The organism is Pseudalkalibacillus hwajinpoensis, from assembly GCF_039851965.1.
Classification (GTDB): domain Bacteria; phylum Bacillota; class Bacilli; order Bacillales; family Guptibacillaceae; genus Guptibacillus; species Guptibacillus hwajinpoensis_E.
Genome location: NZ_CP156674.1, coordinates 1842239 through 1899909, shown reverse-complemented (window position 1 = coordinate 1899909; position 57671 = coordinate 1842239). Strand labels below are relative to the sequence as shown.

At 41.4% G+C, this 57671-nt stretch carries 55 protein-coding genes and 4 pseudogenes; 37 read left to right on the top strand and 22 right to left on the bottom strand.

Annotation, left to right across the window (positions count from 1 at the left end):
* The first annotated feature begins 138 nt into the window (after nucleotides 1-138).
* From ABFG93_RS09850 to ABFG93_RS09835, 4 genes are all read left to right on the top strand, one after another.
* Complete coding sequence (locus tag ABFG93_RS09850) at nucleotides 139-828, top strand: heptaprenylglyceryl phosphate synthase (RefSeq protein ID WP_347552599.1); 690 nt, start codon at nucleotides 139-141, stop codon at nucleotides 826-828.
* Between the two features lie 63 nt (nucleotides 829-891).
* Nucleotides 892-3105, top strand: coding sequence for a DNA helicase PcrA (gene pcrA / locus ABFG93_RS09845; protein WP_347552598.1), 2214 nt, complete (start codon nucleotides 892-894; stop codon nucleotides 3103-3105).
* Nucleotides 3106-3128: 23 nt separating this feature from the next.
* A complete protein-coding gene (gene ligA, locus ABFG93_RS09840) occupies nucleotides 3129-5129 on the top strand; it encodes an NAD-dependent DNA ligase LigA (protein WP_347552597.1) in 2001 nt (666 codons plus the stop codon).
* Between the two features lie 13 nt (nucleotides 5130-5142).
* Nucleotides 5143-6354 carry a CamS family sex pheromone protein gene (locus ABFG93_RS09835; RefSeq protein ID WP_347552596.1) on the top strand — a complete coding sequence of 404 codons (1212 nt, stop codon included), beginning with the start codon at nucleotides 5143-5145 and terminating at the stop codon, nucleotides 6352-6354.
* 41 nt (nucleotides 6355-6395) lie between these two features.
* On the opposite strand, the gene ABFG93_RS09830 is transcribed toward ABFG93_RS09835, so the two are convergent.
* Nucleotides 6396-7355, bottom strand: coding sequence for a metal ABC transporter solute-binding protein, Zn/Mn family (locus ABFG93_RS09830; RefSeq protein ID WP_347552595.1), 960 nt, complete (start codon nucleotides 7353-7355; stop codon nucleotides 6396-6398).
* A gap of 675 nt (nucleotides 7356-8030) precedes the next feature.
* On the opposite strand from ABFG93_RS09830, the gene putP reads away from it, so the two are divergent.
* The 6 genes from putP to rlmD all read left to right on the top strand — a co-directional run bounded on the left by putP (nucleotide 8031) and on the right by rlmD (nucleotide 15739).
* Nucleotides 8031-9494 (top strand): sodium/proline symporter PutP, encoded by a 1464-nt coding sequence (putP, locus tag ABFG93_RS09825; RefSeq protein WP_347552594.1) that lies wholly within the window; start codon nucleotides 8031-8033, stop codon nucleotides 9492-9494.
* Between the two features lie 210 nt (nucleotides 9495-9704).
* Entirely contained in the window at nucleotides 9705-9995 is a 291-nt protein-coding gene (gene gatC / locus ABFG93_RS09820) for an Asp-tRNA(Asn)/Glu-tRNA(Gln) amidotransferase subunit GatC (protein ID WP_347552593.1), read from the top strand.
* Nucleotides 9996-10009: 14 nt separating this feature from the next.
* Nucleotides 10010-11458: an Asp-tRNA(Asn)/Glu-tRNA(Gln) amidotransferase subunit GatA gene (gene gatA / locus ABFG93_RS09815; RefSeq protein WP_347552592.1), complete on the top strand. Its 1449-nt coding sequence runs from the start codon at nucleotides 10010-10012 to the stop codon at nucleotides 11456-11458.
* A 16-nt stretch (nucleotides 11459-11474) separates the two neighbouring features.
* Nucleotides 11475-12908: an Asp-tRNA(Asn)/Glu-tRNA(Gln) amidotransferase subunit GatB gene (gatB, locus tag ABFG93_RS09810; protein ID WP_347552591.1), complete on the top strand. Its 1434-nt coding sequence runs from the start codon at nucleotides 11475-11477 to the stop codon at nucleotides 12906-12908.
* 310 nt (nucleotides 12909-13218) lie between these two features.
* Nucleotides 13219-14166, top strand: a complete 948-nt coding sequence (locus ABFG93_RS09805; RefSeq protein WP_194222420.1) for a diacylglycerol kinase — start codon at nucleotides 13219-13221, stop codon at nucleotides 14164-14166.
* 199 nt (nucleotides 14167-14365) lie between these two features.
* Entirely contained in the window at nucleotides 14366-15739 is a 1374-nt protein-coding gene (gene rlmD / locus ABFG93_RS09800) for a 23S rRNA (uracil(1939)-C(5))-methyltransferase RlmD (RefSeq protein ID WP_347552590.1), read from the top strand.
* A 105-nt stretch (nucleotides 15740-15844) separates the two neighbouring features.
* Here the strand turns inward: rlmD and katG are convergent, their stop codons facing one another.
* A complete protein-coding gene (gene katG, locus ABFG93_RS09795; protein WP_347552589.1) occupies nucleotides 15845-18082 on the bottom strand; it encodes a catalase/peroxidase HPI in 2238 nt (745 codons plus the stop codon).
* A 389-nt stretch (nucleotides 18083-18471) separates the two neighbouring features.
* Entirely contained in the window at nucleotides 18472-19296 is an 825-nt protein-coding gene (locus ABFG93_RS09790; RefSeq protein ID WP_347552588.1) for a Cof-type HAD-IIB family hydrolase, read from the bottom strand.
* A gap of 273 nt (nucleotides 19297-19569) precedes the next feature.
* On the opposite strand from ABFG93_RS09790, the gene ABFG93_RS09785 reads away from it, so the two are divergent.
* Nucleotides 19570-20220: an SDR family oxidoreductase gene (locus ABFG93_RS09785; protein WP_347552587.1), complete on the top strand. Its 651-nt coding sequence runs from the start codon at nucleotides 19570-19572 to the stop codon at nucleotides 20218-20220.
* Nucleotides 20221-20307: 87 nt separating this feature from the next.
* Here the strand turns inward: ABFG93_RS09785 and ABFG93_RS09780 are convergent, their stop codons facing one another.
* Nucleotides 20308-20538, bottom strand: a complete 231-nt coding sequence (locus ABFG93_RS09780) for a hypothetical protein (protein ID WP_347552586.1) — start codon at nucleotides 20536-20538, stop codon at nucleotides 20308-20310.
* Here ABFG93_RS09780 and ABFG93_RS09775 point away from each other — a divergent pair.
* Nucleotides 20515-20988: a VWA domain-containing protein gene (locus ABFG93_RS09775; RefSeq protein WP_347552585.1), complete on the top strand. Its 474-nt coding sequence runs from the start codon at nucleotides 20515-20517 to the stop codon at nucleotides 20986-20988. The genes ABFG93_RS09780 and ABFG93_RS09775 overlap by 24 nt on opposite strands.
* Before the next feature lie 93 nt (nucleotides 20989-21081).
* Here ABFG93_RS09775 and ABFG93_RS09770 read toward each other — a convergent pair whose 3' ends face one another.
* The 8 genes and pseudogenes from ABFG93_RS09770 to hxlA all read right to left on the bottom strand — a co-directional run bounded on the left by ABFG93_RS09770 (nucleotide 21082) and on the right by hxlA (nucleotide 27056).
* Nucleotides 21082-21309, bottom strand: a complete 228-nt coding sequence (locus tag ABFG93_RS09770; protein WP_347552584.1) for a hypothetical protein — start codon at nucleotides 21307-21309, stop codon at nucleotides 21082-21084.
* Entirely contained in the window at nucleotides 21254-22093 is an 840-nt protein-coding gene (locus tag ABFG93_RS09765; protein WP_347552583.1) for a hypothetical protein, read from the bottom strand. Before ABFG93_RS09765 ends, ABFG93_RS09770 begins: the two co-directional genes overlap by 56 nt.
* Before the next feature lie 155 nt (nucleotides 22094-22248).
* A pseudogene (locus ABFG93_RS23085) lies at nucleotides 22249-22335 on the bottom strand (YjcZ family sporulation protein); the annotation flags it as partial.
* 232 nt (nucleotides 22336-22567) lie between these two features.
* Entirely contained in the window at nucleotides 22568-23167 is a 600-nt protein-coding gene (locus ABFG93_RS09755) for a response regulator transcription factor (protein WP_347552581.1), read from the bottom strand.
* A complete protein-coding gene (locus ABFG93_RS09750; RefSeq protein ID WP_347552580.1) occupies nucleotides 23164-24300 on the bottom strand; it encodes a sensor histidine kinase in 1137 nt (378 codons plus the stop codon). The genes ABFG93_RS09755 and ABFG93_RS09750 overlap by 4 nt, the downstream gene beginning before the upstream one ends.
* Before the next feature lie 166 nt (nucleotides 24301-24466).
* A complete protein-coding gene (locus ABFG93_RS09745) occupies nucleotides 24467-25525 on the bottom strand; it encodes a fatty acid desaturase (protein WP_347552579.1) in 1059 nt (352 codons plus the stop codon).
* A 339-nt stretch (nucleotides 25526-25864) separates the two neighbouring features.
* Complete coding sequence (hxlB, locus tag ABFG93_RS09740) at nucleotides 25865-26419, bottom strand: 6-phospho-3-hexuloisomerase (protein WP_347552578.1); 555 nt, start codon at nucleotides 26417-26419, stop codon at nucleotides 25865-25867.
* A 7-nt stretch (nucleotides 26420-26426) separates the two neighbouring features.
* Entirely contained in the window at nucleotides 26427-27056 is a 630-nt protein-coding gene (hxlA, locus tag ABFG93_RS09735) for a 3-hexulose-6-phosphate synthase (RefSeq protein WP_347552577.1), read from the bottom strand.
* Nucleotides 27057-27238: 182 nt separating this feature from the next.
* Between hxlA and ABFG93_RS09730 the strand changes: the two genes are divergently transcribed.
* Nucleotides 27239-27601: a winged helix-turn-helix transcriptional regulator gene (locus ABFG93_RS09730; RefSeq protein WP_347552576.1), complete on the top strand. Its 363-nt coding sequence runs from the start codon at nucleotides 27239-27241 to the stop codon at nucleotides 27599-27601.
* Nucleotides 27602-27665: 64 nt separating this feature from the next.
* On the opposite strand, the gene ABFG93_RS09725 is transcribed toward ABFG93_RS09730, so the two are convergent.
* The 3 genes from ABFG93_RS09725 to ABFG93_RS09715 form a co-directional block, all read right to left on the bottom strand.
* Nucleotides 27666-28463 carry an alpha/beta hydrolase gene (locus ABFG93_RS09725; RefSeq protein ID WP_347552575.1) on the bottom strand — a complete coding sequence of 266 codons (798 nt, stop codon included), beginning with the start codon at nucleotides 28461-28463 and terminating at the stop codon, nucleotides 27666-27668.
* Nucleotides 28464-28570: 107 nt separating this feature from the next.
* Nucleotides 28571-28759 carry a hypothetical protein gene (locus ABFG93_RS09720; protein WP_347552574.1) on the bottom strand — a complete coding sequence of 63 codons (189 nt, stop codon included), beginning with the start codon at nucleotides 28757-28759 and terminating at the stop codon, nucleotides 28571-28573.
* A 148-nt stretch (nucleotides 28760-28907) separates the two neighbouring features.
* Nucleotides 28908-29153: a hypothetical protein gene (locus tag ABFG93_RS09715; RefSeq protein WP_347552573.1), complete on the bottom strand. Its 246-nt coding sequence runs from the start codon at nucleotides 29151-29153 to the stop codon at nucleotides 28908-28910.
* A gap of 198 nt (nucleotides 29154-29351) precedes the next feature.
* On the opposite strand from ABFG93_RS09715, the gene ABFG93_RS09710 reads away from it, so the two are divergent.
* From ABFG93_RS09710 to ABFG93_RS09705, 3 genes and pseudogenes are all read left to right on the top strand, one after another.
* Entirely contained in the window at nucleotides 29352-29507 is a 156-nt protein-coding gene (locus ABFG93_RS09710) for a hypothetical protein (RefSeq protein ID WP_347552572.1), read from the top strand.
* Between the two features lie 7 nt (nucleotides 29508-29514).
* A pseudogene (locus tag ABFG93_RS23080) lies at nucleotides 29515-29568 on the top strand (hypothetical protein); the annotation flags it as partial.
* 60 nt (nucleotides 29569-29628) lie between these two features.
* Nucleotides 29629-30195 carry a hypothetical protein gene (locus ABFG93_RS09705; protein ID WP_347552571.1) on the top strand — a complete coding sequence of 189 codons (567 nt, stop codon included), beginning with the start codon at nucleotides 29629-29631 and terminating at the stop codon, nucleotides 30193-30195.
* Nucleotides 30196-30246: 51 nt separating this feature from the next.
* Here ABFG93_RS09705 and ABFG93_RS09700 read toward each other — a convergent pair whose 3' ends face one another.
* The 5 genes from ABFG93_RS09700 to ABFG93_RS09680 all read right to left on the bottom strand — a co-directional run bounded on the left by ABFG93_RS09700 (nucleotide 30247) and on the right by ABFG93_RS09680 (nucleotide 35082).
* Nucleotides 30247-30396 carry a hypothetical protein gene (locus tag ABFG93_RS09700; protein ID WP_347552570.1) on the bottom strand — a complete coding sequence of 50 codons (150 nt, stop codon included), beginning with the start codon at nucleotides 30394-30396 and terminating at the stop codon, nucleotides 30247-30249.
* Nucleotides 30397-31854 carry a carbon starvation CstA family protein gene (locus ABFG93_RS09695; protein WP_347552569.1) on the bottom strand — a complete coding sequence of 486 codons (1458 nt, stop codon included), beginning with the start codon at nucleotides 31852-31854 and terminating at the stop codon, nucleotides 30397-30399.
* 138 nt (nucleotides 31855-31992) lie between these two features.
* Nucleotides 31993-32724 (bottom strand): LytR/AlgR family response regulator transcription factor, encoded by a 732-nt coding sequence (locus ABFG93_RS09690; RefSeq protein WP_347552568.1) that lies wholly within the window; start codon nucleotides 32722-32724, stop codon nucleotides 31993-31995.
* Nucleotides 32721-34460 carry a sensor histidine kinase gene (locus ABFG93_RS09685; RefSeq protein WP_347552567.1) on the bottom strand — a complete coding sequence of 580 codons (1740 nt, stop codon included), beginning with the start codon at nucleotides 34458-34460 and terminating at the stop codon, nucleotides 32721-32723. Before ABFG93_RS09685 ends, ABFG93_RS09690 begins: the two co-directional genes overlap by 4 nt.
* 244 nt (nucleotides 34461-34704) lie before the next feature.
* Nucleotides 34705-35082 (bottom strand): PH domain-containing protein, encoded by a 378-nt coding sequence (locus ABFG93_RS09680; protein WP_347552566.1) that lies wholly within the window; start codon nucleotides 35080-35082, stop codon nucleotides 34705-34707.
* A gap of 206 nt (nucleotides 35083-35288) precedes the next feature.
* Between ABFG93_RS09680 and ABFG93_RS09675 the strand changes: the two genes are divergently transcribed.
* The 21 genes and pseudogenes from ABFG93_RS09675 (at nucleotide 35289) to ABFG93_RS09580 (ending at nucleotide 55801) form a co-directional block, all read left to right on the top strand.
* On the top strand, nucleotides 35289-36095 hold the full coding sequence (locus ABFG93_RS09675) for an alpha/beta fold hydrolase (RefSeq protein WP_347552565.1): 807 nt from the start codon (nucleotides 35289-35291) through the stop codon (nucleotides 36093-36095).
* Between the two features lie 140 nt (nucleotides 36096-36235).
* Nucleotides 36236-36289 (top strand): annotated as a pseudogene (locus ABFG93_RS23075) (hypothetical protein); the annotation flags it as partial.
* Nucleotides 36290-36325: 36 nt separating this feature from the next.
* Entirely contained in the window at nucleotides 36326-36562 is a 237-nt protein-coding gene (locus ABFG93_RS09670) for a hypothetical protein (RefSeq protein ID WP_347552564.1), read from the top strand.
* 145 nt (nucleotides 36563-36707) lie between these two features.
* Nucleotides 36708-37184 carry a carbohydrate binding domain-containing protein gene (locus ABFG93_RS09665; RefSeq protein ID WP_347552563.1) on the top strand — a complete coding sequence of 159 codons (477 nt, stop codon included), beginning with the start codon at nucleotides 36708-36710 and terminating at the stop codon, nucleotides 37182-37184.
* A 271-nt stretch (nucleotides 37185-37455) separates the two neighbouring features.
* Nucleotides 37456-38412, top strand: a complete 957-nt coding sequence (locus ABFG93_RS09660) for an extracellular solute-binding protein (protein ID WP_347552562.1) — start codon at nucleotides 37456-37458, stop codon at nucleotides 38410-38412.
* Nucleotides 38402-39259 (top strand): glycoside hydrolase family 2 protein, encoded by an 858-nt coding sequence (locus ABFG93_RS09655; RefSeq protein WP_347552561.1) that lies wholly within the window; start codon nucleotides 38402-38404, stop codon nucleotides 39257-39259. The genes ABFG93_RS09660 and ABFG93_RS09655 overlap by 11 nt, the downstream gene beginning before the upstream one ends.
* Nucleotides 39260-39392: 133 nt before the next feature.
* Nucleotides 39393-41342, top strand: coding sequence for a BglG family transcription antiterminator (locus ABFG93_RS09650; protein ID WP_347552560.1), 1950 nt, complete (start codon nucleotides 39393-39395; stop codon nucleotides 41340-41342).
* Between the two features lie 102 nt (nucleotides 41343-41444).
* Nucleotides 41445-43394, top strand: coding sequence for a PTS fructose transporter subunit IIABC (locus ABFG93_RS09645; RefSeq protein WP_347552559.1), 1950 nt, complete (start codon nucleotides 41445-41447; stop codon nucleotides 43392-43394).
* A gap of 169 nt (nucleotides 43395-43563) precedes the next feature.
* A pseudogene (locus tag ABFG93_RS09640) lies at nucleotides 43564-44187 on the top strand (TerD family protein); the annotation flags it as partial.
* Between the two features lie 26 nt (nucleotides 44188-44213).
* Nucleotides 44214-45248 carry an ATP-grasp domain-containing protein gene (locus ABFG93_RS09635; RefSeq protein ID WP_347552558.1) on the top strand — a complete coding sequence of 345 codons (1035 nt, stop codon included), beginning with the start codon at nucleotides 44214-44216 and terminating at the stop codon, nucleotides 45246-45248.
* Between the two features lie 87 nt (nucleotides 45249-45335).
* On the top strand, nucleotides 45336-45479 hold the full coding sequence (locus ABFG93_RS09630) for a VWA domain-containing protein (RefSeq protein WP_347552557.1): 144 nt from the start codon (nucleotides 45336-45338) through the stop codon (nucleotides 45477-45479).
* A gap of 308 nt (nucleotides 45480-45787) precedes the next feature.
* Complete coding sequence (locus tag ABFG93_RS09625; RefSeq protein ID WP_347552556.1) at nucleotides 45788-46399, top strand: TerD family protein; 612 nt, start codon at nucleotides 45788-45790, stop codon at nucleotides 46397-46399.
* 31 nt (nucleotides 46400-46430) lie between these two features.
* Entirely contained in the window at nucleotides 46431-47012 is a 582-nt protein-coding gene (locus ABFG93_RS09620; protein ID WP_347552555.1) for a TerD family protein, read from the top strand.
* Nucleotides 47013-47084: 72 nt separating this feature from the next.
* Entirely contained in the window at nucleotides 47085-47663 is a 579-nt protein-coding gene (locus ABFG93_RS09615; protein ID WP_347552554.1) for a TerD family protein, read from the top strand.
* 37 nt (nucleotides 47664-47700) lie between these two features.
* Nucleotides 47701-48480, top strand: coding sequence for a TerC family protein (locus tag ABFG93_RS09610; protein WP_347552553.1), 780 nt, complete (start codon nucleotides 47701-47703; stop codon nucleotides 48478-48480).
* Nucleotides 48481-48568: 88 nt separating this feature from the next.
* Nucleotides 48569-49765 carry an HpcH/HpaI aldolase/citrate lyase family protein gene (locus tag ABFG93_RS09605; protein WP_347552552.1) on the top strand — a complete coding sequence of 399 codons (1197 nt, stop codon included), beginning with the start codon at nucleotides 48569-48571 and terminating at the stop codon, nucleotides 49763-49765.
* Complete coding sequence (locus ABFG93_RS09600) at nucleotides 49653-50996, top strand: phosphoribosyltransferase family protein (protein WP_347552551.1); 1344 nt, start codon at nucleotides 49653-49655, stop codon at nucleotides 50994-50996. Before ABFG93_RS09605 ends, ABFG93_RS09600 begins: the two co-directional genes overlap by 113 nt.
* Before the next feature lie 16 nt (nucleotides 50997-51012).
* Complete coding sequence (locus ABFG93_RS09595; protein ID WP_347552550.1) at nucleotides 51013-52122, top strand: cysteine protease StiP family protein; 1110 nt, start codon at nucleotides 51013-51015, stop codon at nucleotides 52120-52122.
* Entirely contained in the window at nucleotides 52119-52928 is an 810-nt protein-coding gene (locus tag ABFG93_RS09590; RefSeq protein ID WP_347552549.1) for an HAD family hydrolase, read from the top strand. The genes ABFG93_RS09595 and ABFG93_RS09590 overlap by 4 nt, the downstream gene beginning before the upstream one ends.
* A gap of 140 nt (nucleotides 52929-53068) precedes the next feature.
* Nucleotides 53069-54682, top strand: a complete 1614-nt coding sequence (locus ABFG93_RS09585; RefSeq protein WP_347552548.1) for a YceG family protein — start codon at nucleotides 53069-53071, stop codon at nucleotides 54680-54682.
* 18 nt (nucleotides 54683-54700) lie between these two features.
* Nucleotides 54701-55801, top strand: a complete 1101-nt coding sequence (locus ABFG93_RS09580; protein WP_347552547.1) for a toxic anion resistance protein — start codon at nucleotides 54701-54703, stop codon at nucleotides 55799-55801.
* A 77-nt stretch (nucleotides 55802-55878) separates the two neighbouring features.
* On the opposite strand, the gene ABFG93_RS09575 is transcribed toward ABFG93_RS09580, so the two are convergent.
* Both ABFG93_RS09575 and ABFG93_RS09570 read right to left on the bottom strand, forming a co-directional pair.
* Nucleotides 55879-56058, bottom strand: coding sequence for a CsbD family protein (locus ABFG93_RS09575; RefSeq protein WP_347552546.1), 180 nt, complete (start codon nucleotides 56056-56058; stop codon nucleotides 55879-55881).
* A 96-nt stretch (nucleotides 56059-56154) separates the two neighbouring features.
* Nucleotides 56155-57573 (bottom strand): alanine/glycine:cation symporter family protein, encoded by a 1419-nt coding sequence (locus tag ABFG93_RS09570; RefSeq protein WP_347552545.1) that lies wholly within the window; start codon nucleotides 57571-57573, stop codon nucleotides 56155-56157.
* Nucleotides 57574-57671: the final 98 nt, after the last annotated feature.

The following is a 57671-nucleotide window of genomic DNA, read 5'->3' as shown; positions in this document are numbered from 1 at the left end:
CACCTTTCAACTCGAACACAAAAGACGTGTTCAATTTGAAAGGCTCCAGTGCCTGTCGAGTCTAAACGCCCACTTCCGCTTTTCGTGTGTTTTTTGATATAATCCAACGTATGAGGAAAAGTGGGAGGAAGGGTTAGGATGTTTGATTTTCGAGAGTGGAAGCATGTATTCAAGCTTGATCCGAATAAGGAAATTGAGGATTATGATCTTGAGGCGATTTGTGAGTCTGGGACGGATGCGGTGATTGTTGGGGGCAGTGATGGTGTGACGCTTGATCGTACGTTGGATTTGCTTGCAAGAATTCGCCGTTACGCTGTACCATGTGCTCTTGAGGTGTCAACGGTTGAAGCTGTGACGCCTGGGTTTGATTTCTACTTTATTCCGACAGTATTGAATACCGAAGACAGTCGCTGGGTAACGGGCTTGCATCATGAAGCGGTAAAAGAATTCGGTGAAATTATGAATTGGGATGAAATTATCATGGAAGGGTATTGTATCCTGAATAGTGACTCGAAGGTAGCCAGGCTGACTTCTGCGAATACAACAATTGATGAGGACGATGTGCTTGCTTACGCACGAATGGCAGAGAAGATGTTCAAGCTGCCAATTTTTTATGTGGAGTATAGCGGTACGTACGGTGATGCGGATCTTGTTCGAAGAGTCAGCAATGTGCTTGATGATACACAGCTATTCTATGGTGGAGGTATTGATTCTCCTGAGAAAGCGAAAGAAATGGCAGCTTATGCTGATACTGTTATTGTAGGGAATAGTATATACGATAATGTAAAGCAGGCGATTAAAACAGTTGCTGCCGTTAAAGGAAATTGATTCTCTCCAGTCGATGAGATAAAATAAGAGATAAGAACATATGTTTGTAAGGAGTGCGAAAACATGCAGCGAATAGTTGATAAATTATTAAACGGGTTGAACCCTGAACAGCAGGAAGCGGTCAAGCATACGGACGGACCGCTCTTAATTATGGCCGGTGCTGGAAGTGGGAAAACAAGGGTACTAACGCATCGGATTGCTTACTTACTTGTTGAGAAGCAAGTTTCCCCTTGGAACATTCTTGCGATCACATTTACGAATAAGGCCGCACGAGAGATGAGAGAGCGAGTGAACTCCATTACTGGTCCTGTTGCAGAGGACATCTGGATTTCCACGTTCCACTCGATGTGTGTGCGAATTCTAAGAAGAGATGGAGATCGTATCGGAATTAATCGTAATTTTACCATTCTTGATTCAGGCGATCAGCTAACGGTTATTAAGAAAATATTGAAAGAACAGAACGTGGATCCGAAGAAATTCGAGCCTAGAGGCATTCTCGGTAGCATTAGCTCTGCGAAGAATGAACTCGAGACGCCTGAGGATTATAAAGCTAACGCAAAAGGACCTTATGAGAGCGTTGTTTCAGATGTGTACGAGCAGTATCAGAAACAGCTGCGAAAAAATCAGGCCCTTGATTTCGATGACTTGATCATGCGTACAATAACGCTTTTCAAGAAAGTGCCTGAAGTACTTGAGTTCTATCAGCGTAAATTCCAGTATATTCATGTTGATGAGTATCAGGATACGAACAAAGCCCAATATGTACTTGTTAAATTAATGGCTGAAAAATATCAGAATCTCTGTGTTGTTGGTGACTCTGATCAGTCCATTTATCGCTGGCGTGGTGCTGATATTCAGAATATCCTTTCATTCGAGAAAGACTATCCAAGCGCGCGAGCTATTTTTCTTGAACAGAATTACCGGTCCACTAAGAAAATTCTCCAAGCTGCAAATATTGTGATTGAAAACAATATGAATCGTAAACCGAAAAAGCTCTGGACAGATAATCAAGATGGCCCTCATATTACGTACTTCCAGGGTAATGATGAGCATGATGAAAGTCGTTTTGTAACTGGGAAGATTCTTGATATGGTGAATAGCGGGAAGCGCACAAATTCTCAGATTGCGATTCTTTACCGCACAAATGCTCAGTCCCGGGTCGTCGAGGAAATTTTAAATAAATCCAATATTACGTACAACATTGTCGGCGGAACAAAGTTCTATGATCGAAAAGAAATTAAAGATGTGCTTGCTTATCTTCGTTTGATTGCAAATCCAGATGATGATATCAGTCTATTACGAATTGTGAATGTACCAAAACGGGGTGTTGGGGCGTCTACAATGGATAAAGTTGCTCAGTATGCTGCCAACCAGGATATTTCAATTTTCACAGCACTTCAAGAGGTGGAGCAAATTGGACTTGGGGCACGATTTACAAAATCGCTTCGAACGTTCGGCAATCAAATGGCGAATTGGACACAGATGCAGGAGTATCTGGCTGTGTCTGAACTTGTTGAGGAAGTGATTGATAAGTCAGGTTACCGCGATTCTTTAAGAAACGAGAATACGATTGAAGCTCAAACACGATTAGAGAACATTGATGAATTCTTATCTGTTACTCAAGAATTTGAAAAGGCAAGTGAAGATAAAAGCCTTATTGCGTTTCTAACTGACCTTGCTCTTGTAGCAGATATAGATAAGCTAGATGAAGATGAAAACGAACAGAAGGAAGCTGTTACCCTTATGACGCTTCACTCTGCAAAAGGATTAGAGTTCCCTGTAGTCTTCTTAATCGGTATGGAAGAAGGGGTTTTCCCTCATAGTCGCTCACTCTTTGAAGAAGAGGAAATGGAAGAGGAGCGCCGTCTTGCCTATGTAGGAATCACGAGGGCTGAGGAAGAGCTTTTCTTAACAAACGCTCGTCTTCGTACGCTTTATGGTAAGACTAATACAAACCCGGTATCCCGTTTTATCGGAGAAATTCCGGAAGAATTGCTAGAAAAAGAAGGGCAGGAAAAGCCTGCATCTCCGTTCTCAAGCCCGCGTTCTTCAAGATCGGCTACGCCGAAGCATCCACGAAGACCTCAGCTAACGTCAACTGGAGGTGACTCGCTTGACTGGAAGGTGGGTGACAAAGCTAGTCATCGCAAATGGGGAGTTGGAACGGTTGTTAGCGTTAAAGGTGAAGGCGACTCAACAGAGCTTGATATTGCCTTCCCTAACCCAGTAGGGATTAAGCGTCTCCTGGCGAAGTTTGCCCCGATTGAAAAGCAATAGCCATTAGAAGGTGAGGTTTGACGATGGAACAAAATGCTAAACGCATCGAAGAGCTTCGTCAGCTCTTAAATCACTATAATTATGAGTATCATGTACTCGATCAACCAAGCGTTCCAGATGCAGAATACGATCGAATGATGAATGAACTTCTTTCTCTTGAAGAAGAAAATCCTGAGCTTCAAACTAATGACTCTCCGACACAGCGTGTTGGGGGCGCTCCACTTCAAGGCTTTCAGAAAGTGGAGCATAGGGTTCCGATGCTAAGTCTCGGTAATGCATTCGGGGAAGACGAGTTGAAAGACTTCGACCGTCGTGTACGTGACAGAATTGGCGAAAACTTTTCATATGTATGTGAATTAAAAATTGATGGTCTTGCAGTTTCTCTTATTTATGAAGATGGCATTCTTGTTCGCGGAGCTACACGAGGTGATGGAACGGTTGGTGAAGACATCACACAGAATTTGAAGACGATCCCTGCGATCCCTCTTCGACTCAGTGAAAATGTGAGTATGGAAGTTCGAGGGGAGGCATATATGCCAAAACCTTCCTTCATGAAATTGAATAAAGATCGAGAGGAAAATGACCAGGATCTATTTGCAAATCCTCGAAATGCAGCGGCCGGTTCTCTTCGTCAACTGAATCCCAAAATTGCTGCAAGTCGGAACCTTTCCATTTTTGTGTACGGCGTTGGAACGGTTGATGGAAAAGAAATCGACTCGCATTCCGATGGACTTGATTTTCTTAAGGAACTTGGGTTCAAAACAAATCCCGAGTGGAAACGCTGTAACACTATTGAAGATGTGATTGAGTATATAGGAGGGTGGTCTGAGAGACGCCCTGATCTGTCCTATGAAATTGATGGAATCGTCGTAAAAGTTGATGCGCTTCGGCAGCAGGAAGAGCTAGGGTTTACTGCTAAAAGTCCTCGCTGGGCAATTGCTTATAAATTTCCGGCCGAGGAAGTAGTGACTAAGCTTCTTAGCATTGAACTTAATGTTGGTAGGACGGGCGTTGTGACGCCAACAGCTCTCCTTGAGCCTGTTCTAGTGGCTGGAACAACCGTTCAGCGTGCTTCCCTTCATAATGAAGATTTGATCCGAGAGAAAGACATCAAAATCGGAGACTATGTTGTTGTTAAGAAAGCGGGAGATATTATTCCGGAGGTTGTTTCTGTTATTGAGGAACACCGCACCGGGGAGGAAGAAGCTTTTTCAATGCCCGAGCACTGTCCTGAATGTGGGAGTGACCTCGTTCGTCTTGAGGAAGAGGTTGCACTCAGATGCATTAATCCGAAGTGTCCTGCACAGCTTCGCGAAGGTTTGATTCATTTTGTATCACGTAATGCGATGAACATTGATGGACTCGGGGAACGCGTCATTACCCAGCTGTTCCGTGAAGAGTTAATCCACGATGTTGCTGACATTTATCAGCTAACGCATGAGCAACTAATTGAGCTTGAACGGATGGGAGAAAAGTCCGTTTCGAACCTTCTTGAAGCCATTCGCGTTTCTAAAGAAAATTCGCTCGAAAAATTGTTATTTGGTCTTGGCATTCGTCATGTAGGTGCTAAAGCAGCGAGGACGCTTGCCCAACAATTCGGCTCAATCGATAGCCTGATAGAGGCTAATATTGAAGATCTTGAGGCAATTAATGAAGTCGGACAGAAAATGGCTGACTCGGTTGTGCGCTATTTTCAAAACGAGGAAGTCCATGAACTAATCGAAGAGCTAAAAGCGGCTGGCGTTAACACAGTTTATAAAGGGCCAAAACCAGTCTCTGTTGAAGAGATTGACTCTGTCTTTGCGGGGAAAACGGTCGTCTTAACAGGTAAACTCGAGTACTTGAGCCGTGGAGATGCGAAGAAGAAGCTTGAGGAGCAAGGTGCAAAAGTGACAGGTAGCGTAAGTAATAGCACCGATCTTGTTATTGCTGGGGAAGATGCTGGTTCTAAGCTTGAGAAAGCTGAGAGTCTTGGCATAGATGTTTGGAGTGAGAACAGGTTCCTTGAAGAGTTAAACGAATGAGGAGAGAAAAGTAATGCGAAAGAAGCAACAGTTCATCGTTAGCATCATGGCCCTATCGCTTGTCTTATCAGGCTGTGTTCCCAGTTTCATGAAGGACGAGCAGGAAGACACAGTGAAGACGCCTGACTCAGAAGGCGAAAAAAGTGAAGAAATGATCGTTAGTGAAGATATCAAAACATCAGAAACCTACTATCGTTCTGTCCTTGAAAAAGATGGAGAGAAGAACTCGCTGGACGCTTCAAAGGTCAGAGGATTAGTAACGGCTGGAGTCGATAATCGACTTGATGTGGATAGTCTGGAAACAGGATTGATTCGCCTATCTCAAGAACACTTTGACCCTGAGAAATACTTCTTTAAAGAAGGACAGCTGTTTGATTCTAATCAGATTCACAGCTGGTTATACCGTAGTAGTGACAAGAACAAAGAAGGACTCAATCCGTCTCTTGGAGTAAAGGAAGATCCAGCTCAGTATGAGAAAATAATTGAAGCTGAGAAGAAGAATCCGAAATTCCTTTCCTATATTCACGAACAGGACTACTACATTCAAAACAAAGATGATGAACTGCAGCTTGGCGGTGTATCGATTGCCCTCTCGCTTTATAGTGAGTACTCGTACTCCGTTCTTGATGAAGCTGGCCTGAAGTACACAGGATCGGTGGATCTTGATAAACAAGAAGTGATTGAAAAAGCAAAGGAATCCATTGCGCCTATTATTAAAAAAATACGTGCGGAGCATGACGTACCAATTATGTTCACTCTATTCATGGAAAAACCGAGACAATCGGTCGTTCCTGGTAACTACGTTGCAAGTGCATTTGTAGAAGAAGGGAAGTCGAGTCCAGGTTCATGGAAAGATTTAAATGAAAAATACGTGGCGTTCCCTTCATCGGCTGCAGAGGAGGAATTCCCTGCAGAAGCTGAGAAGTTTGATGACTTCACCCGTGAAATACAGGACTTCTTCCCTAACTTTGTAGGTGTCATTGGAACAGGATTCTATAAAAAGGATGAACTTAGCCAGTTGAAAGTTGAAATTCCGATCCAGTTTTACAGTAAAGCGGAAGTCATTTCATTTACCCAGTTCGTAAATGGTCTCGTTAAAAAACGAAACGACACATTCCCGCAGAACTTACCTGTCTCTATCTACATTACGAGCAACGGTCAACCAGAAAGTTTGATCGTAAAAGATCCAAATGAAGAAGAGCCGTTCGTTCATATTTATCAATAATAAAAAGCCCGCTCGCCAGAGTGGGCTTTTTGCTAATTTGGTTATTCGCTTAGTGCTTTTTTCATTGTTTCGATGTTCTTTTCCATGAGCGTTAAATACGTCTCATTGTTCGCCACATCTTCTTCTGTTAAAACAGATAAATTATGAATACGAAGTGTTTCAAATCCGAGTTCTCGTTGCACTGCCTTAGCGGGCTTCGGTGTAGCGTTCTGTTCAAATATCATATAGGAGAGGTCATGATCCTCAGCCGTTTGAATGATATCCTCAAGCTGCTTCTGAGTTGGTTCCTGGGCAGGAGATAAACCTGATACACTCAGTTGTTCAAGTCCATATCGTGTCTCCCAATAACTGTAAGCATCATGAGAAATAAGAAACTCCTTCTCCGGGGCAGCTTCGACCATTTCTTTAAATGACTGATCGAGTGCATAAAGATCTTCTTTTAATGATGCAAAATTTGCTTCGAATGTTTCTTTTTTCTCAGGTGCTAAGTCGATCATTTCAGATTTAATGTTTTCAGCCTGTTGAATGGCCAAGAGAGGATCAATCCAAACGTGTGGGTTGATGTCGCCATGCTCGTGACCCTCATGACTTTCTTCCGCATGACCTTCGTGCTCCTCGTGTTCTTCTTCTGATTCCTCGAAATGAATTCCTTCAGATGCCTCCATCACCGTTACATCTTCATTTTGTAATGTTTCTTTGGCTGCCTCTGCGAAGCCTTCCATGCCAGCACCGTTATAGATGAAAAGATCTGCTTCTGCGAGTTCTGTCATCGTTTTTGTAGTCGGTTCAAAACTATGCGCATCGCTGCCAGGTGGAATGATGGACTCCGTCTTCACTTCATCACCGCCGATTCGTTCGGTGAAGTATTCAAGGGGATAGAGGGTTGTATAAATAACGAGTTTCCCTTCTGTATCGGAATCGGACTGATCAGGAGCGCAAGCCGCTAGTAGAAAAGTAGCTATAGGTAATAACAAAGCGATTTTAAAATATCTTTTCATCATATTCTCCTTTTCCTTATTAATCAAATGGTATTACATATTATATCGTAATGATTACGTTTTGCAAACAGTAATCTTTTCGATTTGGATTAACAATAGATCATTATACATTTCCAATATGGGGTCGGCCATTCATTTTATATCTATAGAAGAGGGTAAGCCATGTTGACTGATCTCCGTTTAAGCGTTATATATTTTGAAGACTAATACGTATGAAATGGAAGAATAAGCGGCACTATATAAAAAAATATTTCAATTTGAAGGTTAACATTACAAAATGGTGGGTAAATATTACTAAAGTGTGACTTCCCTTCACATTATCATCAATTTATTTAAATAAGTTTTCGTGAATACTTATTATGTTATACTTTCTAAATCAAGGAAATAAATTGAAATAATGAATATTTATTCATTAAAAAGTTTAGTATATAATATTTTAATTGTTCTGAAAATAATTTTATGATATAGTAATCATTGGTTTGTAAAGGACTAATGGTCTACATTTATAATTTGAATTCACAGAGAAAATGTATAGCTGTGAATATTGACTTTGGAGGGGGTGAAAGTGTGGAATACACCTTAACTACCGCAACATGGTTCTGGTTACTTATACCAATGCCTTTATTAGTCGTATTATCAATAATAACTTTTTTTACTGAAAGGAGAGAATAGTACTCGATGGGTATTGAATTGCCAACACTAGTCACATTTATAGTTTATCTTGTCGGTATGCTTGTAATTGGATTAATTGCGTATCGTATGACAAGTAATTTGTCCGATTATGTTCTTGGAGGAAGAAGATTAGGTGGATCTGTTGCCGCACTAAGTGCTGGTGCATCAGATATGAGTAGCTGGCTCTTGCTAGGACTACCTGGTGCAATGTATGCAGGTGGTATGAGTCAAATATGGATTGGGATTGGGCTCGCAATCGGAGCTTACCTGAACTGGCAGTTTGTCGCTTCGCGTCTTCGTCGTTACACAGAAGTTGCGAATGATTCAATTACGGTTCCGGATTATCTCGAAAACCGTTTCCGTGATGGCTCGAAAGCACTTCGTGTCCTTTCAGCGATTGTCATTCTTGTATTTTTTACGTTCTACACGTCTTCAGGTCTTGTTGGGGGCGCAATCCTGTTTGAAAGCTCGTTCGGAATGAGCTATGAAGCTGCATTGTGGATCGGTGCACTTGTTATCATTTCTTATACGTTCCTCGGTGGTTTCTTAGCTGTAAGCTGGACAGACTTCTTCCAGGGAATTCTAATGTTCCTTGCACTCGTTATCGTGCCAATTGTTGCCCTATATGAAATGGGTGGCTGGAGCGAGACAGTTAATCAAGTCGGCGCAACAGACACAACATATCTTGATATCTTTACTGGTATGAGTTTCATGGGAATTATCTCCCTGCTTGGTTGGGGACTTGGTTATTTCGGTCAGCCACACATCATTACCCGCTTTATGGCTGTTAAGTCTTCCAAAGAAATTCCTAAAGCACGCCTTGTGGGTATGACATGGATGGTTTTATCCCTGTTTGGTGCGATTTTTACTGGTTTCATCGGTATCGCGTACTTCTCAGGTGGACTTGCAAACTCAGAAACAGTGTTTATACAATTTACTCAAGTACTCTTTAACCCATGGGTATCAGGCTTCTTACTAGCTGCGATCCTTTCGGCCATTATGAGTACTATCGACTCACAGCTACTTGTATCGTCAAGTGCTGTAGCAGAGGATTTCTATAAAGCAATCCTTCGTAAAAATGCTAGCCAGACTGAGCTTGTATGGGTAGGTCGTATTGCAGTTCTTGCTATTGCTTTACTTGCCATCCTACTTGCATACAACCCGGATAGTAGCGTTCTTGATCTAGTAAGTTATGCATGGGCTGGATTTGGTGCCGCGTTTGGACCAGTTATTATTCTGAGCCTGTTCTGGAAACGTATGACTCGTAACGGGGCGCTGGCAGGTATTATTGTTGGTGCTGTCACGGTAATTCTATGGGCACAATTGTCCGGTGGACTATTTGACCTTTACGAATTGATCCCAGGCTTTATCCTTGCATGGATTGCCGTCATGGCATTCAGCTTTGTTGGTAAAGGACCAGGAGAAGAAATTGAAGCTGAATTTGAAGCAGCAAAAGTATCTAAATTCTAATACATTCTTGACTCGACTCACTCCTTAAAAGGGTGAGTCTTTTTTTATAACACCGGGCTAATGTGAAAAGTTAAATAAACGTTTAATTAATCGTATGTAAACAAACGTTTGTTTAATAATGGAACAAACTGCGTTCTGTTGCTTAATGAAGCCTGTTTTTGGTATCATCTATATATTGCAGGTTGTTCGAAATTTGTGGAGGTGAAGGAAATGTCCAGAATTACCAAAGAACAGGTGAAGCACGTAGCGAACCTGGCAAGACTTGAAATGGATGATGCAGAAGTCGAAAAGTTTACGACTCAGCTTGATGACATTATTTCAATGGCGGAGCAGCTGAATGAATTAGATACAGAGAACGTTGAGCCTACAACACACGTTCTAGATTTGAAAAATGTGCTTCGTGAAGACAAAGTACAGCCGTGGCTTTCTCGTGAAGAAGCATTGAAAAACGCACCAGATAAAGAGAATGGTCAAGTTAAAGTACCATCAATATTTGAGTAAGGGAGGCAACGTCCTTGTTTGATAAAAGCATAAGTGAGCTACACAGCTTGCTGCACAAAAAAGAATTATCAGTATGTGAACTCGTTCAAACGTCGTTTGATCGCATTAATAGCGTTGATAACAAAGTAAAGGCGTTCATGACATTGAATGAAGAAGGCGCAAAGCAAGCAGCTAAAGCGCTGGATGAAAAGCTTGGAACAGAAGAAGCTAGAGGACTACTTTTCGGTCTTCCTGTTGGTGTGAAAGATAACATCGTTACAAAAGGACTTCGCACGACAGCGTCAAGTCAGCTTCTAAGCAACTTTGATCCATTACATAACGCAACGGTAGTCGAGCGCTTAAATGCGGCGGAAACGATCACTGTCGGCAAACTGAATATGGATGAGTTCGCAATGGGCTCTTCAAATGAAAACTCAGGTTTCTATGGTACGCGTAACCCATGGAATACAGACTATGTACCAGGTGGATCAAGCGGTGGTTCAGCAGCATCAGTAGCTGCTGGAGAAGTTTTCTTCTCACTTGGATCTGATACTGGGGGTTCAATCCGTCAGCCTGCCGCGTTCTGTGGTGTAGTTGGATTAAAGCCCACATACGGACTGGTGTCTCGTTTTGGCCTTATTGCATTCGCATCTTCCCTTGATCAGATCGGACCAATTACGAACACGGTAGAAGATAACGCCTATCTTCTTCAATCGATTGCAGGAAATGACAAGATGGATTCAACGTCAGCGAATGTCGACGTTCCAGATTACCTTTCAAGCCTAACTGGTGATGTGAAGGGTCTTCGTATTGCTGTACCGAAAGAATATCTTGCTGAAGGCGTGGATGAAGATGTAAAGAACAATGTCCTTCAAGCGCTTAAGAAGCTTGAAGAGCTTGGCGCAACATGGGAAGAAGTTTCGCTTCCGCACTCTAAGTATGCCGTAGCTACTTACTATCTTCTATCTTCTTCTGAAGCATCTGCTAACCTTGCTCGTTTCGACGGTGTACGTTACGGTGTCCGTGCAGAAGCTGAGAACCTTCTTGATCTTTACAAGAAAACAAGAAGCGAAGGCTTTGGTGATGAAGTAAAGCGCCGCATTATGCTTGGTACGTTTGCACTTAGCTCCGGCTACTATGATGCTTACTATAAGAAAGCACAGAAAGTTCGTACACTGATCAAGGACGATTTTGAAAAGGTGTTCGAAGACTACGATGTCATTATCGGACCAACCACACCAACAACGGCATTTAAAGTAGGCGAGAAGATTGACAACCCGCTTACTATGTATGCGAACGACATTCTAACAATTCCTGTTAACCTTGCAGGCGTGCCTGCGATTTCGGTTCCATGTGGATTATCGAATGGACTACCTGTTGGACTTCAAATAATCGGAAAGCACTTTGATGAGAAGACCGTTTATCGCGTGGCACATGCGTATGAGCAGGCAACTGATCATCATAAGGCTAAACCAGAGCTGTAAGGGGTGACTACTGAAGATGAATTTTGAAACTATTATTGGTCTGGAAGTTCACTCAGAACTGAAGACAAACACGAAGATTTTCTGTAATTGTTCAACAAATTTCGGTGCACCGCCTAACACAAACGTGTGCCCAATCTGTCTTGGGCATCCTGGTGTGCTTCCAGTAATGAACGAGCAAGCTGTAGACTTTGCAATGCGTGCTGCAATGGCACTTAACTGTGAAATCGCAGAAGATACAAAGTTTGACCGTAAAAACTATTTCTATCCGGATAATCCGAAAGCCTACCAGATTTCACAGTATGATAAGCCAATCGGTGAAAACGGCTGGATAGATATTGAAGTAGACGGCAAAACAAAACGAATCGGCATTACGCGTCTTCATCTTGAAGAAGATGCGGGTAAACTGACGCACGTTGATGGAGAAAACCATTCTCTTGTTGACTTCAACCGTCAGGGTACACCACTTGTTGAAATCGTATCTGAGCCGGATATTCGCACACCTGAAGAAGCTTATGCTTACCTTGAGAAGTTAAAAGCGATCCTTCAATATACAGAAGTTTCTGATTGCAAAATGGAAGAAGGCTCCCTTCGTTGTGATGCCAACCTCTCTCTTCGTCCATATGGTCAAGAAGAGTTCGGAACGAAAACAGAGCTTAAGAATTTGAACTCGTTTGCGAACGTACAAAAAGGTCTTCAATATGAAGAAGTACGTCAGGAGAAAGAACTTCTTGCAGGAAACGTGATCGGTCAGGAAACGCGTCGTTATGACGAAGCTGGCAAGAAAACGATTCTCATGCGTGTGAAAGAAGGATCTGACGACTACCGTTACTTCCCGGAACCGGATCTTGTGCGCCTTGCAATCAATAAAGAATGGATGGACCGCGTCCGTCAAGATATTCCTGAGCTTCCAGACGCTCGTCGCGAGCGCTATGTGAAGGAATATGATCTTCCAGTATACGATGCAAATGTTCTTACACAGTCTAAGAAAATGTCTGATTTCTTTGAAGTAGCAATCGGACAGGGCGCTGATCCGAAGCAGACATCAAACTGGCTCATGGGAGAAGTATCTGCATACTTGAACGCGAAATACAAAGAAATTGATGAAGTAGCGCTAACGCCTGAAGGCTTAGGGAAACTGATTTCTCTCATCGAGAAAGGTACAATTTCTTCTAAAATTGCGAAGAAAGTATTTAAAGATCTTATCGAAAAAGGCGGCGATCCTGAACAGATCGTGAAAGACAATGGCCTTGTTCAGATCTCTGATGAAGGCGAGCTTCGTTCCATCGTTACAGGCATCCTAGACGAAAACGAACAGTCCATTGAAGATTACAAAAACGGGAAAGACCGTGCGATCGGCTTCCTTGTTGGTCAAGTGATGAAGGCAACCAAAGGAAAAGCAAATCCTCCAATGGTGAACAAGCTTATTGTTGAAGAAATGGATAAGCGATAAATAGTGAAACCCTCCCTTTGTGGAGGGTTTTTTTGTAAGGCTCCAGCGCTATCGGATCTAACCGGCCAATTCCGCTTTTCTTTTCGCTTTGCTTTTTTTTAGGGAAAAGCCTATAATCAGAACAGAAGGTTATGCGGAAGAAAGCGGTCACGAGAATGTGGGCGTTTTTTGTTTGCGACTATCATATAATCTACTGATGAAGACGCTTGAACTGTCGAGCGATTATGTCTTTCCAACCAATTAAAAACAAACGACAATGAAGCATGATAAGAAGCAAAGAATCGAGATAGAAGAGATAGGATGATGAAGGATGAAACGTGCTAGACTGATTTATAATCCAACGTCCGGAAGAGAACAGGTGAAGCGGTCATTGCCATATATTCTAGAACGCCTCGAAGTAAATGGCTATGAGACGTCTGCTCATGCCACCACATGTGAAGGGGATGCAACAGAAGCGGCGCGCATTGCGGTAGAGCGACGATTTGACCTTGTGATTGCTGCAGGTGGAGACGGAACCATTTATGAAGTGATCAATGGGATCGCTGAGCAGCCGTATCGCCCGAAGATGGGGATTATTCCAGTTGGTACCACAAATGACTTTGCACGAGCGATTGGCGTTCCACGCACAGTCGAAGGTGCGATGGATGTTCTTTGTAATGGTCTTGAAATGCCAATTGATATCGGTCGTGTGAACGAGCATTACTTTATCAATATCGCAGGTGGCGGACGTCTGACTGAACTAACTTATGAAGTACCAAGTAAGCTTAAAACGATGCTTGGCCAACTTGCTTACTATATGAAAGGCATCGAGATGCTTCCATCGATTCGCCCTGCGAGGACCCGAATTGAGTATGATGGAAAGCTCTTTGAAGATGAGATTATGCTTTTCCTTGTCTCGAACTCAAACTCGATTGGCGGATTTGAAAAGCTAGCACCCCATGCATCATTGAATGATGGACTGTTCGATCTAATGATATTGAAAAAGACAAATATCGCTGAATTCATCCGTATTGCAAGCAGTGCTCTACGTGGTGATCATATTAATGATCCAAACGTTGTCTACAAGAAAGCAAGCCACATTAAAGTTGAATCAGTTGATAAAATGCAACTCAATTTGGACGGAGAGTACGGCGGGCCGCTTCCAGCTGAGTTTACGAACTTATACCGTCATATTACGATGATCGTACCGAAAGAGACGAGCGAAAAACATACAAATGAAGAAGAAGCCGCGCACAAGCGCGCCATTTCTGGTGAGTAGAAGTGCAGGGGAGAAGTCAGAGACTGAGAGCTCTGGCTTTTTATGTTGTGTAGGATTATATGTATACAGTTTGGCCAATAAACCTTGAAATCGAACTCACTAACGATGAGAAAGAGCCAGCGGTCTTCCATTTCGCTATCTCATCACACTGTGGTACAATTTTTGTACATGAAATAGACCGGAAAAGGACGGAAACCAAATGAGTAATCAAGAAGTACCTGTAAAAAAGAATGACGTCGTCGAAGTAGAGTTTAGAGACCTTTCCCATGACGGGGCAGGCGTCGCGAAAGTAGAGGGCTACACGCTATTCGTCCCATATGGCATTCCGGGTGAAACAGCGAACGTGAAGGTGATCAAAACGAAGAAAGGCTATGGCTTCGGTAAGCTTGTAGATGTAAAAGTTGAGAGCGAAGACCGCAACACGCCACCATGTCCGATCTTCTATCAATGTGGGGGCTGTCAGACACAGCACATTACGTATGATAGCCAGCTGAGATTCAAACATAAGCAAGTTCAAGACGTGATGGAGCGGATTGCAAAGATCGATGTACCCGTTCATCCGTTACTTGGCATGGAGGACCCATGGCGCTACCGTAACAAAGCGCAGGTTCCGGTTGGAGAAGAGAATGGCAAAATCGTCGCTGGATTCTATCAGCAGCGTAGTCACCAGATCATCGACATGGATCAGTGTCTGATTCAGGAGCAGGAGAACGATGAAGTCTTGCGAGTGGTCAAAGAGATTGCTGAGAAATACGGCATCCGTGCGTACGATGAACGTTCTCATCGCGGAACGCTCAGACACGTTGTGGCGAAATACGGGAAGCAAACCGAAGACATCATGGTCGTCATCGTGACGAAAAACAAAGATTTGCCGAACCGAAAAAACATAATCAAAGATATCACAGAGCAAATTCCTAAAGTGAAATCGATCGTCCAAAACGTGAATCCGAAGCGCACGAACGTGATCTTTGGTGACGAAACGCGCGTCCTATGGGGCTCCCCATACATTTACGACACGATCGGTGACATTAAATTCGCGATCTCAGCGCGCTCGTTCTATCAAGTGAATCCGGATCAAACAAAAGTACTTTACGATCAAGCGCTCGAATATGCGGGCCTAACTGGGAACGAAACGGTCATTGACGCTTACTGCGGCATTGGAACAATTTCACTGTTTCTTGCTCAAAAAGCCAAGCAGGTTTATGGTGTAGAAATCGTGCCAGAAGCGATTGAAGATGCGAAGCGGAATGCCGAGCTAAACGGCATCACAAACGCAGAATTTGCCGTTGGCGAAGCAGAAAACGTGATCCCAGCCTGGAAAGAGCAGGGTATTAAGCCTGACGTGATCGTCGTTGACCCGCCACGTAAAGGCTGTGACGAAGCGCTACTACAAACGATTATTGATATGAAGCCAGAGAAAGTCGTTTATGTATCGTGTAACCCTGCGACACTTGCAAGGGATCTACGGATCTTAGAAGCCGGTGGATTTGAAACGAAGGAAGTTCAGCCGGTGGATATGTTTCCGCATACGACGCATGTGGAGTGCGTAACCTGGCTAGAAAAGAAAAAGTAAATCTTGGTCATTATTTAGCTCGATCCATATAAAAAAAGCACCTCACTCAGATGCCCCCCTGAAGCGAAAGATCCGCTTAAGACATCCTGGGTAAGGTGCTTTTTATTATGCGTTAGAAGTCATCTTATCCTTACTTGCTTTAAGATCAAAACGGTCGGCGTTCATGATCTTAACCCATGCTGATACAAAGTCGCGTACGAATTTCTCTTTATTGTCCTCTTGTGCATATACTTCTGCATATGAACGAAGGATGGAGTTTGAACCGAAGACGAGGTCAACGCGCGTTGCGGTGCGTACGACTTCGCCTGTTTTGCGGTCGCGTCCTTCGTATTCGTTAAATTCAGCTGGCTTCCATTCAATGCCCATGTCGAGTAGGTTCACAAAGAAGTCGTTTGTAAGTGTACCGACATGGTCTGTGAATACGCCATGTTTTCTACTGTTATGGTTTGTCCCAAGTACACGCATACCGCCGATGAGTACGGTCATTTCAGGTGCAGAAAGACCGAGGAGCTGTGCTTTGTCAACTAGTAGTTCCTCTGGGCTCAACGTGTATTCCTTCTTCTGATAATTGCGGAATCCGTCAGCCATTGGCTCTAATACGTCAAAGCTTTCCACATCAGTTTGCTCTTGTGTCGCATCTCCGCGTCCAGGTGCAAAAAGAACGGTGATGTCAACACCTGCATCTTTTGCCGCTTTTTCTACAGCTGCGCTACCGCCAAGGACGATCAAATCAGCCAGGCTTACTTTTTTATCAAGGTCGCTTTGGATCTTTTCATATACGGAAAGTACTCGTGAAAGCTGCTCTGGCTCGTTTACTTCCCAGTTCTTCTGTGGCTCAAGGCGAATGCGGGCGCCATTGGCACCACCGCGATGATCTGAGCCGCGGAACGTGCTTGCGGAAGCCCATGCTGTAGTCACAAGCTCGCTAATGGTTAATCCAGAATTAAGGATTTTTGCTTTTAGGTTTGCTACTTCAGCAGCTGTTAATTCATAATCGACATTCGAGATTGGATCTTGCCAGATCAAGTCTTCCTGTGGAACTTCAGGACCAAGGTATCTTTCTTTCGGACCCATGTCACGATGAAGTAACTTGAACCACGCACGTGCAAATGCATCAGCGAAATATTCCGGATCCTCGTGGAAACGACGTGAAATTTTCTCATAAATCGCATCTTCACGGAGGGCCATATCTGCCGTTGTCATCATCGTATGGACTTTTAGTGATGGATTCTCAGCATCTGGTGCAAGATCTTCCTGTTTGGGGTTCACTGGCTTCCACTGGTTGGCTCCTGCAGGACTCTTCATTAGTTCCCAGTCATAGCCGAACAGCAAATCATAGTATCCGTTATCCCACAACGTTGGGTTCGCAGTCCATGCGCCATCTACGCCACTCGTAATCGTATCACGGCCTTTACCGCTTCCGTAAGTATTCTTCCAGCCTAAGCCTTGCTCTTCAATATCAGCAGCTTCCGGTGCTGCACCGACATGTGCTTCAGCATCTCCTGCGCCATGCGCTTTACCAAACGTATGACCGCCGGCGATAAGGGCAACGGTTTCTTCATCATTCATTCCCATACGGGCAAATGTTTCACGAATGTCGCGTGCGCTTCCTAGTGGATCCGGTTCTCCATTTGGTCCTTCTGGGTTTACATAGATAAGCCCCATCTGAACGGCAGCAAGAGGACTTTCAAGCTCACGGTCGCCTGAATAACGATTGTCACCTAGCCATTCTTTCTCGTTACCCCAGTAAATATCTTCTTCTGGATGCCAAACGTCTTCGCGTCCGCCACCAAAACCAAATGTTTTTAAGCCCATTGATTCAAGCGCGACATTCCCCGTGATTACAAGTAAGTCAGCCCAAGAAATCTTATTTCCGTGCTTTTGCTTAATTGGCCAAAGGAGACGACGCGCTTTATCAAGACTCGCGTTATCTGGCCAGCTGTTAAGTGGTGCAAAGCGCTGTGATCCAGTCGCGCCACCACCGCGTCCGTCACCAGTACGATACGTCCCAGCTGCGTGCCATGACATACGGATGAAGAGTGGTCCATAGTGTCCATAATCAGCAGGCCACCAGTCCTGGCTGTCCGTCATTAATTCCCGAAGATCCTGCTTCAGTTCATAATAGTCAAGTTTTTTGAATTCTTCTGCATAGTCGAAGTCTTCACCCATAGGGTTCGATTTCTTATCATGCTGTTGGAGGAGTTGAAGGTTCAGTTGGTTCGGCCACCAGTCTTTATTCGTTGTCCCTACTTTAGTCGTTGTGATGGCGCTATCTTCCTTTGTTTGGCCGTGAGATACAGGGCACTTCCCAGCTTGACTGTCATGCATTTCGTTTTTATCCATGTTTCAGTCTCCTTCCAAAATTAGATTAACTTAATTATAACATCTATTAGATTATAATTATAATAAAATAATAGTTGTTTTGGAAGAGTTGTGAACTAATTTTCAAAAAAATATTTTCATAACTCTACTAGGTAAAGCGATTACAAATAGAAAAAAAAGCATCTAGCGACCATGTGTTATTTTGTAAACGGTAGACTTGGAGAGTGGTGTAGACTAATTAATCATGCAGCTGGTAGACAACGGAAGAAGCGCTTTACTTCCAGGTTCATTCATCCACTTACTATATATTTTCGATTTATTTTTAAGTTTACCTCTTTCAAGAGACAGATAAAGGAATATCGTTTAATAGAAAAGAGAGGCGGTGATGAACCGCCTCTCTTTTGTGTAACTTATTTAGTTATGAGCTGACCTTTTAAAAGAAACTTTTCAACTACTTTTGCTACACCGTCATTCTCGTTCGTATCTGTAATATAGTCAGAAATCTTTTTGATGTCATCAGGAGCATTACCCATCGCAACGCCCAGGCCCGCAAATTCAATCATTTCTTGATCATTGTAACTGTCTCCAACCGCAATGACCTCTTCTCGTTTAATGCCGAACTCGTTAATAAGCTTCTCGATGCTTGTGCCTTTCGTAATTCCTTTATCGGTGAACTCTAGAAAGTAAGGCTTGGAGCGCATCACGCTGAATTCTTCTCCTAACTCAGCTTGAAGTTTCTTTTCCACTTTCTTGAGGTGCTCTGGTTCCCCGACCATTAAGACTTTCACCACAGGTTCGGTAACGCCGTCCATAAATGAATCAATGACTGTAATCGGTAGTCCTGTAAGATCTGACTCAATCGTCGTGTAGGGATTCTCTTCCGCACTAATAATTTCATCTCCAACGTAGGTGTGAATATATACGTTTTCTTGAAGACTGATGTCATAGAGTTTTTGAACGGCTTCTATGGGTAATGTCTGACTGAAAGACTCCTCATTTGATTGGCAGTTGATAATCTTCCCGCCATTAAAGGAAAGAATATAGCTCTCAAAGTCAGCAAGTGAAAGTTCATCTGCAAAAGCGTTCATCCCATACGTCGGTCTTCCCGAGGCAAGTACAACTTTTATCCCTTTTTCTTGTGCTTTCATGAGCGCCTCTTTGTTTCGAGGGGAAATTGTTTGCTCAGCATCGAGCAATGTATCATCTAAATCTAATACAATCATTTTATATGACATCTTGAATAATCCTCTCTTTACGATATTCTCTTACCATTTTACTAGAATTCATGTGAAATAGGGGCTAGTTTTATTAAATGGTAAAAAGTGAAGGAAGTGAGTCTTAACTGGAAAACTGGATTCCCAGAGGGGGGTGAAAGTAACAGACCATCATATTTTTTAACGATCTTTTAAACTCTTATGCTTTACTGCCCATTTTAATGGGTATATAACCAATGTGTAGCGGTGATTTTATAGATTGATATCTTAATATACTTAGAAAGGATGTAGAGAATGAAAGTACTTATTGTTGGGGCAAACGGCCAAATTGGGAAACATCTTGTTTCCTTTATTCAAGATCATAACGATTTAGAAGCTAAAGTCATGATTCGTAAGGAAGAGCAAGCTTCCTATTTTAACGATTTAGGTGCTGAAACCGTTGTGGTTGATTTGGAAGAAGGCATTAACGCTATAGCAAAAGCTGCTGAAGGAGTAGATGCGATTGTCTTTACAGCAGGTTCTGGACCAAACACTGGTGCTGACAAAACCATTTTAGTTGATTTGGATGGAGCTGTAAAAACAATTGAGGCAGCAAAAGAGGCTGGCGTGAAGCGTTTTATTATGATTAGTTCCTTTGACACAAGACGTAATGCCATCCAGTCTGCTCCTTCATCATTTGCACCGTATGTTGCAGCCAAGCATTATGCAGATGAATGGTTGAAGACAACGGATTTGGATTACACAATCATCCATCCCGGTGCGCTAACAAATGATAATGGCATCGGTAAAGTTAATGCGGCAATCGAAGTGGAGAGAAATGAAATTCCTAGAGAAGATGTGGCAAGCGTGATCGTGGCGACGCTAGAAAATGATGCAACGATTGGCAAGGAGTTTCAGGTAGTGACAGGAACGACACCAATTAAAGATGGAATCAATTCACTTTAATTGAAAGTCGATTTTTTAAAAACAGATCGTATCAAACAAAGCCCCTTGTCCACACAAGGGGCTTTGTATTGGCATAATGTTGTCGCATTACAGATACTTTTTAACACCGACACTCTCCAGCGCCTCATTCACCTCATCCAAATCATAAATTTTCCGTTCAAGACAAAACTGAATCACTAAATCAAACGGTTCACTATCAGATAAAGAAAAACCAGCTGAGCTCAATAGATGATCGGCTTCTTCACGAATAAGTTTTAGAGAAAGAGCGAGTGAAATGGCGGTTTTTTTCCCAATATGATAAGAGAGGTTAGAACGCATTTTAGAAAAGTGCTTTCGGTCAAGCCGCGCCTAACAACCGTTCTATTTGATGATCAGTATTACCTTCTGTGGAATAGCATTGATGCAAACGATGCGGTACTCACTGATCAGCACTATTACGTGAGAGGAACGACGGCGTTACTTGACGCTGTTGGCAAAACGATTGTCACTGTAGGGAAAAGGTTGTCTGAGACAGAAGAACCTGATAAGCCTGAGAAGGTAATTGTCGTGATCACGACTGATGGCATGGAGAATTCCAGTTATGAAATCACTTATGAGAAAGTAAAGGAGCTCATCCAACACCAGCAAGAGCAGTATAGCTGGGAGTTTATCTTTATGGGCGCTAATATAGATGCTGCAGAAGAGGGCAGAAGTATTGGTATAAAGGGGGAGCATGCTTCCCAGTTTAAAAATCAGAAGATGGGATTGAGAAGATGTTTGATCAGGTGAATGAAACCATCATGCAGAAACGATATAAATAGATGGAAAGGAGAGCACCTGATATCAGGTGCTCTCCTTTGGTGTATTCATCAAGTCTAGAATTTATCTTGTCGATGGGACAAATGTATCTGAAATATGAGTCGTCACCGGGCCATAAACATCCTGTTTGCTTTCGGGATAGGTAATGATAAAAGTATTAAAAACATCTCCACCATAAAAGAACTTTTCATATACGATCATCCCATTTTCAACATAAGAAATAACAAACCAATTTTCAGTTAGTCGATCGTAAGCTATAGGGACAGCGATATCTTCTTTCGATTGATTCACTCATAACATTATGACCACCAAAAGCTGTTATTTCCAACTCATCATTATAAAAATTCAATCCATCCCCATTAGTTGGAGAAGGTCCAACGATTAGATCCAAGGGATATTCGATCGTAAAGCCGAATCTCTCATTTGTATAGGAGGCATAAGTAAGTTCTTTTTCTACTTCTATAGGTTCTTCTTTTGATTCAACGGTTATTTCTTCCGCATCTGTAGAAGCGGTCGTATTTACGTCTTCTACCTCAACTAGTGCTTTGTTTATTGTCTCAGTATGATTGGCTAGTTCATTCTCATAATATGAAAGGATTTCTTCAGATTCAACTTTCGTATTTAATAACTGAAGTTGCTCGAGGGCGCTCGTATATTCCTCTACAGATATGAGGTGATTGATTGTATCGATCTCTACCTCTGTAGCAGCAAGTTCTTCTTGCTCATTAAGAATCGTCGTTTCCCATTTTTCAGCTTCCGATTGAACCGTTTTTAATCCATCATCCTGATTCGCAACGGCTTTAAATGCATCTAATGAAGATATGTATTCTTCCTGTTCATAGAAGTTAATGGCTTCATCCATTTGACTTGCTTGCTCGAAATAGGTACGTGCTTTTGTATCATTGTCTTGTTCAGGTGAAGCGACTTCAAAATAAATGGCTGCTTGATGATAATCTTGCTGTCCTAAGCTATCAATCCCTTTGTCCATTGCATTCTGGTAGTCGCTGTTCACACATGAGGTGAGCAGGGTTATACAAAGGGCACCAACTGATAAAAAGGTGAAACGACTTTTCATAAAAGAACTCTTTTAATCTGGTAGTTGCTAACAACTGTATTTTAACAGAAACTAATCTGAATAGATGTCTTTTTCCAAATATTTCTTAATGGGATGTGGAGAGGAGGACAAAAAAACAACCACCAGGGATCTTCCCTGATGGTTTTGATGAAATATTAGCAATCGTGTCCTTTAACAAACGCAGCGCCTACGATAATAAGAAGGATGAACAATACAACGATCAAAGCAAATCCATTTCCGTAACGAGCGCCACCAACCTGGTTTCCGCAGCCGCCGTAGCCAGCGCCACCAACCTGGTTCCCATATCCGCAACTCATAAAATCATCTCCTTTCATTGAGTCTATTTAGTGTATGAAGGAGAATCATTTAGTGAGTAGGTGAAGGACTAGTTATGATGAAGTTAATTAATTTAAATCATGTGTTTAATTTTCAATAGAAAACAGCTACTAAGAATAGTACCTGTTTCTAACCTATTCACTTAAACCAGCCCTTCTCTTTAAACCGTGAGATCGCCTCAATTCGATTCGTAACTTCTAACTTATCCAGTATGACAGATATATAATTTCGAACTGTACCTGGTGTAATGTAGAGCTCATTTGAAATATCTTTCGTATTCTTGCCGTCAGCCATCAGTTGAATGACTTGCTTCTCCCGTTCTGTAAGTGGATTTTCATTTCCAAAAGCAAGATCAACCAGTTCAGGTGAGAAGATTCGCTGTCCTTCAATAATCTTGCGAATTGAACTGGCAAGTTCGTCACTCGGACTATCTTTTAATAAATAGCCGCTGACACCTGCTTTACGGGCTCGTTCAAAATAACCAGCACGAGCAAAGGTTGTAAGGATAATAATTTTACATGTTTCATTGCTCAACTCTTCAGCAGCATCAAGGCCGCTTTTAAGTGGCATTTCAATGTCCATGATACAGATGTCGGGTTTAAGCTCTTTCACCAGTGAACAGGCTTCCTCACCGTTCGTTGCCTGGCCAACAACTTCCATTCCTTCTTCCAAATCAAGCAGGGAGCCAAGAGCTCCTAACAGCATACGTTGATCTTCCGCAAGTACGATGCGTATCACACCAATCCCTCCTGTTCTTTTTGTTGAATCACATTAGGTACACGAATGTTTAGGGTCGTTCCGTTCGATGTTTGTATGTCCAGGGTTCCGTTCACAAACTCAAGTCGTTCTCTCATTCCCTGAAGCCCGTGTCCTTTGAAGGAATTGACTCCTTCTGGGAAACCAACACCGTTATCTTCGACTATAATCAATACTTCAGTTGTTGATTGCTTGATCAGAACTCGGCACCGAGATGCTTTACTGTGTTTCACAATATTGGTTACAGCTTCTTTTAAACACATACTGAGGACGTTTTCTACTAATAAAGGCGTGTTCTCGAGTGTTGCATTCCCTTCTAGATGAAATTCCATCTCTGCTGCATCTAATATTTGTTGGACTTGAATCATTTCGTCCTCGAGTCTTGAACCTCTCATATTCGATACCATTTCACGCACTTCTTTCAGTGCTGTTCTGGCTGTTTGTCTGATATCGTGAATTTCATTAATAGCTGCCTCAGGCTTAACCGGAATAAGTTTTCTTGCAAGATCACTTTTTAACCCGATCATGGAAAGTTTCTGACCGAGCGTATCATGTAGGTCTCTGGCAATACGTTCACGTTCTTCAATAACCATTAATTGTGATATCTTTTCATTTGCGTTTTCAAGCTGTTCTTCTAAACGATGCTGTTTGATTCGGTACCGAATAGTAAAGGGGAGAAGCGCTACACCGAGAACACAAATAAAGATAAACGGAAGCTGTGGAAACAAAACCTCATTATGAGTAAAAAATATAATTACGGTAGAGGCGATCGTAGTCGTTAAATGGACAATGTACAAGGTTAGGAATCCGACTTTGTTTTCGATGTTACCGATGAAAAAAGCAAGGAAAAGGGAGAAATAGATATAACCAAATAAAATGGTCATCAGGATACTAATTGCCATCTCGACGCTTACCCATAGGTATACCATTTTGCTATTTGAAATAAACGATAGCCTGTACGATAAGAAGAATAAGAGAATCATCAAGATACCAAATGTTATTTCGATGACAGATGAAGATCTGAATATGAAAAAGAATGGAAGTAAACAAAAGATAATCCATACATAAGAACTGATCCCGGTGTTCTTGGGAATGATGTGATACCAACTTTGCATAGGGATCTCCTTTCCTGTGTGACAATACTCTGATTACAGGATATACCAAAGGGAATAAGCTGTCACTTTCATACCTTTAGTATAATCTTTCTTAAATTTAAAAACTTTCTTAAAGTACATTGAAAAACCCATCCAAGGCTAAAACTGAATGGGTTTTTCTTGCATGCTATTTTTCCTGGAAGCTTGGCCTTTTCGAATTCATCATTGTCATTGCGTCTGGATTCTTCAGAAGAGGTTTCACTTCTTTAAAGGTGACAAACGATTTGTTTTTTGTGTCATAGAGACGGAAACGAATCGACTCAAGGCTTGATGCTAACGTAATCGTTGTAGCATTATGCAATGGAGGTGTTGATTCATGCGCCTTCTCAAGATTGTAGTTTGGAACTCTTGGGCTTAAATGATGAACATGGTGGTAACCGATGCTTCCGGATACCCATTGAAGGATTTTTGGTAGCTTGTAATATGAGCTTCCATCTACAGCGGCTTTAACAAAATCCCATTCTGTTTCATCTTCAAAATAAGAATCCTCGAATTGATGCTGAACATAGAACAACCAGATTCCAAGTGAGCCTGCAATGTAAAGGATTGGAAGTTGAATGATTAGAAATGCTTCCCAACCTATTGTCAGAATCAAGAGGGAATAAATCGCCACAATCGATGCGTTTGTAATATACGTACTAATACGTTCTTTACGTTTTGCATCTTTGCGATTGAAACGGTTAGCGACAAGAAACAGGTAGATTGGACCGAGTCCGAACATAACGATCGGATTACGGTAGAAACGATAAGCAAGTCTTCCCCAGAATGATGCCGCAGCATATTCTTCAACAGTCATAACCCAAATATCACCAGTACCACGCTTGTCTAAGTTACCGCTAGTAGCGTGATGAATGTTATGCTCTCGTTTCCACTTTTCAAAAGGGAAGAGCGTGATGATTCCTGATATCGTCCCAACAATCCGATTGGCTTTCTGACTTTTGAAAAATGATCCGTGCGTGCAATCGTGAAAAATGATGAAGATCCGAACAACAAACCCTCCAGCAATCATGGCTAGTGGAACAGCCAACCAGGCCGAAATTGCTAAACTCTGGTATGCAAGAAACCATAGCAATAAGAATGGAAGAAGGGTGTTCAATAGCTGTCGTACCCCTACGACCGTGTCGGGCTTTGCGAAAGATGATACACTTTTTTTCAATTCTTTTTGTTTTTGTTTTTGTACATTCATATGGTTACCCCTTTGTTATGCATAGTTGAAATAACTCTAAGCCTAATTCTAGAGGAAAGTCCGTCCAGGTGTAAGACACAAACGTCAGGACATAACCATGATATTTGTCATGGGTTTGTTGGGGGTAATTGGAAGTAGTTCTGCTGCCGCGAGTCAGCTTCGTGTCCTTCAATGTATATATGACTCTTTATACGTTAATTGTGATCACTACCACCACGCCTCCAAAGGCAAAGCCTGCAAGTACATCTGTAGAAAAAGACTTAAGCATTCTATTTAATACAAGGTCGTTGAATTCAAAAAGCCAACCTTATGATATAGGTTTTCCGGGCCTTTTCATTATTACTCTAAATTTGCATGCTTTCCATACATTTTATCCGTATCAAGACCTTTCTTCTCCATAAAGCGTAAAATAATCGAGTCATAGAAAAGTAAAAGGATCTGTTCGAATAATGATCCCATCGGTTGAATCGTTTCGTAATCGCCTGACTGATCTTTAGGTGTGCCAGGCAAAGTAACGGTGATGTCTGCTAAATTCCCGATTGTTGAATCAGGAGTAATTGTAACAGCGGCAATCTTACCACCGATACCGGACGCTTTGTTTGCGATGGATACGAGCTGTTTTGTTTCACCTGATCCAGATCCGATGATGATAAGATCATCTTCTTCAAAGGTAGGGGTAACAGTCTCACCAACAACATAAGCATCAATGCCCATATGCATCATCCGCATCGCGAATGACTTCGCCATAAAGCCAGATCGTCCACGGCCAGCAACGAAGACTTTGTTTGCTTCAAGGATCTCGTTAGCCAGTTGTTCAGCTTCTTCGTCAGCAATGAGATCTACTGAACGATTTAGCTCTTCAATAATTTCAGCTAAATAGTGAGTAGTCTGCATGATTGTATTATCCTTTGATAAGCTCTTGCATTTTTGATGCAATGGCTTTTTTATCGTCTTCACCAGTAATACCGCCGCCTACGATGACGAGGTCCGGTTGTACTTTTACAACTTCTTTAAGTGAGTCGAGTTTAATGCCACCAGCAATTGCTGTTTTTGCATTTTTAACGACACCTTTAATTGTTTCTAGATCTTCAAAAGAGTTCTGGCCTTTTGCTTGTAAATCATAACCAGTGTGAACGCAAATATAGTCAACGCCAAGTACGTCTACTTCTTTTGCACGAGTAGCAAGATCTTTTACTGCCATCATATCGACAAGGATTTGTTTACCTTGTTTCTTCGCTTCTTCTACAGCACCTTTAATTGATTCATCTTCAGCAGCACCGAGAATCGTGATGATATCTGCGTTAGATTCAGATGCTTTCATAACTTCATATCCTGCAGCATCCATAATTTTAAGGTCCGCAAGAACTTCAAGGTTAGGGAATGCGGCTTTCATATCTTTAACAGCACGAAGACCTTCATTGATGACGATCGGCGTACCGATTTCAACGATATCAATATGTTCCTGAACTTCCTTCACGAGCTCAATACCTTCTTCAGTGTTCACCAAATCTAATGCTAGCTGTAATTTCATATTCGTTCACTCCCAATCCATATTTTCTATTTCTTTCTTATTCGACACCAAGTATAATCTGATGCTTAGCGTAGTTACAAGTATAGTTCTTACAACAAATAATTGTAAGTACGCACATTAAACTTACATAGTGTTAAAAAGTATACTGTGAGTTATAATAGGGTTAGACGGAGGTGAAGCGCATGTCTCGTACCCAGGATAAGACATTTAACTGTGAAAAAGAGTTAACACTTGCTGTGATCGGTGGAAAGTGGAAAATGCTCATTCTCTGGCATTTAGGTAAACAGGGAACAAAGCGATTTGGTGAACTGAAATCTCTTATGCCAGGTATCACGCAGCGCATGCTTGTGAATCAGCTAAGAGAACTAGAAGATGATCAGATTGTAAATCGCAAAGTCTATCCCGTTGTCCCGCCGAAAGTAGAGTATTCCCTTACCGAGCAGGGTGAAACATTAATGCCGATTCTCGATTCAATGTATGAATGGGGTCAGAACTACAATAAGAATGTGATTCAGAAGACATCTGAGAAAACAGAGTCAGTATAATGAGGAATCATAAAAAGCAGCCTTTTTCTGTTTATTAACAGAGAGAGGCTGCTTTTTGATATTCTTAATAGTCTACTAATAACTGAATTTCTTCTTTCACCGTTTCCCAAGCAAAGGAGGTAATATCCGTCAGCATGAAATGTTCTGCAGAAGGGAGCTCGATTAATTTTACAAAATCGCCTTCTCCTTCACCTTCACGGTGATAGTGATCGCTAATTCCAATTGGGACGTGAATATCAAGTGCGCCGTGAACAAGAATTTGTTGAACATCGAGCGGAAGCAGTTTAACAGGTGAAGCGTTTTTGTAGCGCTCTGGAAATTCTGCAGGTGAACCACCGATTAGCTCAGCTGTTGGGTTATTCGCCTCAAGAGAAAGCGTAGTATCGCGATAGTGGTGAACATCGTGCATCATTTCCAGATCGTTCACTCCTGCAAGACTAACAACACCAAGAACGGAGAGGGTGTTTTCGGTGAAGAGCTCGCTTTCCCTTGCAATGCGATGACGAGCGGCAATCCAGGTGGCAAGATGACCACCAGCAGAATGGCCAATTGTGACGACTTTATGCAGGTTAAGTGGATAAGATTCAGAAAGAGTACGTATGTAGTCGCTAGCGGTGGCTGCGTCGATCAGTGTCCCTGGCCAGCCTCCCCCTTCTTGACCGGTGCGCCGGTATTCAATGTTCCATGTAGCAAACCCACTTGCTGTTAAATCCTCCGCAACTTCCCTCATGTTTTCAAGCGTAAATGGTTTTCGCCAGAAGCCTCCATGAATCACGATTGCTACAGGAAAGGGACCTTCACCTTGTGGAAGACGTAGTTCACCGAATTGATTTTCATCTGTTCCGTAGAAGATTTTCTCCATGTTTTCACCTCAAATAGTATGAATTCATTCGTTTTCATTATCTCATATATTGAAAAAAACCAATCGCATAAACGACTGGTTTCACTTTGTAAAAAGAATAATGAGGCCTATTTACCAAATTTAATTCCTTTTGCAATGCTATAAAAATTATTGATAAGAATAAATGATCCCGTATTGCTACCGCCTGAACCAGTTACGGTGTTACTAACAGATATAGGGGAGATGGTGTGGGCACATTGAACGACTGTGCCACTGTTGTTTGTAATGATAACCGGTCCTCTGAAGAAAAATCCCAATAGTAATCACTCCTCTAAACGCAACTTCTGCTTTTAGTGTATGGACAAACCGCAGTAAAGGTTTGGACATGACCTATCTAACAGGTGTCCAAATTTCATGGCGATTGATTCCATAAAAAAACGCCCATCCCTGAGCGCTTTTTGGTGTTTACCAGAAGAAGAAAGGATACCAGCTAAAAGCAGCAATGGATGCAAGACCAACTGCAATTAGAGCTGCTCCGAAAAAGAAGTAACTTCCAAAGCCAGGTCCATCATCCTGTGCTCCATCCATCGGACGAAGATAGACGGTGTTATTGTCGCAATGGTCAATATAGCCGTAATGAGTTGTGCCATCATGACAGCGAATCGCAACACATCGACCAACGTTATTATTAAAATCATCGTGGTAAGACATTTATTCCCCTCACTTCTAAAGTAGACTGAGAGTCAAAAAAGACTCCTGTAGCTTTCACACATTAATAATTTATGTGGTGGAATCTAAATACGATTGGACAGGAATGGAGAGCGGACCAATAATCTATCATTTAACGATATAATAGGGGAGAGATCCACATGAAACGAGAGAAATTGATAGCAGTTAAGGAGTGACCGAATGAACGATATTAAACAAATGGGGGCATTTTATCGTATTGATCGAGAGGGATACATTATAAATGAAACGGGATGGAGGAATATTAGTTCAGATTACAGAGAGGTTATAGAAACTGCAGTGGATCGGTTAACCTCTAATATCCAATTCATCCATTAGTATCTATGTGAGAGGTTCAGTACCTAGAGGACTGGGAATAAAAGGTGTATCTGACCTGGATCTTATCGTAATATCTGAGGATCAACATAATGATCATTCGGTGGAGAAAATTCATAGAGAAATGGCTTTAGCATATCCCTGGTTAAATGGAAAAGAGATTGGATTCTATTCTCATAAAGAGTTAACTGATGTAAAGCTTTTTTCGATTATTCCATTCATGCTGAAAACGTCCAGTCTTTGTGTATACGGAGATAATATTAGAAGTGGTCTTCCAGGATTTAAAGCGGATAGAGCTCTTGCAAATGATCATATAATTCAACTAGAAGCGCATATCAAGCAGGCAAAGAGAGGACTAGTTGGCAATGAAGATGAAGAGGACATAGCGGATTGTTGTGGATGGATTATGAAGATTATCGTTCGCGCTGGGCTGGCACTAGTTATGGAAAAAGAAAGAGCATATACGAGAGACTTATATCCAGCCTATCAAGTCTTCTCTACTTTCTATCCAAAGAAGGAAAGGGATATGGAAAAGACATTAAATTACGCAATAAATCCTTTTAAATCTACTGAAGATATTGTCCGATTTCTGGAGCGATTTGGGGATTGGATGATAAGGAAGGGTGAACTGTGGTTGGAGGAATACAATCCTGATAGGGCAAGAAGGTTACCGATCACAAGTAAATATTAGCTAACAAAATGGACTGAGATTCGTTAGAGAATCTCAGTCCATCGTTCTTTCTTATAGAAATCCAATTAACGCAAGTCCACCGAGGAACAAACAGCTAAGAATGAGCTTTCCGAAAAGGGAAAGGTGTTCTTTCCCTTCCTCATTAATACGTTCTTCCTCTTCATCAATCGTTTCCTTGTATTTCGTATTGCAGCAGCCCACTTAAGCCACGCTGCCTTTATCCCAGTCAGAGATATCCTCTTCAAGTGGTGTGTTAGCTGCGCGCTGTTTGCGAGCAGAGTAGAAGAAAGCAACGATGACAGCAATTGTAATAATCGTAGCCCCGATATAAGCAACGTTCATCGGTAATCTAAATCCAATCGGAGCATTTAGAATGTACGTGGTTGTTGCCATCGTGATAAAAACAGCTGGAATCATTGCGATCCAGTAGTTCTTCTTCGCAATAAACAGGTACATCGCACCAACCCATAGGGCAATCATAGCCGTCGACTGGTTTGCCCATGAGAAGTAACGCCATAATAGCGTGAAGTCAATTTTCGTAAGACCGAATGCGATAACGAAAAGTGGAAGAGCGATCCAGAGACGGCTTGTTACTTTTCGCTGTGAGTAGTTAAAGTAGTCAGCAATAATCATACGTGCGCTTCGGAAAGCTGTGTCGCCGGATGTGATCGGAAGTACGATAACCCCAAGAATCGCAAGTGTTCCACCGATTGCTCCGAGCATAAGCGTAGAAGCTTCACTTACAATAGCAGCTGGTCCGCCGTTTGCAAGCAGTTCATTCAACCCAACAGGGCCATTGAACAAGCTCATGGCAGCCGCAGCCCAGATCATCGCAATCACACCTTCAGCAATCATCATACCGTAGAAAATATTCCGTCCCTGTTTCTCATTTTGCGTCGTACGTGAGATGATTGGCGTTTGTGTGGCGTGAAATCCAGAAAGTGCTCCACATGAGATCGTCAAGAATAACAGTGGGAAGACCGGTGCACTGTCAGGATGAAGGTTGCTTAGTGTGATTTCAGGAATCGGTGCACCTGTAAATACGAGACCAGCACCAACGCCAAGCGCGCTAATGAGTAGCAATGCACCAAAAATCGGATAAAAGCGGCCGATGATTTTATCAATTGGCAGCAATGTTGCTAGAATGTAGTAGACAAAAATGGCACCAAGAATAAGGCCCATTGTTGCCCAGCCGTTCATCAGGTTATTCAATAGACCAGCTGGAGCGGTAACGAAAACCGTACCTGTAAGTAAAAGCAATAAGACCGCGAATGCGTTTACAATATGCTTCATGACTTTCCCAAGAAACTTCCCTGCAAGTTCAGGCAGGTGAGCTCCTCGATTTCGAATTGAAATCATACCTGTTAAATAATCGTGGACAGCTCCAGCGAAAATACAGCCGAATACGATCCAAAGAAAGGCGACCGGTCCATAAAGGGCACCAAGAATAGGACCGAATATTGGACCTACCCCTGCGATGTTTAACAGTTGAATTAACGAGTTTTTCTTTGAGTTCATTGGAAGGTAGTCAACACCATCCTGATGCGTATAGGCGGGTGTCTTACGAGCTTCTTTAACACCAAACGTTTTTTCAACAAATTTCCCGTATGTGAAGTAACCAACAATTAAAAGTACAATCCCTGCTAAGAATGTAAACATAAAATCCTCCCTCTCCGATAATTGTATGCGTTTACATTAAGTATAGAAAAGAAAGGGAGCAAACGGGCAGGTTTAGAGATAACATGCAAAAAAGCGGGTGTGAGATGCCTGAAAAGGCGACTGACATGTACTAGGAATTTATAATTCAAGTCGTGTACGAAGAGGTTTTACATAATTACGGCTTACTGAGAGCTTTTCCTTCACACCTTCAAGTTCAAGCTGATAAGCCCCGTTAAACCAAGGCGTAAGGCGCCTGACGTACTGCAAGTTAACAAGGTAGCCTTTATGAATTCTAAAGAAAGAATGAGATGATAGGCGACTTTCAAGTTCTTTTAGAGCCATCTTCACTTCGTACTCACCGTTTTTACCAACAATGCGTGAGACCTTATCATCCCGATAAATATACAGAATATCATTTGGATCAAGGTAATGAATATCTCCATCTATTTCGACGGAGAGTCTGCTTTTCTTTAGTGGAATTTCTTCTTCTTTAAAGGATACGTTAACGAGCTTCGTAAGGCGCTGCACTGTTTGATGAAGCTGTTCTTCATCGTAGGGCTTTAAGAGATAATCGACTGCCTCGTAGCGAAATGCCTCTGCAGCGAATTCAGGATATGCAGTAGCAAAAACGATTAGCGGCGGTTTTTTTAATTCAAGCAGCGCTTTTGCAGCTTCCATTCCGTTCATCCTGGGCATCTCAACATCTAGAAAAACTACGTCAGGTTGAAGCTGCAGAGCTTTAACAACAGCAGCTTCGCCAGAATCCGTTTCACCGATCACTTTAATCGACTGAAATTGACTTAAGAGATGAGCTAACTCCTGGCGGCTGTAACGTTCATCATCAACTATTAGAATTTTGATTGCGTTCATATCTTAATCCTCCACATTGGAATCAAAAAGCAAACGGTCGTGCCGTTCTCCAGCACGCTATTAATGTGAATGGTTGCTTCATCACCAAACAGCATAGTTAAGCGGCGATTAACATTATAAAGGCCAAGCCCTGTCCCAACTTGAGATGATACATGTGTCTTACCAAGCTCAGGCAAACGATCGGAAGCTATGCCTGAGCCGTTATCGGTGACACAGACGAGAGTGCCATTCGAATGACGCTTTATACTAATTTCAACGATACAATCAGTGTCTTTGTTTTTAATACCATGCTTAATCGCATTTTCAACAATCGGCTGCAGGGTGAGTGGAGGCAACTGCACAGTTAATGCACTCTCCTCAATCATGTACCTCACTGTGAGGCGATCAACGAAACGTGCTTCCTCTACCTCCAGGTATGCTTTCACATGTTTAAGCTCCTGGTTTAGAGAGGTCATGTTGGCAGTAGTGCCAGATAGATTTTGTCTTAAGAAATGAGAGAGAGAGACCAGCAATTTACGAGCTTTGTCCGGCTCAATTCGAATCAGTGAAATGATCGTACTAAGAGAATTAAATAGGAAGTGTGGACTGATTTGCGCCTGAAGCGCTTTGATTTCTGCTTCTTTCGCAAGCTGGTAGGCTTTGTCCGCTTCAGCAATTTCCAATTGGTTGCTTAAAAGATTGCTGAGTCCTGATACAAGCTCTGTAATGATATGAGTAATTTCTTTCTCAGATCGGAAATAGAATTTCAGGGTGCCAATCGTTTTACCACGCTGCTTTAACGGTGCAATGATGGCTGCACCAAGCGGGCAGTCTTCTTCAGCGCAATGAATCGTCCGATCATTTGCAACAACGATCTCTCCCTTATCAATCACATCCTTCGTAATCGTCGTTTGTATTTCATGCCCTGACTGATGATGATCATTCGCGAGACCAACGTGACTTAAAATATGCGTTCTGTCGGTTATCGCCACAGCACTACCTTCAATTTCGCGATGAAGAATGCTGCAAACTTCCTTTGCCGACTCAGGTGAAAGTCCTTTTCGTAAATAGCCAAGCGTCTGATCAGCGATTCGGAGTGTTTTCTGAGCCTGCAGCGCTCCAGCTTTCTCTTCCTCGTTAATGACGTTTTTAATAATAAGTAGGAAAAGGGCACACCCAATCCCGTTCGCGAGTATCATTGGAATACCAATGACCTCAACGAGTGCGATCGCCTTTTCAAGTGGTTTCGATAGAGTCAGAATGATGAGCATCTGAACTGTTTCGGCGCCTGCACCAATGAAGAATGCAGAACGAAGCTTCACATGACGGTTGCGTTTATGGAGGGAGCCGGCAATGAGTCCAGCTATTATCGAAGCCAGTCCACAGGCAAGCGCAGTAAAGCCACCAAGCATATAGCGGTGAAGTCCAGCAATAAGACCTGCGCCAAAACCAACTCTCTTCCCACCGAGAAGTCCGGCGAGAACGACACCGATAACTCGGGAGTTGGCGATTGCTTCATCTGATGAAACTTCAAGAGCCCAGGAATAAAACTGAAGTGAATCTGTACTGAAGGTAAGCCCGGTGTATGTTCCGATTATGCCAAAGAAGCCAAAGAAACCAATCGCCACATACTGTTGCTTACGTGCGAGCTGATCACTGTAAATCATATCCCGGAAGAAGCGAAAGCGCGTCAGCACAAACGCGATCGTAACGATGATGCCAAGTCGCTCAAGCATCGTAAGCAATAGCTCGAACATGAAAGGCCCTCCTTTGGTAGTTAGTGCTAGTTAGTGCCTGTCACCACCCGGTTTAAGTCAAATATTGTCGAATGGTAATGAGCTTCCTTATTATTATACTGGTTTTGAGTAAGGGAGAAAACGGGGGAAGAGCGACTGGCGCTATCGTACCTATTCTAATAATATTGCATTCAGAAAAAGAGTAATAGAATACAAAAAAAGAAGTGGACTAATTCAAGGTCCACTTCTTAATCGCTGTCACTACTCACCCACAAAGCTCAGCAAGAAGCTTTTGAATCGTATAGATGCTTTCATCCTTCTTAAACTGCTTCGAGAAAGTCGGCGTTTGTGAACTTGAAATCCAAATTTTGAGCTCAGCATCAAGATCAAAGTGTCCGGCCGTTTCGATGCTGAAATGTGAAATGCTCTTGTAAGGAACAGAGTGGTACTCGACTTTCTTTCCAGTCATGCCCTGCTTATCCACGAATAATAAACGCTTGTCTGTGAATACAATTAAATCACGTACAAGTTTAAAGGCTGCATTCACCTCTTCCGTATCGGCAAGGATGTTTTGAAGTTCTTTCTTCACATCTTCCTTCTTTACAGTTGAAGCATTCCCCATAAATCCGCTTAGTATGCCCATTGTAACTCCTCCTTCTCATTTTCTAGTTTATATTCTATCATATGCGGTGCCTGTCACCACCCGGTTTAGCTCGAATGGTGTCGATCGAATCCTGGTATGAAATGAATGGTTCTAGCGTACCTTTCCAATGATGTCTTTGGTAAACCAAATCCAGTTAACGTATCATTTGAGATCTCGTCTAACTCTTACTCAAGGAGGGGAAACATATGCCATTTATGAATTTGGAAAAAGAAGTAGAGCTTTATTATGAAGATGTAGGAATGGGCCAGCCTGTTATCTTTATTCATGGCGTCTGGATGAGTAGTCGCTTTTTCAAAAAACAGCTACCTTACTTCAGGCAAAAGTATCGCGCCATTTCATTGGACCTTAGAGGGCATGGCCAATCTACTCACGTTCACTCAGGCCATACAGTGGCGAATTATGCTCGTGACTTAAAGTGCTTCATAGATAATCTGCACCTAAAAGAAGTAACGCTCGTTGGTTGGTCAATGGGGGCTTTTGTGATCTGGGAATACTTAAATCAGTATGGTGAGGATAATGTGAAAGGGACAGTTATCGTCGATGAGCTTGCATCAGATTTTAAATGGCCAGATTTTGAGATTGGAGCTTTTGACCTTTCAGCACTGACTGGGATGATGCAAGATATTCAAACGGATCAAGCTGGTCTGCTGAAAGGATTTCTTCCTCTGATGTTTAAAGAAGAATTGCCGCAGTCTGAGCTTGACTGGATGCTTGAAGAAACAACTAAGGTTCCTTCCTCCATAGCGAGTGCTATTCTATTTGATCAATCTACTATAGATTGCCGTCCATATTTAAATAAGATCAACAAACCAACGCTATTGTGTTTTGGTAAAGAGGAAAAGTTAATTCCAGTAGCAGCAGGTAAACATTTAAAAAGCGAAATTCCTAACTCTAGACTGGAATTGTTTGAAGACAGCTGTCATTGTCCATTTCTAGAAGAGACAGAGCGGTTTAATCGTGTGGTTGATGAATTTATGGGCTCTCTCAGCTAATTAGATTGCTAGACAAGTATCCCAAATACTTGTCTCTTTTTTCTTCTAAATAAAAATATGTGAGCTATAATCAACGAAAGCGTTTTCTATCCAGAGGAGACGACAATGATTACAATCTATGATTTAGCAAAAAAACTGGGATTTCAAGCACAACGGTTTCTAAAGCACTTAATGATTATCCTGATGTTAGTAAGAAAACGAGACAGGCTATACTTGATACTGCGGCTGAAATGGGTTACTTACCAAACGCCCATGCTCAATCTCTTTCAACTAAGAAATCATGGACAATAGGTGTTATGTTCTCTGAAGGTAATGAAGTTGGCATGAAGCATCCTTTCTTTAGTGCAGTGATTGAGAGTTTTCGAAAGCATGCTGAGAAAGAAGGGTATGATCTCATTCTTACATCTCGGAACCTTCGAAACAGAGGTACAAGTTACCTTGAACTTTTCTTATATCGTGGTTTGTAGCAGGTGAGCATATGGCGATTGGTGCTATGAGTGCTCTATTTGTACAATCAAGCATTTAAGTATAACAACTATGGTTACACTGCTGCTAGCATATGTTTGTTCATTATTACGGTTATTTTCTTAGCTATCGTATTCAAATCGATGTATGGTAACGAACGTAAACAAGCGAGGCGGGTGTAAAGCCTCTAATGGATTAGTAAATTGGGGATCATGGTGGGGAGATCAATGGAGTGGATTTGCTGAAGGAGAAGTAGTTCATAAGGATGGACAGATGGAGATTGTTTTCGAAAAGACAGGAGCCCAATCTTATAGTCCGCAAGTCTTTCAAGAAAATCTATTCTTTGAGAATGGAAGAGAATATACGGTTTCATTAGACGCCAAATCCACAGCTCCAAGAGAGGTTAACCTCTTAGTCGGTGAGCCATTATCGTCTGATCCCTGGTTCATTCCATTTATGGATACAAAAGTGATATCAATCGGTGAAGAGGTGGAGACGCATTCATTTACTTTTGAAATGACAAGTGCAACCAATGTAAATGGAAAACTAGTCTTTGAAGTAGGGGAGATCAACGGTGTTTCTATTCCATCAACCATCACGATTGACAATGTTACGATTAAATAGTAAAAATAAGTGCCATTCAATCATTTGGAATTGAGGAGATTTTGTTGAATTAACTAAAAAAGCTAAGAGGTCTCTCGATCTCTTAGCTTTTTTATGTTGTATTTTGTTATCTAATGTATTGATAATAAGAAATAGCAAAGTAAAATATACAAAATAATCTAAAAACTACATAATTTTTAGGATAGTATCTTAATTTTTTCGGATTATCAGCTTCAATGAATCCGTTTACAATTTAAATGTAAGCGCTTTTAAAAAATAAAGGGGATGGGAAATGTTGAAAAAGATAAGATCTCATAGTTTATTTATCGCTATGATAGTCCTTGTACTGATGCTTTCGGCATGTTCAGGCGATGATGCTTCAAGCGGTTCGTCTGGGGGAGACGGAGATAAGATTGAATTAACGTTCTGGAATATCTGGACGGAGCCTTCACCACAAAATGAAGCCAGCCTTAAACAGGTAGAGAAATTTAATGACGAACATCCTAATATTGTAATCAAGCAGCAGAGTATTCCTCATGATCAATTTAAAGTAAAAGTGAAAACACAGGCTGCAGGAAAGCAGTTGCCAGACCTTATTCAGGTTTTCCCTGGAGCTGAACTTAAGCCACTAGTCGATGGTAAACTCGTTCAGCCGATCGATGATATTCTAAGCAACTGGGATGACCTTATTAAAGAAGGACAGCTTGGCGATTACCGTGTTGAAGGTAAGCAGTATGCATTACCAGCAAACATCACACCAACAAGCCTTGTTTATTATGACAAAGATATGCTTAAGGAAGCTGGTTATGATGAGTTTCCACAAACGTATGATGAGTTCAAAAAGTTAGTTAAAACACTTAAATCAAATGATACCATCCCGATTGCCCTTGGTAATAAAGCGCAGTGGGTATTGCAATCTTCTTATATCAGCACAATCGGAGACCGCATGACAGGTAGTGACTTCTTGCCCGCAGTACTTAATGGTGATAAGAAGTTTACGAATGAAAAATTTATTAAAGCAGTAAATGTGATCAAGGAGCTTTCCGACATGAAAGCATTTAATGAAGACTTTAACTCGATCGATAACATCCAGCACCGCGACTTGTTTGCTATGGGTGACGCAGCCATGATGATTGATGGAGCATGGTCTCTTGGACCACTTCTTGAATCTGTACCGGATAAGAATATCGGTATCGCCCTGTTCCCTGAAATTGAGGGTGGGGAGGGGGATCGAAGATATGGCTCTTGATTCTGAGGTTATGCTGCATCACCAGAAAAATGGTCGAGGAAATTATTTAATCAAAGAGTACATGGAGACTTATCTCCCAGAACCTAAAGATTTTCCCTCATTTCTTTATATGAGTCAGGTTCTTCAAGCAGAAGGAATCAAGACAGCAATTGAAGCCCATCGAAGAAAGAAACCTTACTGTATGGGCACACTTTACTGGCAAATGAATGACTGCTGGCCTGTCGCATCTTGGGCAAGCATGGACTACTATGGTAGGTGGAAAGCTCTCCATTATTATGCGAAGAGAAGTTTCCAGGATATAATGCTCTCGATCGATGGTACGAAGAATACGCAAGTAGATCTTCATATCATTTCAGATGTTCTAAACAAACTTCAAGGTTCGATTCACATGAAATTGTTAGCTTTCGATGGGGAATTGCTCCGAGAATGGAATGAAGAGTTTATATTAGAAGCCAATTCAACGAGTAAGTTTGTCACATTAGCGACAGAAGAAATTCTTGAAGGACGCAACCCGAATGAAGTGGTGTTTAAAGCTGAGCTGGAGATAGATGGAGAAATCACAGATGCGAAATATCATTATTTTACATCTGTAAAAAATCTTTCCCTCTCCAAACCTGATGTAAAGATAGAAGAAGTTGTTACACCCTTAGGAAAAGAATACATTTTGGAAACTGATGTACTTGCGAAGCAGGTATATGTTACAAGTAACTCGGAAGGCATTTTCACGGATAATTACTTTGTTTCCGGGCAACAGAAAAGAATCAGTTTTCTAGCTCGAACATTGGATGAAGGCTTTACGGAAGGCTTTGCAGAGTCGTTGCAAGTACACTCAATGGCAGATTTATAAAAGGATAAGAGTGCATGGTCCTCCATACAACGGTTTGTATGGAGGGCTCTTTATTGTAGTCTTTTTTCATCATACCTCGATTTTGATATACTTCATTTAGGTATTTCGTCGACCATCTAAAGTAGGTGAAAACATGAACGATAGACAGAATGAATTACTTCGAATTCTATTAGAGCATCAAGACGAACTTCTGGTTGTAAAAGACTTAGCTGATCGTCTCAGCTGTTCGGATAAAACAATTCGCAATGATCTTGATGTGATACAGCCATATATTGAAAGGGAAACAACTGGCTCTTTAACGCGAAAACCCGGACAAGGGATACTTCTTGAAATAGCAGAATATGAGCGAGGAAAGTTGTATCAAAATCTTATTTCTACTAATGATGAGAACGTAGCATTGTCGCAAAGCGAAAGAATACTTGAAATCACGTATGAGTTGTTAATGGTGAAAGAACCAACCACATTACAACACCTTGCAATGAGGCACTTTATAAATCGATCAACTCTACGAAAAGAGTTGGAACGAATTGGCCGCTGGTTAGAAGAAATGAATTTAACGTTGCGATCCAGGCAAAAGGTTGGGCTGATGATTGAAGGAAGTGAGAAGTCACGGCGAAGAGCGCTGGTAAACCTGGGAACCCTTGTACAAAACGATTCATTAAGTAGCCCTTTTTTGAAGAAGCAATTTACTTCTTATGAAATTGAAATAGTTGAGAAGGAATTGCGAAATCTTCAAGTCCAGCAATCGATTACTTATACGGATGATTCTCATACAAATCTCTTGTATCATACGCTCTTCACAATAAAAAGGACAAAACTTCGACATCCAATTCAAATGACTGACGAGGAAGAGGAACAAATCAAAAAGTATTCGGAATTTAATTGGTCACAAGCTCTTCTAAAAAGGCTTGAAATTATCTTTGTTGTACATTTTCCTATGGGTGAGATCGCCTATCTGGCTCTTCATTTAATTGGGGCTAAACGAAGTTATGGTGGTTCCGATTCATTAATGCTTAGACAGCCAGAAGTAGAGAGACTGGGGCAAGAATTAATCAGCAGAATGACTGAGATGACGTCGCTCTCCTTTGACGCTGATGATACTCTCATGGAAGGACTTCGCGTGCACCTCTACGCTGCATTAAATCGAATCCAATATGGTCTCTCAGTGACGAATCCAATGCTTCAAGACATTAAGAGAATGTATCCTTATTTATTTGATTTATTAATCCAGATAATAGAAGAACAGAGCCGTAAGCACCAATTATCTATTCCTGAAGATGAAATAGCCTATTTAACCCTTCATTTTGAAGCAGCTGTTGAACGGTTGAATTCCCATCGAGGGAAAACGAAAAGTGCAGTCATTGTTTGTCATCTTGGTGTAGGCATGTCACAACTTCTGCGGACGAAACTTGAACGTAAATTCGCTTCATTAACAATTCTTGATTGTATTGGTCGAACATCTCTAAATGATTTTCTCAACCTACAGCAAGTTGACTTAATTATTTCAACTTTAGAGTTGGATAGGCAAGATGTTCCTCACATCGTGATTTCTCCACTCTTAAATACGGAGGAGGAAAGTAAGTTAGAATCGTTTATTCTGAAAATGGATGAGTCGATACGTGCAGAACGACGTAATGATGTGTTTTCCAACTATCTACAGTCTGATCTTGTTTTTATGAAGGATAATGGAGGCCATCGTTTTAAAGTCATTGAGGAACTTTCTAACGCTTTATACCACGCAGGATTTGTGGAAAAGGAATATGCACACAATGCAATTATAAGAGAGCGAGCATCTTCAACAGCAATCGGATCTGGAATGGCTATTCCACATGGTAATCCTAACCTTATTCGTAAATCGGCTATTGCAATTGCTGTTTTGAAAAAGCCGATTGAATGGGGAGAAGATCAAGTGAATCTAGTGTTTCTTCTCGCAATTGGGAATCAGGAGAAAGGAAGTACTTGTGACTTGTTTAGAGAAATTTCAACAATTAGTGAGCAGCCTTTATTGATAAAGAATCTAATACAACAAACCAGTGCACAGTCTTTCATTCGATTGTTAGACACAAATTCAACAGTTGAATAAAACTCATTTTACCGGAAGCTTCGGTAAAATAATTATCTTTTTCCTGAAGCATCGTCAGTTACTATTGGTGTAAGCGATTACGATGGAAGAGAGGGAACGTGTATGAAACTGTTAGCGATTACATCATGTCCGAATGGAATAGCGCACACCTATATGGCAGCAGAAAATCTTCAGAAAGCGGCCGACAAGATGGGCGTTGATATGAAAGTAGAAACACAGGGTTCAATAGGTGTGGAAAATAAGTTTACTGAAAAAGATATTCAAGAAGCAGATGGAATCATTATTGCAGCCGACAAAACAGTAGAAAAAGATCGTTTTGTCGGAAAGAAAGTTCTCGTAGTGGGAGTTCAGGAGGGTATCCGTAAGCCTGAAGAATTAATTAAGAAGCATCAGAATGGTGAAGTTCCAGTCTTCCAATCTAGTGGTGGTAAATCAATCGATGAGTATAAAAAAGAAAAGAAAGACAAGCAAAACCCCATTTACCGTCATTTAATGAACGGTGTGTCCTATATGATCCCGTTTATCGTTGTTGGAGGATTATTAATTGCCATTGCATTGACAATCGGTGGAAAGCCAACGGAAAGCGGTCTTGTTATTCCGGAAGACTCGTTCTGGAAAACGATTGAACAGCTTGGTGGTGCGTCATTTACATTTATGATTCCGATTCTTTCGGGATTCATTGCGTATAGCATTGCTGACCGTCCAGGACTCGCACCAGGTATTATAGGCGGTTACATCGCAGCGAATGGAAGTTTTTATGGAAGTGAAGCGGGAGCTGGATTTATTGGCGGTATTATTGCTGGTTTTCTTGCAGGATACGTAGCGCTAGCTATTAAGAAGATGAAAGTTCCGAAATCAGTTCAACCGATTATGCCGATTATTATCATACCCGTCTTCGCTTCATTGATCGTTGGTCTTGTATTTGTATTTATCGTAGGTGCGCCAGTTGCACAGGTATTTGTAACATTAACAGATTGGCTCGCAGGCATGCAGGGCACAAGCTCAATTCTCTTAGCTGTGATTCTCGGTGCTATGATTTCTTTCGATATGGGTGGACCAGTTAATAAAGTGGCTTTCTTGTTTGGGGCAGCCATGATCGGAGAAGGAAATTACGAAATTATGGGACCGATCGCTGCTGCCATTTGTATTCCGCCGATTGGCATGGGGCTTGCAACTTTTCTAAAGAAACGTAAATATGAGGAAGCTGAACGCGAAACTGGGAAAGCATCCTTTACTATGGGACTTTTCGGAATTACAGAGGGGGCGATTCCGTTTGCAGCCCAAGATCCACTTCGAGTGATTCCAAGTATTATGGCGGGTTCCATTACAGGTTCAGTCATTGCGATGATGGGAAATGTAGGGGACAGAGTGGCTCACGGTGGACCGATTGTAGCAGTACTAGGAGCCATTGATAACGTCCTAATGTTCTTTGTTGCTGTCATAGCAGGTGCTTTCGTCACAGCTATTCTTGTTAATCTTTTGAAAAAAGATGCGGTCATGGAAGTAGCAGGAACAGGCGTACAAGTTGATGTGGATAGTAACATAGAAGAAAAATCTCTTCAAAGTAATCAAGCTGCTTCTGCTATTGGTGAGATTAGCAAACTCACAGATATAACGAATCAGAAATTGATTGATACTAACTTGAAGGGTTCAACACGTGATGATGTTATCGATGAAATGATTGCAAAGCTAGAAAAAGAAGGCGTGCTTGATTCAAGCTCACTATTCAGAGAAGCTATCATCAGTCGCGAAAATGAAAGCTCGACGGGTATTGGAATGAACATTGCTATACCACACGGAAAATCTTCCGCTGTTCGTGAACCTCGTGTTGTGTTTGGAGTGAAACGAGAAGGGATCGACTGGAACAGTCTTGATGGAACGGAAGCTAGGCTAATCTTTATGATTGCTGTTCCAAAAGAAAGTGAAGGAGACGCCCATCTTAAAATCCTACAGATGCTATCGCGTCAGCTGATGGATGATGAATTTAGACAGAAGCTATTGGGTGTTAAAACGACAGAAGAAGCCTATCGATTACTAGATCAGATTAATTAACGGCTTTGAGTAAGTGTGTGTCTAAGAAGATGCACACTTTTTTTTGCGGGAAAAATTGATAATCTTGTCGAGACTTGGAGAAGGACAAGTTAATTATTTTAATTTTGCCGAATAAAGGACTATTTTGTAGTTTTGTCGAATGTTTAAAATTGGAATGTGATTTTATTGAAATAGGGATGCTATGATGATTGAATTAAAGAAAAAAGGCGAATCTATTAATCTTTCAAAATCAAATCAACCAATGGGTGAAATTCTTGTGAATTTAAATTGGAGTCTGGATGAGAAGCAGAGGCAGTCAGGCTTTCTTTCCTCGCTATTTAAAGGTCAGTCCAAGAAGACGGATCTTGACCTTGGGTGTTTATATGAACTTCAAAACGGAGAAAAGGGATGTGTTCAAGCTCTTGGAAATGCGTTCGGTGCTTTTGATTACTTTCCATACATGCAGTTAGACGCTGATGATCGGACTGGAGCGGTAGCAGGCGGAGAAAATCTAAGAATTAACGGAAGTAGGGTTTCAGAGATTAAGAGAATTGTTATTTACGCTTTTATTTACGAAGGCGCTGTAAACTGGTCAGAAGCTGATGGTGTCGTTACCCTCACCTATCAAAATGGAGAGGATATTATTGTGAAACTGGATGAGCACCGGAACGGTCAAAATATGTGTGCTATTGCAATGGTAGAGAACGTAAGAAACAGTACGTTTAAAATAGAAAGACTTGTGGAGTACTTCAGTGGCCATCAACAAATTGATCGTGCTTATAACTGGGGAATGAACTGGGTAGCGGGATCATAGCATTAACAACATAGAAGGAGTAAAAAATGACGAAAATTTGGTTTAACAGATGGTTTACAACAGTTGCTCATTACATTGAATTGATTCGAAATAATGACGATAGAATGAAGTTTGAAATATACGGATCCCATCCGAATAGAGATGCCCTGTATTTACAGTATTGTGATCAGGCTTTTGTTGAACCTGACATTAGTGGTGAAGCTTATATCGATTACTGTCTTCAAGTATGTATTGAGAAGAGAATAGATGTATTCGTGCCACGTAAAGAGAATGTCCTAATCTCCCAGAACCTTCTTAGGTTTCATGAAATTGGAGTTAAAGTCCTCGTATGTGACGCAGAATTAATGGCATTGATGGATAATAAAGCGGCTATGTACCAGTCAATCACCGAACGTGAAGAAGAAAAAGGTATTCCACTCGTCCCTATTCCTGATTACGTTGTGGTCAACAATGTTCATGATTTTAGAAAAGCCTACGACTTCCTCGTTAAGAAAGGTCATACTGTGTGTTTCAAGCCCGTAATCGGTGAAGGAGCGAATGGCTTTCGTGTCATTAAAGAAGGACAAGAAACGATTGAAGAATTGCTGACAGAAGGTATATCGAGACGCATTTCATTTGAACATGCCTGCTCTATTTTAAGTCAGGAAGAAACGTTCCCAGAATTAATGGTTCTTGAGTTTCTCGAAGGCTTTGAGTACAGTATTGATTGCCTTGCCTATGATGGGGAATTACATCTGGCCATTCCGCGAAAAAAAGTGGAGGGTAGAGTAAGAGAATTAGAGGATAATAAGGCACTCCTTGATCTTGCTCGTGCGCTACATAATGAGTACAACATTGACTTCATTTCGAATATACAAGTTAAATTTAGTAATGGTATACCAAAGCTGCTTGAGATAAATCCTCGCATGGCAGGTGGACTAAATATTAGCTGTCTATCAGGTGTGAATATTCCATATGAAGCAATTAAATTACTTTTACATGGGAATCACGAGACCCAACCATTATCACCAGCTCTTGGAATCCGTGCGAGTCATATTGAGAAAGAAGTAATTCTTACCTAAAAGCTATCGTATCGTTCTTCAGATAATCCTCTGGAACATAGGTATTGGTGGTGCTAATTTTAGATTGCTATAAAAGCTAGAGATACGATGACTGGAAGATTTATTGAAAACGCCAACTTCTTCCATATAAAAGATATTGACCGGATGTGTTATGAAGTGTTGTACAATTGCCTTCTAAATGAATTTCCAGATTGGTTGATCCTACCCTTAAGGAGTAATAAACCCCTCTGACAGAAATTGAACTTTATGGAATTAATGGGGAAAGATGTCATTAAATGAGCTATAGCGTGGATAATTGACAGAATCGACAACTTATTCTCATACAATAACCATTATCCAGATGTTAATTGATTCATTTTGTCTGAAAATATGTTAGTTTTAAATAGAAAGAATAGGTTTTCATGTTGGAGAAAATAATTTTTTTGTTGAAACATGAAACTTTTTGGAACTGGGCTCGTATAACAGGATAATACACAAATTGAAAGTTAAGGTGCATAACCTCATACTCGATTTAAATCTACCAACGGGAGTGATACAATTTGACAATTTCTTTACAAAAGGGTCAACGAATTGACCTAACAAAAGGAAATGCTGGCCTTTCTAAGATTATGGTTGGCCTTGGCTGGGATCCAGTTGAGCAAAAAAAAGGCGGCGGCCTACTTGGTGGTCTTTTCGGAGGCGGTAGCGGTGGAGGAGCAAACGTTGACTGTGATGCTTCCATTCTTATGCTTGAGGATGACAAGCTCACTTCGAAAAAAGACTTGATTTACTTCGGTAACCTGAAAAGCGCATGTCAGAGTGTGAACCATACAGGTGATAACTTGACAGGAGATGGCGATGGTGACGATGAGCAAATCATGGTTGACCTCAACAAAGTACCTGATCGCATTACGAAGCTAGTGTTTGTCGTAAATATTTATGATGCAGTGAAGCGAAAGCAGGATTTCGGTATGATTCAAAATGCTTTTATCCGCGTAGTGAACCAGACGAATCGTGAAGAGCTGATTAAGTTTAATCTCACAGACAACTATTCAGGTAAGACAAGCCTATTTGTAGCGGAGATCTACCGTCACGGCTCTGAATGGAAGTTTGCTGCAATCGGAAATGGAACAAACGACGCTGGCTTAAGTGATATTGCAAAGAAATACTAAACTACTAAAATTCTAAAAGGGGATGAATAGCATGGCTGTATCATTATCAAAAGGACAAAAGGTAGATTTAACAAAAACAAATCCTGGACTAACGAAAGTAATCGTAGGACTTGGATGGGACACAAACAAGTACGATGGTGGAAATGATTTTGACCTCGATGCAAGCATTTTCTTGTTAGATAGCACCGGCAAATGCGCTTCTGACAAAGACTTTGTTTTCTATAACCAGACTGAAGGTGGGGGTGGATCTGTTGTCCACACTGGTGATAACCGTACTGGCGAGGGCGATGGTGACGACGAGAAAGTAAACGTTCATCTTCAGGATGTTCCTGCCTCTGTTGAAAAGATTTCGTTTGTAATTACAATTCACGATGCAGAAGCACGTAACCAGAACTTTGGACAGGTATCCAATGCGTTCGTGCGCATCCTTAATGAAGATTCCAATGAAGAATTGATTCGCTATGATCTTGGAGAAGATTTCTCCATCGAGACAGCTATTATCGTTGGAGAACTATACCGACACAATGGCGAGTGGAAATTCTCTGCAGTTGGATCTGGCTACGAGGGTGGACTTGCTAGAATCGCTTCTGATTTTGGCTTACAGGTAGGATAATATCTTCTTCGTGGCAAGAGGGACTCTTCTCCCTCTTGCCATTCCAATATAAACGCGATTTGGGGGATGACATTGGCTATACAACTTTCAAAAGGTCAACGAATTGACCTAACGAAAACGAACCCTGGAATGGTTAAAGGACTTATCGGCCTTGGCTGGGATACGAATAAATATCAGGGTGGAATTGATTTTGACCTTGATGCATCTGCGTTTCTAGTCGATTCGAATAAACGCTGTCAGGATGATCTGGATTTTATTTTCTATAACAACCTCGAGCATCCGAGTAAATCAGTGGTTCATACAGGAGATAACCGAACTGGTGAAGGTGATGGGGATGATGAACAGCTCGTAGTCGACTTCTCAAAGATCCCTGCTCATGTAGATAAAATTGGAATTACCGTAACCATTCATGATGCTGAAATGCGTCACCAGAATTTTGGACAGGTTTCAAACGCTTTTGTTCGTTTAGCAGATGACGCAAGTGGTGAGGAGCTTCTTCGTTTTGATCTTGGCGAAGATTTTTCGATTGAAACAGCTGTAGTTGTTTGTGAGCTCTACCGTCACGGTGGAGAATGGAAGTTTAACGCAGTAGGAAGCGGTTTTTCAGGTGGTCTCGCAGCCCTTTGCAAAAATTATGGCCTGGACGTTTAAGGTCGCCTAGCAAGTTGACATTAGGAGGAAACATCAAGTGGAAATTTTACAAGAAATTCTAAACACATATGCCTCTTTCTTTGATTGGGAAATGTGGAGAGAAGTTTTAACTGACCCTGTTTCGTGGGGTCTTATAGGTACGCTAGTCTTACTAGAAGGACTGTTATCTGCTGATAATGCACTGGTACTCGCAGTAATGGTTAAACACCTTCCACCAGAGAAACGCAGAAAAGCTCTTACTTACGGTTTAATTGGAGCCTATTTCTTCCGTTTCTTATTTATTGGTATTGGAATGTATCTGATTAAATTCTGGTGGATAAAACTATTCGGTGCAGCTTACCTTGCCTGGATTGTGATTCAACACTTCAGAAAGAAGGGTGAAGAAGAAAATCCTGATGGAATGAAAAAGGACAGCTGGCTCGTTCGAACGTTCGGTATTTTCTGGGCTACTGTCATTTCGGTAGAATTAATGGACATCGCCTTTTCAGCAGATAGTATCCTGGCTGCCCTTGCTATTTCAGAACAGATATGGGTTCTCTTACTTGGAGGGATGATCGGTATTCTTTTGATGAGAACAGTTGCTGGGGTTTTCCTTAAGCTAATCGAAAAGATACCCGAAATGGAAAATACAGCGTTCGTATTAATTGCTATTATTGCACTTAAAATGTTCTTGAGTGTCTTTGATATTCATGTGCCTCATTTTGCTTTCTTCGGTATCATAGTTGCAGCGTTCCTTGGAACCTTCGTTGTGCATTACTATAATAACAAAAATAGACCATATGCAGAAGAAACAGCGTCAGCAAAAGAGAACGAATAGCATAATAAGGAGGAGACGCCTGTGCTCTCCTTCTTTTTTTATTCTTTAATATCGATTCTTAATTTAATAATTTCAATAGGGGGTGAAGGTGCTGGAATATTTTCAATACCTTTCGGATTCTCAGAAAGAGCGTGTCTTTTTTAAGAGGCCAGCTTCGGTCAGTAAGTATGAATCAAAGGAAATTCTTTCGTATGCCGTTGGAGCGGCTCTTTATATGCCTGCAATCAGAGAGGACATTGCAGATTTAGTTATACATCAGAAATACAAAGAAGTTTGTACAATCGTTCTTGATCTAGAAGATGCAGTTGGAGATAATCGCTTAGCTGAAGCAGTTAATCAGACAGTTGTTCATCTGAAAAAAATCGAAAGCGCTATGACACAGGGTAATCTAGATTGGGTCACATTACCCTTTATTTTTATCCGCGTGCGTTCTGCAACTCAGTTAACTGAAGTAGCAGAAAAGCTTGGTACCTCTATTGGATACTTAACTGGGTTTGTATTACCTAAGTTCTCATCATCTAACGGTAGCGTGTATCTGCAAGCTCTAAAACGGACTGTTGCTAAATCAGGAACACGTTTATTTGCCATGCCAATTTTAGAATCACCTGAGCTTTTATACAAAGAATCCAGGTATAAGGAGTTCGAAACGCTATCTGCTCTATTTGAGCAATACGAATCTTCTATTCTGAATGTGCGAATTGGTGCTACAGATCTCTGTGGGCTGTACGGCATTCGTCGCAGTGCCCAGACCCCCATATATGATATATCCATCATGAGAGATTTCATTTCCGATGTTATGAATTATTTTGGGAGACGGTTTGTTGTATCTGGCCCGGTCTGGGAGTATTTTAATAGCAAGAGAGAAGACCTGGACGAAAGCTTGGAAGCTACTGTGAACACATACAACGCAGGATTATTGAATGAAACATTACTAGATTTATCTAACGGATTGACAGGAAAAACGGTAGTCCATCCCTCTCATGTAAAAGTTGTTCAAAGCCTGAACGTTGTAACGTACGAGGAATACCACGATGCATTAAGTATTATCGAGAATGCTAATGGAGAAATTGGCGTACTGAAAAGCAGTTCATACAACAAAATGAATGAAGTAAAGCCACACTATAAATGGGCTATGAAAATTTTAACCAAATCTAACATATACGGGGTGTATCATGACACGTACAATTTCATCAAGATGCTTGCCGACCCAATACCATTTTCCAATTCTGTCGAACATGAGCGTGAATCTGGAAATCACAGAGAACAAATTAACCATACCAATTGACGAATTCTTTACGATGGCAGCCAGAATAAATAAAAAGCGAGGGTTTCTTTTTGTTAGTAGGATGCTGGGTAAACATATTCCAGTGGATCCCTATAAACCCCTCCTTGCCTCGGGGCTTCTAGCTCTAACTTATTACGAGAACGAATCTGGTCACTCTTTAGCCTATTTACAAGAAGTTAGAGATGCCTTTCTGGCGAATAACAGAGAAAAACGGAAGAAAGCATACAGACTGTTACAGAGCAGGCCTCTGAATCTTGAGGAGGAGCCGATCGTGATTGGCTTTGCTGAAACAGCAACAGCGCTTGGTCACGCCGTCTTTGACTGCTTCGAGAAAGGTTATTATATTCACACAACAAGAGAAAATGCAAACGGGATTTCTCCGGAGTTTAACTTTAAAGAGGAACATTCCCATGCAGTGGATCAGCGGTGTTATGCCGATCCATTAATCCTTCAGCAACCCCATCCGGTTCTGTTAGTAGACGACGAGATTACAACAGGGAAAACATGTCTCAATATTATTAAGGAGCTTCACGCAAAGTACCCTCGTAAACAATATGTTGTTCTCTCTCTATTAGACTGGCGATCAGAGGAGCACATTGAGCAATATAGATTCCTAGAAGAAGAGTTAAACATTACGATAAAGGTTCATTCACTTCTAAAAGGGACAATTGAATTTGAAGGACAGCCTCTTGAACAACCGATTATTGATTTCCAAAAAAGTAAACCGGATTGTCCGGAAGCGTTTCTAAACTGGCATGATGTTTCATCGAGTTTCCGTCAACTGTCAGAACGTAACTACCTTTCCGATAGCGGTAGGTTTGGAATTAATGAGTTGGATAAAGCGAAGATAGAGGAATCATGTCAAAATGCATCGAATCATTTAAATAGAGAAGTACCAGCTGGTAAGACGTTATGTTTAGGTACTGGTGAGTTTATGTACATTCCAATGAAAATTGCCTCCTACTTGACTGGAGAAGTCTATTACCATTCTACGACACGAAGCCCAATTCAACCAGTTGATGAAGAAGGATATGCCATTCGAAGCGGATTCACTTTTCCTAATCCTGAGGAGCGTGAAGTTCAACACTATGTGTACAACATTCCCGAGGGAGAGTATGACCGTGTGATCCTTTTCTTTGAGAAGAATGTTTCTGTAGAGGATACAAACGCGCTTACCTCATTGTTAGTAGAAAGAAATATAACTACCATTCATATCGTAACTTGTTCTTGAAGAAAGAGGTGGAAAAATGACTGTCCAGATAACTAAGATGGGGAGCTACCCCGATGAAGATGTTACATTCCTTTTGAAAGACTTATCAGAGATAAGCATGGAGAAGAGTACAACAGAACGAGAACAGGCGATTCAACAAGGGACACATTACTCAGAGATGCTTCCAATTGAATACAAGCCATCAGAAGAATATATGTCGCTTTTTTATCACTCTTTAGAAGAAACAAAGCGTAAAGTAGCTGTGGCTGTCGGCGTTGTTGCAGAGCAGATTATTGCAGAAAGAGGCTTTAAAGTAGCGCTCGTTTCACTTGCCCGTGCAGGTACTCCAATTGGTGTATTGATTAAACGGTATATTTCTTACAAGTATAATCGAGAACTGCCGCACTTTAGTATATCGATTATTCGTGATCGAGGCATTGATACCGAAGCGCTCAAGTATATTCTTAATCATCACCCGGATCATGAGATTACTTTTATTGATGGATGGACCGGAAAAGGAGCCATTACTCGAGAATTAACGAAATCTGTCGCTGTATTTAATGACTCGAACGGGACAAGTCTATCAAGCAAACTTGCTGTCCTTGCCGATCCGGGAGACTGCTCAGAGCTTTATGGAACGAGAGAAGATTTTCTTATTCCAAGTGCCTGCCTTAATTCAACGGTTTCAGGCCTTGTCAGTCGAACGGTTCTTAATACTAAATGGATTAAGGACGGTGATTTTCATGGAGGGAAATACTATTCCGAGCTTCTTTCAGAAGATGTCTCAAACCTGTATGTTGATACTATTTGCACGCAGTTTCCTTTAATTGAGGAAGAAGTTGACAAAGGGTTGTCCGAGATCGTAGAGGAAGACCTTAAACCCCAATGGAAGGGCCGTAAGTCGATTGAAAATATTCAACGCGATTATGGTATGACAAATAGTCATTTTATTAAGCCTGGCGTCGGAGAAACAACGCGTGTGCTATTAAGACGTGTACCATGGAAAATCCTCGTCCATCCGGATGCTGAAATGAGCCTCAAGCACATTCACGTCCTCGCAAGAGATCGCGGAGTACCTATTGAGGAATATACAGGAATGTCTTACTCCTGCTGTGGTCTAATTAAACCATTGGAGCAAGAGGGATGAGGGCATTCGCAAGCGATTTAGATCGCACATTAATTTATTCCAGGAAAATGATTGAACAGTATTCAGCACTGGATTATGAACTAATTGAAACGCTTGAAGGAAAAGAGATCTCTTATATTTCGAATCGAACAAAAAACCTCTTGCAGACGTTGATGAAAGAGATGTATTTTATTCCCGTTACGACTCGTACGATCCAACAATACAGTAGGATCTCGCTTTTTCAATCGGTTTTGAAGCCTGAGTACGCCATTACAAGTAACGGCGGGCATATTTTGAAAAATGGTGAAGTGGTTCAGGAGTGGTCAGATCAAATTCGAACCTCTCTAGCGGAATGTTTGCCTCTAGATGACTTTGTGAGCAAGCTAGAGTCTCTAGTTACAGGAAACTGGATTGAACGTATTCGTCATGCGGATTATCTTTTTGTGTACCTGATCATTAAACGTGATCAAGTCTCGCAAACAGAACTCACTTTTTTGTTCGAATGGGCAAGAGAGCAGGGATGGCAACCCAGCTTACAGGGGAGAAAGCTATATTTCGTTCCAGATCCGGTGAATAAATGGAACGCTGTAGCGTATTTGAAAAACGAGTTAAACCTCTCTTATATTTATACTGCAGGTGATTCGTTGCTAGATTATGAGTTGGTTCGCTATGGCGATAGTGGGTATGTTCCTGCACATGGTGAAGTACTGGAAACTCACCCTGAGTTAAACTGTACAAAAGCAGTTGGAATGGCTGCATCCGATGAAGTAGTAGACTCTATTTTAAATCAATCCTTTATTAGGATGGCTACAGAACAAAGAATTTAATAATGGAAGAAATAGTATGTTATTCTGTTTTTAAGAAGATGTTATATTGAAGCGAAGGTTAGACAAGAGGAATAGTGCAGGAGGGCGTGATTGGCTCTCTGGCCATCCCAGGGAAGGAATGAGAAAGCGGGGAGACCATCATGAATCACTTTGATCAGATTCTCATAAAGAATGCGCCAATTGAAGATGAGAATTCACTAGAACTATTATATAGAACATTTCCAGAACGATCTCCTTATGAGAATGGGAAAGAATTAATTGTAACTCAGGCTGCATGGCGGTTTCTGGGTAGTGATTACGATGAGAACGAGTATTTTCTTAAGCTCCATGAACTTTATCAGTCAGAGAAGTTTCATGTTTTAAGCGAAGACCTAAATAAGGTCATTACTCCTGAACGGCTTCAGGCGATCCAATCGATCCATTCGATCAACCAGAAAGAAAACGGGCTATCTGCGAATCGCTTTGTAGCGTTTTTAGAAGGAGCGACCCTAATTCCATCTCACAGGCATCCTGCTATGCATCGTCATTTACGAAAATCTTTAATCACCGTTCTTGAATTGTTTGAACAGCATCACGAAGGTGGATTTAGCCATCCGGATTTTCGTAGAGTACTAGTCGATCTAATGAAGTGGACATGGAATCATCTTGATCCATGGCTTGAAGAGGTTGAAATTGATATGGAAATGCCAGGAATCGTTTGGTATGGAGAAGCTTCAAAGAGTCAGCAATATTTTCTTCTTTATTCGGTTATTCTCGGATGTGATGTTCTCTATTTTCACCCTGAAGGATCTGATTCTCTTAGTGAAATAGATCCTGAAGACCGTTTTACACAAAAGAAAAAGCTCCCATCAAAAGTAGCACTTGAACCATTTCCTATTGAAAAACCCGAGCGCCGTTCTACAATAGCCTATCGAGCAACGAAGGAAATGGATACGGTTCTTCACCATGAAGGCTCGCAGTTATATAAGCCATGGCAACTGAGAACATATTCTCCAAAATCAGTTACCCTCAAGACGACGTATGATGAATTATTTTTGATCGCAAAGGAAAAAGCATTCATTAGACCTAATTTTAAAGTTGAAAACGGGACCGTCCACATTCCAGCGTTGTTTGCAAAAATAATGGGGATCTCTGAAAATAGAAAAGAATATTGGAATAGGCTTCAGGATCTAAGTGAACTAAAATCAACAGTGATGATTCGTCAATTTCCATTTACAAAAGAAACGAAGGCAAATCAAAAGTTCCACTATCAGCACTCATTAAATAGGGAAGGCTATCTTGACCCAGAGCTTATGATGCAGGGAAACTGGTGGCAGTATAAGCATCTTCCTATTGAAACGCAAAAGGCAATTGGACAGGCGATCTCAAGAATGTGTGCGAACCCTAAACTACTGCCTGAAGGTGCTGAAGGCATAGAGGAAATGAAATTATACCTTTTCTCACAAACCACTAAGCTTCCTGAAGAATTCGTGAATTTATTGCAAACATTTGATTATTCCCAGGAAGTCCCGAAAGTAGTTTTGTACAATACAGAGTTGAATGGCACATTATCTCGATCAGATGCAGCAGTGCTCCATCTGTTAAATGAATTTGGTATCGATATTATTCTCTATAATCCACCCGGCCATCAGTGCATTGAGCGGTTCATTGATTCTAATCATTTTGATACACACTGGCTTGAAGAGATGGCTTTTCGACAGGATTTTAAAGAACCTTCTGTGTTTAGAAAGTTATTTAAATCCATTAAACTATAATTAAGGGAGTGAACGTCAATGACAAATGAAACAGGTATTACAACACTTGATAAAAACGAAGAAATCACGGAAGCGAAGGCCGATGATATTCGTTTAAAGCTTCGGGAAGAGCAAGAGGTTCAGAAGCTTGCCGGTGAAATTGACGTAAGAGATCAAATGGCGTTACTCGAATTTGGGAAAGAACCAGCGGTTGAGATTTCTCAGTTCTCCGATAAAATTCTATCGATGATGCGTACTACGAGCGTAACGGACTCTGGTGACATGCTTAAGCAGCTAGGGAAGATCATGGATCGTTTTGATAAGAAAGACTTTGAGGAGCCGAAAACTGGTTTTCTATCGAAATTCTTTAAAAAGGGCAATGATATGGTAGAAAAGATATTTGGGAAATATCAAACTCTAGGCGGAGAAATTGAGAAAGTCCACGTTGAAATATCCAAGTATAAGGACGAAATGTCCCGATCAACAGTCACACTTGATGACATGTATCAGCATAACCTTAATTATTATGTTGAGCTTGAAAAGTATGTGGTCGCGGGGCAGATTAAACTTGAAGAACTACAAGAAAAAGTTCCTGCCATTCAGCAAAAGGTTAGTGCTGGAGATCAGATGGCGCAAATGGAGCTTGATACGTTAAATAATGCGATTCAAACCCTCGAGGAACGAATTTATGATCTTGAGATGGCAAGGATGGTTTCGATCCAAACGGCACCACAAATCCGACTGTTACAACGAGGCAATACAAAGCTAATTGGCAAAATTAATTCAGCCTTTATTATTACAATTCCGGTCTTTAAAAACGGTGTAATCCAGGCTGTTACAGCCAAAAGACAGAAGCTTGTTGCAGACTCTATGGATGAGCTAGATCGTCGCACAAACGAAATGCTGAAGAATAATGCGCAGAATATTTCTAACCAGAGTGTGGAAATTGCTAAGTTATCAGGTCGTCCAAGCGTAAAGATTGAAACGATCGAGGAATCCTGGAATACAATCGTTAAAGGCATGGAAGAGACTCGCGCGATTGAGGATGAGAACAAACGTCTCCGCGATGAAGGTACGAAGCGAATTCTGGACCTTCAAGATAACATGAAAAAGCTTAACAATAATGAAGGCAGTTCGTAAAGCGAGGCTCTTAATAGGGACTTACACACAATAAGCACAAGAAAAGGATAGCGACTCTCGCTATCCTTTTCTTGTGCTTATATTTTGTCTTTAAGATTTCCCTTTCGGTCCTGGTAATTGCCTTTCGATTTATCGAGCTTACCTTCTTCTTGAAGACGTTGGTCATTTTTTGCATTGCCAACCTGGTCTTTTACTTCACCTTTTGTTTTGGAAACAGCGCCTTTTACTTTGTCACTTAATCCTTTATTATTAGCCATTTGTTATAACGCTCCCTTCCTGTATCTAGTAAAGAAAATACCCCTTGAAGTGAGATAGCAAACGGCTATCTCACTTCAAGGGGTAAAAATGGTAAATTAGTTTGATTTATCTTTAATTGGTTTGTTCGTCCAGATATCTGATTTTAATCCTTTAATCGTATCTGCATAGAATTGAGGATCTAAACCAGCTTTTCGCTGATCTCTGTAATCATTTAACGCTACAAACGCTACCTTACCAATAATCGCTATGACAATTAAGTTGAGAAGCGCCATAAGACCCATTGATAGGTCTGCCATGCTCCAAACAATTGCAAACCCTGCTTTAGCACCGAACATAACCATTCCTAGAACAGCAAGACGATAGATGAGAAGCGCCGGTTTACTAGATTTAATAAATTCAATGTTCGTCTCACCATAGTAATAGTTACCAATAATGGAACTAAATGCAAAGAGGAGAACGGCAACGGCTACAAATATACCTGCTCCACTTCCAAGGTGCTGATTCATAGCTTCCTGGGTGAGCTGAACGCCATCAAGTGATGAATCGACATAACCGTTTGACATTAAGATCATAAAGGCAGTAGCAGTTGCAATTAAGAGTGTATCAACGAATACGCCAAGCGCCTGAATAAGTCCCTGCTTTACAGGGTGAGAGACATCGGCTGTTGCAGCCGCGTTTGGTGCACTACCCATACCAGCTTCGTTTGAGAATAGCCCCCGCTTAATACCGAGTGACATAGCAGCACCAACGCCGCCGGCGGTTACTTCTTTGAAACCGAAAGCGTGCTGGAAAATAAGGGCGATCATAGCTGGTATCTCAGTGAAGTTAACAATAAGAACGAATGCTGCAACAATAATGTAGATTCCGGCCATGATTGGCACGATAATTTGCGATACAACTGCAATTCGACGTACACCACCGAAAATAATGATCGCTGTCGCAGCGGTAATGATAGCACCGAGTAACCATCTGTTGACGTTGAAAGAATTCTCAAATGCAAGTGCAATCGTATTAGATTGGACAGAGTTAAACACAAGCCCAAAGCTGAACGTGATCAACACCGCGAAGATAATACCAAGCCATCTTGCATTTAAAGCGCGCTGCATATAGTAGGCAGGACCACCTCGAAAATCATCACCGTCGCGCACTTTGTAAATCTGAGCAAGTGTGCTTTCAACAAATCCACTTGCTGAACCAAGAAGGGCAATTACCCACATCCAGAAGACGGCACCTGGGCCACCGATACTTACGGCAGATGCAACACCGGCAAGGTTACCAGTACCAACTCGTGACGCTGTACTAATAAAGAATGCCTGTAAGCTGGAAACAGAGTTTTTTCTTCCTTTCATGGTGTCCTTTTCAGCAAGAACGTGGAACATTTCACCGAATAGACGGAACTGAACAAATCGTGATCGGACCGTAAAATAAAGGCCAACTCCGATTAGAATAACAATCAATACATTCGACCAGATAAGTTCATTACCAGCAGAAACAATCGTTTTTAGAATATCCATATGTACATCCCTTCTATAATAGTTTAGGGAGAAGAATGTGAGCTATTACTCATCTTCCCTAAAACGTTCAGAGTCTAACTCGTTTGCGGTCTTTAATT

Excerpts from the sequence above, each read along its gene's own strand:
- ABFG93_RS09850 (WP_347552599.1), top strand. The coding sequence starts at position 139 with ATGTTTGATTTTCGAGAGTGGAAGCATGTATTCAAGCTTGATCCGAAT.
- pcrA (WP_347552598.1), top strand. The coding sequence starts at position 892 with ATGCAGCGAATAGTTGATAAATTATTAAACGGGTTGAACCCTGAACAG.
- ligA (WP_347552597.1), top strand. The coding sequence starts at position 3,129 with ATGGAACAAAATGCTAAACGCATCGAAGAGCTTCGTCAGCTCTTAAAT.
- ABFG93_RS09835 (WP_347552596.1), top strand. The coding sequence starts at position 5,143 with ATGCGAAAGAAGCAACAGTTCATCGTTAGCATCATGGCCCTATCGCTT.
- ABFG93_RS09830 (WP_347552595.1), bottom strand. The coding sequence starts at position 7,355 with ATGATGAAAAGATATTTTAAAATCGCTTTGTTATTACCTATAGCTACT.
- putP (WP_347552594.1), top strand. The coding sequence starts at position 8,031 with ATGGGTATTGAATTGCCAACACTAGTCACATTTATAGTTTATCTTGTC.
- gatC (WP_347552593.1), top strand. The coding sequence starts at position 9,705 with ATGTCCAGAATTACCAAAGAACAGGTGAAGCACGTAGCGAACCTGGCA.
- gatB (WP_347552591.1), top strand. The coding sequence starts at position 11,475 with ATGAATTTTGAAACTATTATTGGTCTGGAAGTTCACTCAGAACTGAAG.
- ABFG93_RS09805 (WP_194222420.1), top strand. The coding sequence starts at position 13,219 with ATGAAACGTGCTAGACTGATTTATAATCCAACGTCCGGAAGAGAACAG.
- rlmD (WP_347552590.1), top strand. The coding sequence starts at position 14,366 with ATGAGTAATCAAGAAGTACCTGTAAAAAAGAATGACGTCGTCGAAGTA.
- katG (WP_347552589.1), bottom strand. The coding sequence starts at position 18,082 with ATGGATAAAAACGAAATGCATGACAGTCAAGCTGGGAAGTGCCCTGTA.
- ABFG93_RS09790 (WP_347552588.1), bottom strand. The coding sequence starts at position 19,296 with ATGTCATATAAAATGATTGTATTAGATTTAGATGATACATTGCTCGAT.
- ABFG93_RS09785 (WP_347552587.1), top strand. The coding sequence starts at position 19,570 with ATGAAAGTACTTATTGTTGGGGCAAACGGCCAAATTGGGAAACATCTT.
- ABFG93_RS09775 (WP_347552585.1), top strand. The coding sequence starts at position 20,515 with ATGATAAGAGAGGTTAGAACGCATTTTAGAAAAGTGCTTTCGGTCAAG.
- ABFG93_RS09780 (WP_347552586.1), bottom strand. The coding sequence starts at position 20,538 with ATGCGTTCTAACCTCTCTTATCATATTGGGAAAAAAACCGCCATTTCA.
- ABFG93_RS09765 (WP_347552583.1), bottom strand. The coding sequence starts at position 22,093 with ATGAAAAGTCGTTTCACCTTTTTATCAGTTGGTGCCCTTTGTATAACC.
- ABFG93_RS09750 (WP_347552580.1), bottom strand. The coding sequence starts at position 24,300 with ATGCAAAGTTGGTATCACATCATTCCCAAGAACACCGGGATCAGTTCT.
- ABFG93_RS09745 (WP_347552579.1), bottom strand. The coding sequence starts at position 25,525 with ATGAATGTACAAAAACAAAAACAAAAAGAATTGAAAAAAAGTGTATCA.
- hxlB (WP_347552578.1), bottom strand. The coding sequence starts at position 26,419 with ATGCAGACTACTCACTATTTAGCTGAAATTATTGAAGAGCTAAATCGT.
- hxlA (WP_347552577.1), bottom strand. The coding sequence starts at position 27,056 with ATGAAATTACAGCTAGCATTAGATTTGGTGAACACTGAAGAAGGTATT.
- ABFG93_RS09730 (WP_347552576.1), top strand. The coding sequence starts at position 27,239 with ATGTCTCGTACCCAGGATAAGACATTTAACTGTGAAAAAGAGTTAACA.
- ABFG93_RS09725 (WP_347552575.1), bottom strand. The coding sequence starts at position 28,463 with ATGGAGAAAATCTTCTACGGAACAGATGAAAATCAATTCGGTGAACTA.
- ABFG93_RS09715 (WP_347552573.1), bottom strand. The coding sequence starts at position 29,153 with ATGTCTTACCACGATGATTTTAATAATAACGTTGGTCGATGTGTTGCG.
- ABFG93_RS09710 (WP_347552572.1), top strand. The coding sequence starts at position 29,352 with ATGAACGATATTAAACAAATGGGGGCATTTTATCGTATTGATCGAGAG.
- ABFG93_RS09705 (WP_347552571.1), top strand. The coding sequence starts at position 29,629 with ATGGCTTTAGCATATCCCTGGTTAAATGGAAAAGAGATTGGATTCTAT.
- ABFG93_RS09695 (WP_347552569.1), bottom strand. The coding sequence starts at position 31,854 with ATGTTTACATTCTTAGCAGGGATTGTACTTTTAATTGTTGGTTACTTC.
- ABFG93_RS09690 (WP_347552568.1), bottom strand. The coding sequence starts at position 32,724 with ATGAACGCAATCAAAATTCTAATAGTTGATGATGAACGTTACAGCCGC.
- ABFG93_RS09685 (WP_347552567.1), bottom strand. The coding sequence starts at position 34,460 with ATGTTCGAGCTATTGCTTACGATGCTTGAGCGACTTGGCATCATCGTT.
- ABFG93_RS09680 (WP_347552566.1), bottom strand. The coding sequence starts at position 35,082 with ATGGGCATACTAAGCGGATTTATGGGGAATGCTTCAACTGTAAAGAAG.
- ABFG93_RS09675 (WP_347552565.1), top strand. The coding sequence starts at position 35,289 with ATGCCATTTATGAATTTGGAAAAAGAAGTAGAGCTTTATTATGAAGAT.
- ABFG93_RS09670 (WP_347552564.1), top strand. The coding sequence starts at position 36,326 with ATGGGTTACTTACCAAACGCCCATGCTCAATCTCTTTCAACTAAGAAA.
- ABFG93_RS09665 (WP_347552563.1), top strand. The coding sequence starts at position 36,708 with ATGGTAACGAACGTAAACAAGCGAGGCGGGTGTAAAGCCTCTAATGGA.
- ABFG93_RS09660 (WP_347552562.1), top strand. The coding sequence starts at position 37,456 with ATGTTGAAAAAGATAAGATCTCATAGTTTATTTATCGCTATGATAGTC.
- ABFG93_RS09655 (WP_347552561.1), top strand. The coding sequence starts at position 38,402 with ATGGCTCTTGATTCTGAGGTTATGCTGCATCACCAGAAAAATGGTCGA.
- ABFG93_RS09650 (WP_347552560.1), top strand. The coding sequence starts at position 39,393 with ATGAACGATAGACAGAATGAATTACTTCGAATTCTATTAGAGCATCAA.
- ABFG93_RS09645 (WP_347552559.1), top strand. The coding sequence starts at position 41,445 with ATGAAACTGTTAGCGATTACATCATGTCCGAATGGAATAGCGCACACC.
- ABFG93_RS09635 (WP_347552558.1), top strand. The coding sequence starts at position 44,214 with ATGACGAAAATTTGGTTTAACAGATGGTTTACAACAGTTGCTCATTAC.
- ABFG93_RS09630 (WP_347552557.1), top strand. The coding sequence starts at position 45,336 with ATGACTGGAAGATTTATTGAAAACGCCAACTTCTTCCATATAAAAGAT.
- ABFG93_RS09620 (WP_347552555.1), top strand. The coding sequence starts at position 46,431 with ATGGCTGTATCATTATCAAAAGGACAAAAGGTAGATTTAACAAAAACA.
- ABFG93_RS09600 (WP_347552551.1), top strand. The coding sequence starts at position 49,653 with ATGACACGTACAATTTCATCAAGATGCTTGCCGACCCAATACCATTTT.
- ABFG93_RS09595 (WP_347552550.1), top strand. The coding sequence starts at position 51,013 with ATGACTGTCCAGATAACTAAGATGGGGAGCTACCCCGATGAAGATGTT.
- ABFG93_RS09590 (WP_347552549.1), top strand. The coding sequence starts at position 52,119 with ATGAGGGCATTCGCAAGCGATTTAGATCGCACATTAATTTATTCCAGG.
- ABFG93_RS09585 (WP_347552548.1), top strand. The coding sequence starts at position 53,069 with ATGAATCACTTTGATCAGATTCTCATAAAGAATGCGCCAATTGAAGAT.
- ABFG93_RS09580 (WP_347552547.1), top strand. The coding sequence starts at position 54,701 with ATGACAAATGAAACAGGTATTACAACACTTGATAAAAACGAAGAAATC.
- ABFG93_RS09575 (WP_347552546.1), bottom strand. The coding sequence starts at position 56,058 with ATGGCTAATAATAAAGGATTAAGTGACAAAGTAAAAGGCGCTGTTTCC.
- ABFG93_RS09570 (WP_347552545.1), bottom strand. The coding sequence starts at position 57,573 with ATGGATATTCTAAAAACGATTGTTTCTGCTGGTAATGAACTTATCTGG.